Annotated in this window: 49 protein-coding genes (1 of these 49 only partly in view); 12 read left to right on the forward strand and 37 right to left on the reverse strand. The window is 60.9% G+C overall.

Features of this window, described 5'->3' with window-relative positions:
* Window positions 1-418: 418 nt before the first annotated feature.
* A complete protein-coding gene (locus NL532_RS25865; RefSeq protein WP_023829096.1) occupies window positions 419-1,027 on the reverse strand; it encodes a recombinase family protein in 609 nt (202 codons plus the stop codon).
* 171 nt (window positions 1,028-1,198) lie between these two features.
* Window positions 1,199-1,675: a hypothetical protein gene (locus NL532_RS25870; RefSeq protein ID WP_155923820.1), complete on the reverse strand. Its 477-nt coding sequence runs from the start codon at window positions 1,673-1,675 to the stop codon at window positions 1,199-1,201.
* Window positions 1,676-1,860: 185 nt separating this feature from the next.
* Between NL532_RS25870 and NL532_RS25875 the strand changes: the two genes are divergently transcribed.
* The 3 genes from NL532_RS25875 (at window position 1,861) to NL532_RS25885 (ending at window position 4,810) form a co-directional block, all read left to right on the forward strand.
* On the forward strand, window positions 1,861-2,499 hold the full coding sequence (locus tag NL532_RS25875; protein WP_023829098.1) for a hypothetical protein: 639 nt from the start codon (window positions 1,861-1,863) through the stop codon (window positions 2,497-2,499).
* Window positions 2,500-2,750: 251 nt separating this feature from the next.
* Entirely contained in the window at window positions 2,751-3,236 is a 486-nt protein-coding gene (locus tag NL532_RS25880; protein WP_031203122.1) for a hypothetical protein, read from the forward strand.
* 347 nt (window positions 3,237-3,583) lie between these two features.
* The gene (locus NL532_RS25885) at window positions 3,584-4,810 is read left to right on the forward strand and encodes a site-specific integrase (protein ID WP_023829100.1); all 1,227 of its coding nucleotides are present in this window, start codon (window positions 3,584-3,586) and stop codon (window positions 4,808-4,810) included.
* Between the two features lie 59 nt (window positions 4,811-4,869).
* On the opposite strand, the gene NL532_RS25890 is transcribed toward NL532_RS25885, so the two are convergent.
* From NL532_RS25890 to NL532_RS25965, 16 genes are all read right to left on the reverse strand, one after another.
* Window positions 4,870-5,709 (reverse strand): hypothetical protein, encoded by an 840-nt coding sequence (locus tag NL532_RS25890; RefSeq protein ID WP_245270267.1) that lies wholly within the window; start codon window positions 5,707-5,709, stop codon window positions 4,870-4,872.
* Window positions 5,710-5,958: 249 nt separating this feature from the next.
* A complete protein-coding gene (locus NL532_RS32280; RefSeq protein WP_155923821.1) occupies window positions 5,959-6,426 on the reverse strand; it encodes a hypothetical protein in 468 nt (155 codons plus the stop codon).
* 66 nt (window positions 6,427-6,492) lie between these two features.
* Entirely contained in the window at window positions 6,493-8,112 is a 1,620-nt protein-coding gene (locus NL532_RS25900) for an ABC transporter ATP-binding protein (RefSeq protein WP_023725229.1), read from the reverse strand.
* A 47-nt stretch (window positions 8,113-8,159) separates the two neighbouring features.
* Window positions 8,160-9,287, reverse strand: coding sequence for an ABC transporter permease (locus tag NL532_RS25905; protein ID WP_023725230.1), 1,128 nt, complete (start codon window positions 9,285-9,287; stop codon window positions 8,160-8,162).
* A gap of 9 nt (window positions 9,288-9,296) precedes the next feature.
* Entirely contained in the window at window positions 9,297-10,220 is a 924-nt protein-coding gene (locus NL532_RS25910) for an ABC transporter permease subunit (protein ID WP_023684574.1), read from the reverse strand.
* Between the two features lie 174 nt (window positions 10,221-10,394).
* Window positions 10,395-11,987: a peptide ABC transporter substrate-binding protein gene (locus NL532_RS25915; RefSeq protein ID WP_023670734.1), complete on the reverse strand. Its 1,593-nt coding sequence runs from the start codon at window positions 11,985-11,987 to the stop codon at window positions 10,395-10,397.
* Between the two features lie 419 nt (window positions 11,988-12,406).
* The gene (gene bglA, locus NL532_RS25920; protein ID WP_023687202.1) at window positions 12,407-14,056 is read right to left on the reverse strand and encodes a beta-galactosidase BglA; all 1,650 of its coding nucleotides are present in this window, start codon (window positions 14,054-14,056) and stop codon (window positions 12,407-12,409) included.
* Window positions 14,056-16,056, reverse strand: coding sequence for a glycogen debranching protein GlgX (glgX, locus tag NL532_RS25925; protein WP_286487645.1), 2,001 nt, complete (start codon window positions 16,054-16,056; stop codon window positions 14,056-14,058). The genes bglA and glgX overlap by 1 nt, the downstream gene beginning before the upstream one ends.
* A gap of 157 nt (window positions 16,057-16,213) precedes the next feature.
* The gene (locus NL532_RS25930) at window positions 16,214-17,842 is read right to left on the reverse strand and encodes an alpha-D-glucose phosphate-specific phosphoglucomutase (RefSeq protein ID WP_023684576.1); all 1,629 of its coding nucleotides are present in this window, start codon (window positions 17,840-17,842) and stop codon (window positions 16,214-16,216) included.
* A gap of 3 nt (window positions 17,843-17,845) precedes the next feature.
* Window positions 17,846-19,291, reverse strand: coding sequence for a glycogen synthase GlgA (glgA, locus tag NL532_RS25935; protein ID WP_023684577.1), 1,446 nt, complete (start codon window positions 19,289-19,291; stop codon window positions 17,846-17,848).
* 19 nt (window positions 19,292-19,310) lie between these two features.
* A complete protein-coding gene (gene glgC, locus NL532_RS25940; RefSeq protein WP_023715696.1) occupies window positions 19,311-20,576 on the reverse strand; it encodes a glucose-1-phosphate adenylyltransferase in 1,266 nt (421 codons plus the stop codon).
* Window positions 20,577-20,635: 59 nt separating this feature from the next.
* Window positions 20,636-22,849: a 1,4-alpha-glucan branching protein GlgB gene (gene glgB / locus NL532_RS25945; RefSeq protein WP_023829104.1), complete on the reverse strand. Its 2,214-nt coding sequence runs from the start codon at window positions 22,847-22,849 to the stop codon at window positions 20,636-20,638.
* 71 nt (window positions 22,850-22,920) lie between these two features.
* Window positions 22,921-25,383 carry a glycogen/starch/alpha-glucan phosphorylase gene (locus NL532_RS25950; protein ID WP_023829105.1) on the reverse strand — a complete coding sequence of 821 codons (2,463 nt, stop codon included), beginning with the start codon at window positions 25,381-25,383 and terminating at the stop codon, window positions 22,921-22,923.
* A 140-nt stretch (window positions 25,384-25,523) separates the two neighbouring features.
* The gene (locus tag NL532_RS25955; protein ID WP_023670726.1) at window positions 25,524-26,306 is read right to left on the reverse strand and encodes an ATP-binding cassette domain-containing protein; all 783 of its coding nucleotides are present in this window, start codon (window positions 26,304-26,306) and stop codon (window positions 25,524-25,526) included.
* Window positions 26,303-27,364: an ABC transporter permease gene (locus NL532_RS25960; RefSeq protein ID WP_023670725.1), complete on the reverse strand. Its 1,062-nt coding sequence runs from the start codon at window positions 27,362-27,364 to the stop codon at window positions 26,303-26,305. The genes NL532_RS25955 and NL532_RS25960 overlap by 4 nt, the downstream gene beginning before the upstream one ends.
* Before the next feature lie 150 nt (window positions 27,365-27,514).
* Window positions 27,515-28,492 (reverse strand): sugar ABC transporter substrate-binding protein, encoded by a 978-nt coding sequence (locus NL532_RS25965; protein WP_081725578.1) that lies wholly within the window; start codon window positions 28,490-28,492, stop codon window positions 27,515-27,517.
* Window positions 28,493-28,756: 264 nt separating this feature from the next.
* On the opposite strand from NL532_RS25965, the gene NL532_RS25970 reads away from it, so the two are divergent.
* The 4 genes from NL532_RS25970 to NL532_RS25985 all read left to right on the forward strand — a co-directional run bounded on the left by NL532_RS25970 (window position 28,757) and on the right by NL532_RS25985 (window position 32,791).
* A complete protein-coding gene (locus NL532_RS25970) occupies window positions 28,757-29,983 on the forward strand; it encodes an ROK family transcriptional regulator (RefSeq protein WP_023709842.1) in 1,227 nt (408 codons plus the stop codon).
* The gene (locus NL532_RS25975) at window positions 29,984-30,430 is read left to right on the forward strand and encodes an RbsD/FucU family protein (RefSeq protein WP_023738519.1); all 447 of its coding nucleotides are present in this window, start codon (window positions 29,984-29,986) and stop codon (window positions 30,428-30,430) included. It abuts the gene before it with no gap.
* On the forward strand, window positions 30,427-31,350 hold the full coding sequence (locus NL532_RS25980; protein ID WP_023738518.1) for a carbohydrate kinase family protein: 924 nt from the start codon (window positions 30,427-30,429) through the stop codon (window positions 31,348-31,350). Before NL532_RS25975 ends, NL532_RS25980 begins: the two co-directional genes overlap by 4 nt.
* A 298-nt stretch (window positions 31,351-31,648) precedes the next feature.
* Complete coding sequence (locus NL532_RS25985; protein ID WP_023829106.1) at window positions 31,649-32,791, forward strand: DegT/DnrJ/EryC1/StrS family aminotransferase; 1,143 nt, start codon at window positions 31,649-31,651, stop codon at window positions 32,789-32,791.
* A 1-nt stretch (window position 32,792) separates the two neighbouring features.
* On the opposite strand, the gene cysQ is transcribed toward NL532_RS25985, so the two are convergent.
* The 3 genes from cysQ to cysD are packed head-to-tail and all read right to left on the reverse strand — an operon-like array spanning window position 32,793 to window position 36,437.
* Window positions 32,793-33,581 (reverse strand): 3'(2'),5'-bisphosphate nucleotidase CysQ, encoded by a 789-nt coding sequence (gene cysQ / locus NL532_RS25990; protein ID WP_031196090.1) that lies wholly within the window; start codon window positions 33,579-33,581, stop codon window positions 32,793-32,795.
* 10 nt (window positions 33,582-33,591) lie between these two features.
* Window positions 33,592-35,529, reverse strand: coding sequence for a sulfate adenylyltransferase subunit CysN (gene cysN, locus NL532_RS25995; protein ID WP_023670718.1), 1,938 nt, complete (start codon window positions 35,527-35,529; stop codon window positions 33,592-33,594).
* 2 nt (window positions 35,530-35,531) lie between these two features.
* Window positions 35,532-36,437 (reverse strand): sulfate adenylyltransferase subunit CysD, encoded by a 906-nt coding sequence (gene cysD, locus NL532_RS26000; RefSeq protein WP_023670717.1) that lies wholly within the window; start codon window positions 36,435-36,437, stop codon window positions 35,532-35,534.
* 414 nt (window positions 36,438-36,851) lie between these two features.
* Between cysD and NL532_RS26005 the strand changes: the two genes are divergently transcribed.
* Together NL532_RS26005 and NL532_RS26010 are read left to right on the forward strand one after the other, a co-directional pair.
* The gene (locus tag NL532_RS26005; RefSeq protein WP_031198404.1) at window positions 36,852-38,144 is read left to right on the forward strand and encodes an O-antigen ligase family protein; all 1,293 of its coding nucleotides are present in this window, start codon (window positions 36,852-36,854) and stop codon (window positions 38,142-38,144) included.
* The gene (locus NL532_RS26010) at window positions 38,141-39,076 is read left to right on the forward strand and encodes an NAD-dependent epimerase/dehydratase family protein (protein ID WP_023670715.1); all 936 of its coding nucleotides are present in this window, start codon (window positions 38,141-38,143) and stop codon (window positions 39,074-39,076) included. Before NL532_RS26005 ends, NL532_RS26010 begins: the two co-directional genes overlap by 4 nt.
* Here the strand turns inward: NL532_RS26010 and NL532_RS26015 are convergent.
* The 3 genes from NL532_RS26015 to NL532_RS26025 all read right to left on the reverse strand — a co-directional run bounded on the left by NL532_RS26015 (window position 39,064) and on the right by NL532_RS26025 (window position 42,680).
* A complete protein-coding gene (locus NL532_RS26015) occupies window positions 39,064-39,603 on the reverse strand; it encodes a sugar transferase (protein ID WP_023684586.1) in 540 nt (179 codons plus the stop codon). The genes NL532_RS26010 and NL532_RS26015 overlap by 13 nt on opposite strands.
* A gap of 17 nt (window positions 39,604-39,620) precedes the next feature.
* On the reverse strand, window positions 39,621-40,553 hold the full coding sequence (locus tag NL532_RS26020; RefSeq protein ID WP_023732070.1) for a glycosyltransferase family 2 protein: 933 nt from the start codon (window positions 40,551-40,553) through the stop codon (window positions 39,621-39,623).
* A 138-nt stretch (window positions 40,554-40,691) separates the two neighbouring features.
* Complete coding sequence (locus NL532_RS26025) at window positions 40,692-42,680, reverse strand: nucleoside-diphosphate sugar epimerase/dehydratase (RefSeq protein ID WP_031203128.1); 1,989 nt, start codon at window positions 42,678-42,680, stop codon at window positions 40,692-40,694.
* Window positions 42,681-42,976: 296 nt separating this feature from the next.
* On the opposite strand from NL532_RS26025, the gene NL532_RS26030 reads away from it, so the two are divergent.
* Complete coding sequence (locus NL532_RS26030; protein ID WP_023754836.1) at window positions 42,977-43,702, forward strand: class I SAM-dependent methyltransferase; 726 nt, start codon at window positions 42,977-42,979, stop codon at window positions 43,700-43,702.
* A gap of 253 nt (window positions 43,703-43,955) precedes the next feature.
* Window positions 43,956-44,660 carry a hypothetical protein gene (locus tag NL532_RS26035; protein WP_023754837.1) on the forward strand — a complete coding sequence of 235 codons (705 nt, stop codon included), beginning with the start codon at window positions 43,956-43,958 and terminating at the stop codon, window positions 44,658-44,660.
* A gap of 6 nt (window positions 44,661-44,666) precedes the next feature.
* Here the strand turns inward: NL532_RS26035 and NL532_RS26040 are convergent, their stop codons facing one another.
* The 12 genes from NL532_RS26040 to NL532_RS26095 all read right to left on the reverse strand — a co-directional run bounded on the left by NL532_RS26040 (window position 44,667) and on the right by NL532_RS26095 (window position 56,333).
* Window positions 44,667-45,644: a hypothetical protein gene (locus NL532_RS26040; RefSeq protein WP_155922470.1), complete on the reverse strand. Its 978-nt coding sequence runs from the start codon at window positions 45,642-45,644 to the stop codon at window positions 44,667-44,669.
* A complete protein-coding gene (locus NL532_RS26045) occupies window positions 45,634-47,058 on the reverse strand; it encodes an ABC transporter ATP-binding protein (protein WP_023826761.1) in 1,425 nt (474 codons plus the stop codon). The genes NL532_RS26040 and NL532_RS26045 overlap by 11 nt, the downstream gene beginning before the upstream one ends.
* Window positions 47,048-47,833, reverse strand: coding sequence for an ABC transporter permease (locus tag NL532_RS26050; RefSeq protein WP_050590959.1), 786 nt, complete (start codon window positions 47,831-47,833; stop codon window positions 47,048-47,050). Before NL532_RS26050 ends, NL532_RS26045 begins: the two co-directional genes overlap by 11 nt.
* A complete protein-coding gene (locus tag NL532_RS26055) occupies window positions 47,830-49,692 on the reverse strand; it encodes a glycoside hydrolase family 99-like domain-containing protein (RefSeq protein ID WP_286487647.1) in 1,863 nt (620 codons plus the stop codon). The genes NL532_RS26050 and NL532_RS26055 overlap by 4 nt, the downstream gene beginning before the upstream one ends.
* Window positions 49,662-50,357 (reverse strand): glycoside hydrolase family 99-like domain-containing protein, encoded by a 696-nt coding sequence (locus NL532_RS26060; protein ID WP_286487648.1) that lies wholly within the window; start codon window positions 50,355-50,357, stop codon window positions 49,662-49,664. The genes NL532_RS26055 and NL532_RS26060 overlap by 31 nt, the downstream gene beginning before the upstream one ends.
* Window positions 50,358-50,462: 105 nt before the next feature.
* The gene (locus NL532_RS26065) at window positions 50,463-50,951 is read right to left on the reverse strand and encodes a hypothetical protein (protein WP_286487649.1); all 489 of its coding nucleotides are present in this window, start codon (window positions 50,949-50,951) and stop codon (window positions 50,463-50,465) included.
* A 29-nt stretch (window positions 50,952-50,980) separates the two neighbouring features.
* Window positions 50,981-52,015: a sulfotransferase family protein gene (locus NL532_RS26070; protein ID WP_286487650.1), complete on the reverse strand. Its 1,035-nt coding sequence runs from the start codon at window positions 52,013-52,015 to the stop codon at window positions 50,981-50,983.
* Window positions 52,012-52,914, reverse strand: coding sequence for a dTDP-4-dehydrorhamnose reductase (gene rfbD / locus NL532_RS26075; RefSeq protein WP_023754843.1), 903 nt, complete (start codon window positions 52,912-52,914; stop codon window positions 52,012-52,014). Before rfbD ends, NL532_RS26070 begins: the two co-directional genes overlap by 4 nt.
* Window positions 52,911-54,005, reverse strand: coding sequence for a dTDP-glucose 4,6-dehydratase (gene rfbB, locus NL532_RS26080; RefSeq protein ID WP_023754844.1), 1,095 nt, complete (start codon window positions 54,003-54,005; stop codon window positions 52,911-52,913). The genes rfbD and rfbB overlap by 4 nt, the downstream gene beginning before the upstream one ends.
* A gap of 25 nt (window positions 54,006-54,030) precedes the next feature.
* The gene (gene rfbC, locus NL532_RS26085; protein ID WP_023754845.1) at window positions 54,031-54,585 is read right to left on the reverse strand and encodes a dTDP-4-dehydrorhamnose 3,5-epimerase; all 555 of its coding nucleotides are present in this window, start codon (window positions 54,583-54,585) and stop codon (window positions 54,031-54,033) included.
* Window position 54,586: 1 nt separating this feature from the next.
* Entirely contained in the window at window positions 54,587-55,468 is an 882-nt protein-coding gene (gene rfbA, locus NL532_RS26090; protein WP_023687178.1) for a glucose-1-phosphate thymidylyltransferase RfbA, read from the reverse strand.
* 271 nt (window positions 55,469-55,739) lie between these two features.
* Window positions 55,740-56,333, reverse strand: a complete 594-nt coding sequence (locus NL532_RS26095; protein WP_023703207.1) for a biotin transporter BioY — start codon at window positions 56,331-56,333, stop codon at window positions 55,740-55,742.
* 117 nt (window positions 56,334-56,450) lie between these two features.
* Between NL532_RS26095 and NL532_RS26100 the strand changes: the two genes are divergently transcribed.
* Entirely contained in the window at window positions 56,451-57,359 is a 909-nt protein-coding gene (locus NL532_RS26100; protein ID WP_023692735.1) for an MBL fold metallo-hydrolase, read from the forward strand.
* Between the two features lie 2 nt (window positions 57,360-57,361).
* Here NL532_RS26100 and NL532_RS26105 read toward each other — a convergent pair whose 3' ends face one another.
* Window positions 57,362-57,671, reverse strand: partial view of a DUF1499 domain-containing protein gene (locus tag NL532_RS26105; protein ID WP_023703206.1) — the 3' end only. Its footprint extends 473 nt past the window's final position; only the last 310 of its 783 coding nucleotides appear in the window; its start codon lies beyond the right edge, outside the window; the stop codon is at window positions 57,362-57,364.

Here is a 57,671-nt window from a genome sequence, read left to right on the forward strand (position 1 = left end):
CGCAGCTGGGCGCGCCCGCCCGGTTATGTTGGGTTGCCGACCAGCCTGGGAAGATGGGACGTTCGGCGCTGGGCTTCGCCTCTTGAACCGGAAGGAATGAAGACCAGCGCGTCGGAGATGAACGAAAAGCGATCACGCGTCTTGCACATCGCCACATCACGCGAAAACTAAATCCATACATTTTAATAATTCCCAGAGCTGGCGTTGACGGTGATGATGTAATTGCCAATTCACTCGTTCGGAGCGTAAGTCGGTTCGAGATGGGCATGAAAACCTCTCCAAGACTGGACGAGATGCAATACAATCAATGACTTGGGAGACAAGTCGTAGACAACTCAACGGTCTTAAGAGGCGGCTCCTGATAGGCCGCAGACGCTAGCTTTTGCACCCTGCATCTGCGGATCGTGGCAGTGGGAAATCAGGCTCTCTTTGCGAGCCTGCTAAGAGTTGATCGTGAGCAGCCGGTAGCGGAAACGATACTGTTCCAGCTTTGGCCGTCTTTAAGCATTTTCACTATGGCGGCGTTCCGTTTCGCATCTTCGGGGCGTCCTTTATATAGACCGCCGGCTTTCGCCTTCTCGATGCCTTGCGCTTGCCGCCGCCGACGATCCTCGTAGTCTTTGCGGGCGATGGCCGCGAGCATATCAAGCATCATGCCGTTGATTGCGCCGAACATGCGGCCGGTGAACTCGTCGGCCGTCGGTGTCATCATCATATGGGAGGTCGGCAAGTCCAAGGCGACAACCCGCACCTTCCGATCGTCGATCTCACGCTTCAGGCGATCCCAATCCGTGGCATTCAGGCGGCTTAGGCGGTCGACTTGCTCGATTAGCAGAATGTCGCCCGGCTGGCAGTCAGCGAGCAGCCGAAAAAGCTCTGGACGCTGGAGCGACGCCCCACTCTCATTTTCGACGTAGGTTGCGGCAATGGCCAATCCCTTGTCCTTCGCAAACGCCTCAAGATCGGCTTTTGCCCGTTTAGCGTCCTGCTCTTTGGTCGATGCGCGTAAATAGGCCCGAACGAACATAAAAAAACCTCACAGTTCGATTTGAATGGTTCGCTATTATGCAGTTCGATTTGAGTTGTCAAATTGAATTAAAGAACCTAGATGGTGGGTAGTGCGTGAACAGTACACCCTAAGCGAACCGTTTTCAGCTATCGCGTTGAGCTTGATTATCTCGACAAACGCCAACCATTTTTAATTGTGTGAAAAATGTGCAAGTGGGCTTGCACCGGCGGCCAGTGCAAAGTAGTCTTTAATGCAGGGCGTCGAACTGCGTTGATCCGCCCCTTGCATAGCCGCCCAAGCCGGGCGGCTTTTTTGTTTCCCACCTTCGCGAGCCTCGATCTCTAGCGCAGTTACGCTGGAGCGCTCCCGCGTGCTTTTTGGGCTTGGACCATGATGACGAAACTTGAGAATACCATCACTGTTGCCGAAAGTGCGCGCCTCGCCGACGTCCCGCATCAAACGGTTTCTGGCTGGATCGAGCGCTGGCCTTCGATCGTAGCAACCACGAGCCGGCCGCGCCGCCTTTACACACAAAAAATTCTCGAAATCATCCGCGCTCGCGAATTGGTTTTCGGCCGTGAGACCGCCTGACGCACAGGCCATCGACGTTTCAAAGCCCGGCCCAGCGCCGGGCTTTTTTGTTGCCTGAAACGCCACGTCCGGCATTGAGCAAGTATCCACGTTTTTCTGCACGGATACATTGGATAAAAAGCCAGCAAAAACAGCATTTTAAACAGGGATAATACGCGGCTGGAGACGGCCGCGTATTAGTAGTTTTCAGCGTGGTTGAGAAATCCTCCAAAACACAGACGGGTGGATGGCCCTCGACCGTATTGTTGACGCGCTCTGAGATGCGCACGATCGACGACTTCGCGCACGTGGCCGAGTGTAATGTCGTGGTCACAATAATGCCCCCCGTCTCCGGCGACGCTGAAAGCCTTCAGCATTGTGCAAAGGCTCGTTCCGACTTGAACGACATGCTCAAGAGGCGCGGAACAGCCCTGCTCGCCCTAACCGTCTTTGAGAAGACGCCGACGGGCGACCTCCACGGCCACATGCTCGCACGCATCGACCGCGAGAACTTCGATATTCTCGAAAAATGGGCCTGCCGCTATCCCAGCCGGGTCATTGATGTTCGACGCATCTATGACCGTGCCGGTCTTGTCGCCTACCTCCAGAAGCAACGACAATGGCTCGGGCCGGAGATCGAGAGGAAACTCACGAGGCGGCGGGGAAAGCGCCACCCGAAATACCAGAGAGGCGAACCGTTTCGAGGCAGGCGCGTGTCGCAGACGAAAGCGGCGGCTGCTCTACTGGCCAAAATCGAGGCGAACCGGGCAAATGTGTCAACTCTCCGTGCCCGAAGGCTGGCCCACTTGACGGCTCGCAGCGTGTCGATCGCGTCTCTGCCAAAGCTGATCCCACCGGACCCGCCTCCCAAAAGAAAACCGCCTCCGAAGCGGAAGCCTCGAAAGCGGCAGCAAAGATAAACGGTTCCCAAACCGCTGCCGACAACACTACCAGCCAAAGGCCGCAAAACCAAGGTCTATAAGGCCGAAATCAACAGCCGGTGCCGGGTTCCAACGCCCAAAGCTAACAAAAGGCATCGATCTCACAACCACTCCATCGCCGCCAAATTTGACCGCCCCGCGACTTCGCCCGGCGGATCGCATTCGCGCGCTCATCATGCCGACCGGCCGCCCTTGGCGCGCCCTTCGGCTCTAATCAAAGGAAAAACCCAATGCCTGTGAACCATGGTCTCAAGCCCATTCGTCGCCGTCCTGCGCCTCGCGGCGAGCCGATGCGCTTCATCTTGGAAGTCGCCCTGCTGCACGATACCAACGACTGTCTAATCTGGCCGCATGGTCGGAATGCCGACGGCTACGGTCGCATACGCATCGGTAAAAAGCACGAATACGCGCACCGGTTCGTTTGCAAGCGCGCTCATGGTGCCCCGACGACACGCAAGCATCAGGCTGCGCATACATGCGGTCGCGGACATGATGGCTGCATCGCGCCGGCTCATCTGGAGTGGAAGACGTCGAAAGAGAACGCGGCAGATCGGATCGCTCACGGCACAAGCATCTTCCGCAAGCAGACCCCGCGCAGGGTCGAAGCGATCCGCAATCTCCGAGGCGTGATGCAACATCGCACGTTGGGCAAACTCTTTCGGTTGAGCGGCGGTGCCGTGAGCAGGATCGTCCGGCGGCGCACCCACCGCGCCTAAGAAATCCGTCTGATCCTCACTAACGCGCCCCACGGTGCTCCCTGACCCATTCCTGTTTAATCTGACCAAGCCAAACCTGTGTGCCCGCTCGCGGCCCGCACGGACGGGCTTGGCTTTGCCAGACGGTGCCACATGACAAAAACCGAACACGCGACCGCAATGTCTCTTTGCAGTTACCACAAAGATAGGCCAATCCGGCTTGACACGGCCGCAAGGATCGCGTTCCCCGATGGATCGATGGGAACGAAAGGCTTGCGCAGGGAACGCGACGCCGGTCGCCTCGAAACCGCTATTATTGCCGGCCGGGAATACGTGACCTTGGCCGCGATCGAAAGGATGGTCCAGGCATGCCGCGTCCCTCCAAAGGTGCCCGCCTTGTCTGGCGAGACGAATACCGGAAAAAAGACGGGTCGCTTATGCACCGCGCCGGCTGGTACATCGAGGACGGCGGACGACGATACAGCACTGGCTGCGGCAGAGCTGACGTTGCAGAGGCTGAAAAACAACTCGGGGTCCATATCGCGCAAAAGCACGCGCCAGCGCGCCAGCGCAACCGTGACCCCGATCAGGTAAAGATTTCCGACGTTATCAACGTCTACGGTGCCGAGGTAGCGGTCCACCATGCGAGGCCGGCCGAGACAGCGGCACGCCTCACGGCCATCCTGAAGTTTTTCGGTCGCCTCACTCTGTCCGACATCAACGGCAAGCTCTGCCGCGACTATGCCGGACAAGCCGCCTCTCCAGCGGCCGCCCGCCGCCAACTAGAAGACCTCCGCGCCGCCCTGAAGCACTATTACGAGGAAGGCTTTGTGACCTCGATCCCGGCAATCGTTTTGCCGGAGAAGGCCGCAGGCCGCCAGCGCTGGCTTACACGCAGCGAGGCCGCGCGTTTGATCCTCGCGGCATGGCGAATGAGACAGACATGGAAGGGCGTCGCCAGCGACCGCCGGACAGGCCAGCACGTCGCCCGGTTCATTCTGGTAGCTCTCTATACCGGCACGCGGTCCGGGGCGGTCTGTAACGCCGCCATTCGGCTGACTGAGGGCCAAGGCCATGTAGATCTCGATCGCGGCGTTTTCTACCGCCGCGCCGATGGCGTGCGCGAGACAAAGAAGCGCCAGCCTCCAGTGAGGCTCCCCGACCGCCTTTTGTCGCACATTCGCCGATGGGCGACGACGCCTGTGCAGATCAAAACGAAGGCGCGAGGCAAGAGCCTTACGATCGGCCGGATGATCGCTCACGACTTCGTCGTCGAATGGCAGGGGCAACCCGTCGGATCGCTCCGCAAGGCGTTCGCCAGCGCGTGCGAAGCCGCCGGCCTTGGCTGGTACGACGAAGCCGGCGACTTCCAAACCGACGTAACGCCCCACGCTCTCCGCCACACTGCCGCAACGTGGTTGATGCAGAACGGCGAAGACCTGTCGTTGGCGGCCGACTACCTTGGCATGACGGAGGCGGTTCTTCGGCAGACTTATTATCACCACCATCCCGACTTCCAAGCAGGGACGGCCGAAAGGATCACGGCAAAGGGTCCGGCTCTGAAGGTGAAAAGCAACGTAGTCCGGATGCGCTAGCGCTGAAAGCCTGAAGTTTTGTGTCCAACGCGTTCAATCACACAGAAACGTCAGTTACTTCACTGCAGAGCCCTTATCCTACCCGCGAGTTGCTGTTGAAGGGTGGCCAATCCCTGATCGTTGTTGTGATAATGGATATAGCGAATGTGCCGGAGGTCAAACGGCACGTCCTCTGGTTGACGAGTGATGAGGATCACCTCGCGACCTAAGGAGTGTGCGATCCCTGCTTCATAGAACACATTGGGGTTTCGACCAGATAAATCGCATACGACAATGCTGGACCTGTCGATCAACGACACAACATCTTGGATGACCGTGTGGTGCTCCCATATGTTGTCGGCACGATTGCACCTCATGTTTGCCTCGACCGCAGCCGCTTCAATGGCCCGGTAAACGGGGGCGAAGCCTGCTTCGAAAGGCATCATTGCAGATACTTGTTGGGTATCGATACGCGGTGGCGAGTTAAGTGTGAAGACCGTCGGGGAATTTCGGATGGCCGTGGTCAGTCGGAAAAGCGTCCGATACAGGTCGCCCTCTTGAACGCTCCAATGCGTATGTGTCCAGTCAAACTGCCTTCCATGGGTCGACAGGCCAAGCTCCGCTGCGACGGCGCGAAGGCGGTCTTGCGCGATAGGCGGGACGGTAAGATCATATTGATATCGAAGGGAAAGATTTGAAGGCCCTTGCCCCAACACTTGCACTGATCCTACCCGAGCGAAATCTTCCGCGTCTTGGCCTTCTGCCATGAACAATGAGGGAAGCAACGCCAACGCAGAATAATCTGTGCGGCCATCGACGACATACCCATGTTGGGTCGGACCGCGACTTGAGGGATAATCAATGACCCCCTGTGGATCATCAGGCCAACCTTGGCCATAAATAATACGATTGAACGGCATAATGTCCCCTACGTCGAAGCGGCCAGTGCACTGCTATAGCAGTGGCAAGCTCTCTCAGCTAGAACAGGGATAGAACCTACTTCCTACCTACCTGAAACCTACCTGAAACCTCGGAATTAATTAGGAACAAGCAGCTTCAGCGGCAACAAAAGAGACCGGAAATCCGCCCTTTTTCTGGCAAATCGCCTTGTTCGGGACGAGGGGGTCGCAGGTTCAAATCCTGCCACTCCGACCAGAAAAAACAGACACTTAGGTGTTTGTTCTCCCGACCCACAAGATAGCTTGATGCAAACCGGCCGCGTCGGCGTCGCTGTCAGCATGGTGTTTTGACGCGACAACCTTCCGCGCTACCTCGATAATAGGAATGCCGCCGAGACAGCGGCCGGAACGAGGTTTGCGGAAGATGAATTTGTTGATTTCAAGCCGGCTGTCAGCGCTGCTCGCTTTGTCCTTGGCGGCAGGCTGCTCATCGCTGGGCAGCGCGGTGAACCCGGCGAAATACGACAGCATGACATGCGCCGAGCTCAACAACGCGGTAGGCGATACCGCGCGCGACATCTCGCAAACCGCCATCACCCGCGGCAGGGTCACCAACACCAGCGTTCCCAACTGGCTGCTCGGCGGCACGCGCGTGAAGAGCGCAGTGGCCAACCGTGAGACGGCCAGAATCGAACTGCTGAAGCAGCGGCAAGAGGCCATTGTCGCGACAAGAGCCAACAGATGTCCCAGGTCAGCGGGCTAAGCGAACTGGCCCTACCCTGACTATCTGCTCAACGTCACGCCTTAAGCACTCAGCCGGAAGCGCGTGACATCGATCGCCGCAGCCATCAGCGTCTGGGTGTAGGCGGCCTGCGGGTTGCTGAATATCTGTTCGGTCGGGCCTTCCTCGACGATCTTGCCCTGCCTCATGACGATGATGTAGTCGGCCATGGCGCGCACCACGGAGAGATCGTGGCTGATGAAGAGGTAGGATAGTTCGTGGTCGGCCTGCAGCTTGCGCAGCAATTCGACGATCTGCTTCTGCACCGAGCGGTCGAGCGCCGAAGTCGGCTCGTCCAGCACCACCAGTTTGGGCTTCAGGATCACGGCACGCGCGATGGCGATGCGCTGGCGTTGGCCGCCGGAGAATTCGTGCGGGTAGCGGTTGCGTGCGTTGGGATCGAGGCCGACCTCGAGCAAGGCCTCGACGGCGCGCTGATCGCGTTGCTTGCCTGACAGGTTCGGCTCATGCACCAGAAGCCCTTCGGTGATGATCTGGCCGACGGTCATGCGCGGCGACAGCGAGCCGAACGGATCCTGGAAGACGAGTTGCATCTCCCGCCGCAGCGGCCGCATCGCCTGGCGGTCGGCGGTGGAGATGTCGCGGTCGCCGAAGCGGATGACACCGTCGCTGGGCAACAGGCGCAGAAGTGCGCGGCCGAGCGTCGATTTTCCCGAACCGGATTCGCCGACGATACCGATGGTCTGGTTGCGCTTCAGCCGGATCGAAATGTGATCGACGGCGCGCAAAAGCAGCGGCTCGCCGGCAAGGAAGCCACCGCCGATCTTGAAGGTTACCTCGACATTCCTGCCCTCGAGCAGCACCGGTGCGTTGGCCGGCGGCGCCGCCTTGGTGCCGGTCGGCTCGGCGGCCAGCAGCATTTTCGTATAGGCATGCTGGGGATTGGCGAACAGCGCTTCCGCCTCGCCTTCCTCGACGACTTCGCCATAGCGCATGACATAGACGCGGTCGGCAAAGCGCCTGACAATGCCGAGGTCGTGGGTGATAAAGACGATGGCCATGCCGAGCTTGCGCTGCAGTTCGGCGAGGAGAACCAGGATCTGCGCCTGGATGGTGACGTCGAGCGCCGTCGTCGGCTCGTCGGCGATCAGGATGTCGGGGTCGTTGGCCAATGCCATGGCGATCATGACGCGCTGGCGCTGGCCACCCGACATTTCGTGCGGATAGGATTTCATCCGCCGCTCGGGATCAGGAATATGCACCAGCCGCAAGAGCTTGAGCGCCTCCTCGCGCGCCTCGGCAGCGTTCAGCCCGCGGTGCTTGCGGATCGGTTCGATAAGCTGGTTGCCGATCGAATAGAGTGGATCGAGCGAGGTCATCGGCTCCTGGAAGATCATGCTGATCTTGGCGCCGCGCACCTTGTTGAGGTCGGGCTTGCTCATGGTCAAAAGGTTGCGGCCGCGATAATCGACGTGACCCGTCGCCTCGCCATTGGACGCCAGCAGGCTCATCGCCGCCATCATGGTTTGGCTCTTGCCGGATCCGGATTCGCCGACCACGGCAACGGTTTCACCTGCCTTGACGTGGATGTTGATGCCCTTGACCGCTTCGACCGCGCCGTCGAGCGTGCGGAAGCGGACGCGAAGGTCCTTGACGCTGAGGATCGTTTCGGGCGTTTCCATCGCAACGGTCCTCATCTTATCGGTCCCCATCTTTATCGGTCCAATCTTCATCGGTCTCTTGGATCGAGCGCGTCGCGCAGGCCGTCGCCGACGAAGTTGAGCGCAAACAGCGTCGACACGAGGAAGAAGGCGGGGAACAAAAGCAGCCAGTTGGCGGTGCCGATGTTCTTGGCGCCGACCGAGATGAGCACGCCCCAGCTGGTCATCGGTTCCTGCACGCCAAGGCCGAGGAAGGACAGGAAGCTTTCCAGGATGATGACCTGCGGCACCAGCAGCGTCATGTAGATCACCACTGGTCCGAGCAGATTGGGGATGACATGGCGCAGCAGGATGCCGCGCTGGCCGACGCCCATGGCTTCGGCCGCCTGGACATACTCCTGCCGCCGGATCGACAGCGCCTGGCCGCGCACGATGCGCGCCATGTCGAGCCACAGCACCGCTCCCACCGCCAGGAACATCAGCACGAAGTTGCGGCCGAAGAACACCACCAGCATGATGACAAAGAAAATGAAGGGCAAGGAATAGAGCACGTCGACGATGCGCATCATCACCTCGTCGATCTTGCCGCCGGAAAAGCCGGCCGCCGCCCCGTAGAGGACGCCGATGACCACAGCGACAATGCCGGCAAGCAGGCCGATGGCCAGCGAGATGCGCCCTGCCATCAGCGTTCGCGAGAGAAGATCGCGACCGGTGTTGTCGGTGCCGAACAGGAAGTACTGCTGTTTGACCGACGCAGTCATAGTCAATTCGAGCCCGTCGCCCGATTTGCTCACTATCTTGGTATCGTCGAAGGCATCGGAGCGGTCGAGATAGCGGATGTTGCGGTCGTCGATCGGTTTGGTCGAGGTGACGGTGACGGTGACGCGACTGCCGTCCAGTTTCCACTCCTTGATGTCGACGCGCATGCGCTTGATGGCATCCTTGAGCGCCGTCTCGATCATGTCGGGCTCCGGATAGGCTGAAAAGCTTGGCGGCGTGCGCACATAGTCGGCATAGATGGTGGTGTACTGATGCGGCACGAACCAGGGGCCGAAGATGCTGATGACGCCAATGAAGGCCAGGTAATAGAGGCTGAACATGGCGGCGCGGTTGGCTTTGAGGCGCGCCCATGCGTCGCCCCAGAGCGAGCGGCCGACGACGGCCGGCGGAGCGGCGGCGGCTGTGATGTCAGTCATAGCGCACCCTCAGTCATAGCGTACCCTCGGGTCGACGACCGCGTACATGACGTCGACGATCAGGTTGAAGACGATGGTGAAGAGCGCGATCACCACCACGGTCCCCATCACCAGCGTGTAGTCGCGGTTGAGCGCGGCATCGACGAAATAGCGGCCGACACCGGGAATGGAGAAGATGGTCTCGACGATGACCGAACCGGTGAGCAGCGCCGCGGCTGCCGGGCCGGTGAAGGAAACGATCGGCAGGATGGCGCCGCGCAGCGCGTGCTTGACCACCACCGACCAGTCGGAGAGGCCGAGCGCACGCGCCGTTCGGATATGATGCGAACGCAAGCTCTCGATCATCGACCCGCGCATCAGGCGGGCAACGATGGCGATCTGCGGCAAGGCCAGCGTCAGCACCGGGCCGATCTTGTTGATCAATGCGCCATCACCCCAGCCGCCGATCGGCAACAGCTTCCAGGTCAATCCGAACACCAGCTGAATCACAGGAGCGATGACGAAGGTGGGGATAGTGCTGCCGGCGGTCGCCAGCGCAATCACCGTATAGTCGCCAAGCTTGTTCTGGTTTAGCGCGGCGATGGTGCCGAGCACCGAACCAAGCAGCAGCGCCAGGATCAGCGCGGAGGTGCCGAGCTGGACCGATATCGGCAGCCCCTTGGCAAACAGTTCGGTGACGGTGAAGTCAGGCAAATTGTAGCTCGGCCCGAAATTGCCGCGCAGGAGATTGCCGAGATAGTGGGCATATTGCAGCCAGAGCGGATCGTCGAGGCCGAACTGTGCTTCCAGATTGGCCCTGATCTCGGGACTGAGGCCCCGCTCCTGATTGAAAGGGCCGCCCGGTGCGACGCGTATCAGGAAGAACGCCATTGTCACGATGACGAACAGCGTCGGAATGGCGGTCAAAAGCCGCCGTAAGATGTATCGCAGCATCGGCGCCCCGCTTCGGCCAGAGCGACATACGTCCATGCAGACGCATTGCCACGCTCCGGCGCCAAATCTTCGCACCGGGCTTGCCGAAAATCGACCACGACTTTCGGACCGGTGCGATGACCGACCAGTCCGCCGCGCCCAAATGGGGCGCGGCGGTCCAGTCAAGGATGATTATCAGTCCTTGGAGACGAAGCGGGACGGATGGATGTCCATCACATTGTCATCGAAGCCATGCAGCTTCGAGGAAACGATATCGTGGAAGCTGTAGTAGAGAAGCGGAATGTTGCCGACGTCATCGACAAGGATGCGCTCGGCCTCAGTGAGGTCCTTCATGCGCTCTTCCGGCTTGCCGCCGGCAGCCGCGGCCTTGTCCATGGCCGCCTCATATGCCGGGCTGACGTAGTTCGAATAGTTGTTGCCGCTGGCCTTGCGGGTGATGCCGAGGAAGGTCTCGGGATCCTTGTAGTCGGCGATCCAGGCGGCACGCGCCACGTCGTAGTTGCCCTTCTGCTCGAGGAAGGAATAGTGGGTCTTGGTATCGGTGTTGAGCAGCGTGATCTCGACGCCAAGCGGCTTCAACTGTTCCTGGATGGCAACCGCGGTGTTCTTGTGGTTTTCCGAGGTGTTGTAGCGGATCTCCATCTTCAGCGGATGCTCGGGCGTATAGCCGAGTTTCTCAAGGATCTTCTTGGCGGCGTCCTCGCGGTCGATCTGCGGCATGTCGGCGTATTTGGCCATTGCCGGCGTGTAGCCTGCGATGCCCGGAGGCACCATCGAATAGCCAGGCAGCATGGAATTCTGCCAGACCTTTTCGGCCAGGAAGTCGCGGTCGATCGCCATCGAGATGGCGTTGCGCAGCTCGACATTGTCCCACGGTGCCTTGTCGGTCTTGATCGCGTAATAGTAGGTGCCGAGATACGGTCCGACACGGACCTGATCGCCGAACTTGGTCTTGAGGTCAGCGAGCTGTTCGGTCGGCAAGTCGCCGTAGCTGTCGAGTTCGCCGGCCTCGAAGCGCTTCATCGCCGATGAGCGGTCTTCGGTCGGGATGTAGTTGACGACGTCCATCTTGACGGTCGCGGCATCCCAGAATTTCGGATTCTTGACCAGCTTCATGTGATCGTTGGGAATCCACTCGGCCAGCGTATAGGCGCCGTTCGAAACGAGATTGCCCGCCTTGATCCAGTCGGCGCCGAGCTTGTCGATCGAGGCCTTGTTGACCGGGTAGGTAGCCTGGTGGGTCAGCATCTCCAGGAAGTATGGCGTCGGCGCCTTCAGCGTCACTTCCAGGGTGTTGGCGTCGATCGCCTTGACGCCCATGTCCTCGGGCTTGCCTTTCTTGGTGTTGACTTCCTCGGCGTTCTTCACGGGATAGAGCATGGAAGCGTATTCGGCGGCGGTCGCCGGATCCTCCAGCCTACGGAAGGAATAGACGAAGTCGTCCGCCGTCACCGGGCTGCCATCCGACCACAAGCCGTCCTTGCGCAGCTTGAAGGTGTAGACGGTGCCGTCATCAGATACCGTCCAGCTTTCGGCGGCGCCCGGGATGAGGTTCGTCTTCTGATCGTGCATGACCAGTCCCTGGAACAGGTCGCGTATGATATCGGCTTCGTAGACGGTCGAGGTCTTGTGCGGATCGACCGTCTCCGCTTCGGCGGCGCTGCCTCTGTTATAGACGGTCTCGGCAAGGGCCGGCGTCAGGAACGTGCCTGCGGCAAAGGTCATGGTCGCGGCGACAAGCGTCGCCTTCAGCATATTTTTCAGCATGAAGTCTCTCCCTGTGGCGCTGCCCATCGGCTGCGCCTTACGAGTGTTGACGCCCCGGAACCGATTTCTGGCCCCTTCGAGCGCGCCGCCGGTTCCCGTTCCGGCAGCTGGTGGCAGGAGACTAGACAGACGGAAATATTATTTCAACCGAGTCTTGCTTGACGCTAAGTGAGCATCCTCACCTTAAACCAGCCATAGCTATTCTATATTACAAGGTCCAATTGGGTGCAGCTTGCGGTTGTCCTGTAATTTTGCGTTTTGCCCTCAGCAGTTGTAATTGGCGCAACCATCTGGAAACATTCCAGGAATGGAGTTCGTGGCCAAGCTCAACGAAAGTACCTAAGAAGCCCGAATGGAAAACGTGGCGCCGGTTGCGCGGATCATGATCTTTTTTGAAGCCGGACGGCGTCCCTGAAAGATCAGCCTACCTTGCCGACAAACCAGCCCAGGGCCGGCAGCAACAGCCCCTCCTCCTGCAGGACGGCACCGCCACCCAGGGCGATCGCCTCGACAAGCTGGAGATCCGGCGGCAGTCGCCAGTCGGCCGGCTTGTCGGCGAAATTGAAGACGCAGAGCAATATCTCGTCCTCGCCCTGCCGGATGAAGGCAAGGAAATCGCCGTCGGTATCGAGAAAGCGGATCGGGCCCTTGACCAGCGCCAGATGCGCCTTGCGCAAGGCGAGCATCGTCCGGTAGCCGGCGAGCACGGACTTGTCGTCGGCGTTCTGGATATCGACCGCCCGAGCGCGGTGGCTTTCCGGCACCGGCAGCCAGGGTTTTCCCGAGGAAAACCCGGCATTGTCGGCGCCCGCTTCCCAGACCATCGGTGTGCGGCAGCCGTCCCTGCCCTTTACCCCCGGCCAGAAACGGATGCCGACGGGATCGCGCAGATCCTCGAAGGTCAGTTCCGCCTCCTCCAGCCCAAGCTCTTCGCCTTGGTAGAGACAGATCGAGCCCCGCAGGCAGGAGAGCAAAGCGATAGCGAATGTCGCCACCGCATCTGGATCGCCGCCCGGCCGCGTCCAGCGGCTGACATGGCGCACGACATCGTGGTTGGAGAACGCCCAGCAGACCCAGCCGTCGGCGACAGCTGCCTCGAAGGCCTCGACGCAGCCGCGCACATGGGCGGCTGAGAATTGCGGGCCGAGCAGGTCGAAGGTGTAGCACATGTTGAGCTTGTCGCCGCCGGATGTGTAGGCGGCCAGCGTCTGCAGCGAGCGGCCTTCGTCGCCGACCTCGCCGACACTGGCGCGGCCGTCATATTCGTCGAGCAAAGCGCGGAAGCGCCTGAGGAAATCGAGGTTTTCCGGTTGCGTCTTGTCGAACAGGTGCTCCTGGAAGAGATAGGTGTTGGTTTCGCCGTTGGTGCCGGCGACGCTCGACGCCAGCGGCGGGTTGCTGCGCAGCCAGCGGTCGTGGACATAGTAGTTGACCGTATCCAGGCGGAAGCCGTCGACGCCGCGCTCGAGCCAGAACCGCACCGTCTGCAACAACGCGTCTTGAACCTCAGGATTGTGGAAGTTGAGGTCCGGCTGCGAGGCGAGGAAATTGTGCATGTAGTATTGCCGGCGGGTCGCGTCCCACTCCCAGGCCGGGCCGCCGAAGACCGACAGCCAGTTGTTGGGCGCGTTGCCGTCCGGCCTGGTGTCGGCCCAGACATACCAGTCAGCCTTGGGATTATCCTTGCTGGCACGGCTCTCTACAAACCATTCGTGCTTGTCGGAGGAGTGCGACAACACCTGATCGATGATCACCTTCAGGCCGAGCCTGTGCGCCTCGGCAACCAGCGCGTCAAAGTCGTCGAGCGTGCCGAACATCGGATCGACCGCCTGATAGTCGGAGACGTCGTAGCCCATATCGGCCATTGGCGATTTGAAGAAGGGCGACAGCCAGACGGCGTCGACGCCGAGCGAGGCGACGTGCGCCAGCCGTGAGGTGATGCCTGAGAGGTCGCCGCTGCCGTCGCCGGTGGTGTCCTGGAAGGAGCGAGGATAGATCTGGTAGATGACGCAGCCGCGCCACCAGTCGGCGCTCTGTTCGGGTCCCGGCTGGGCATTGTCGTCGGCCATCACGGACCCTTCCTGGCGCGGGCCTTTGCGGTCCGGCGCTCGATCATGAAACTGACACTGCGGCCGGGCAGCGGCCACGCGAGGTCGACCGCTTGCGCTTCAACAGCCGGCTGCCATTCAAACCCTTGCCGCGCGGGCAGCGTGAAGACGCATTGGCGGCGATCGCCATTGACGATCACAGCCAGGCGGCCTTCCCCGCCATCGCCGAGCAGCATGACGAGGCGATGGCGCGAGCCATCGTTCCAGTCGGCTTCGCTGAGCGGAGCGCCGGTCTCGGTCAGCCAGGCGACGTCGGGCGTTTCAGAACCGGCCGGCGGCTCTCCGGTCAGGAAGCGCGTATCGGAAAGCGCCGGCACCGCGCCGCGCAGAGCTGCGAGCACGGACACATGGGCTTCCAGCCCGACGTCGCGCCCGGCCCAGTCGAGCCAGGTGATGGCGTTGTCCTGCGCATAGGCGTTGTTGTTGCCCCCTTGCGTGCGGCCGAATTCATCGCCCGCCGTCAGCATGATGGTGCCGCGCGAGGCAAATAGAGTGGCGAGCAGCGCGAAGCGATCATGGGAACGGGCCTCGGCAATCGCCTTGTCCGAGGTTTCGCCCTCGACGCCGTTGTTCCAGGACAGGTTCTCATTGTGGCCGTCGCGGTTCTTCTCGCCATTGGCCTGGTTGTGCTTGGCTTCATAAGCGACGATATCGGCCAGCGTCATGCCATCGTGCGCGGCGATGAAGTTGACCGTGCGGCTGGCGGATTGGCCCTCCCTGCCGAACACATCGGAGGAGCCGGCGAGCCTTGTCGCCAGCGCACCGACCGCGCCGGCATCGCCGCGCCAGAAGCGCCTGACGTCGTCGCGGTAGCGGTCGTTCCATTCCAGGTAAGGCGGCCGGAAATTGCCGAGCTGATAGCCATTCGGGCCGATGTCCCACGGCTCGGCGATCAGCACCCTATCGGCAAGCAGAGGATCGCCAGCGATGGTATCGAGCAACGGGGCCGCCGGATCGAATACGCCAGCGACGCGGCCGAGGACCGGCGTCAGGTCGAAGCGGAAACCGTCGACGCCGGCATGGCGGACGAAATGGCGCAGCGTGTCGAGTACCATGTCGCGAACGACCGGATGGTCGCAGGCAATGGTATTGCCGGTGCCGGTATCGTTGGCCAACCTGCCGTCCGGCTCGCTGCGGTAGTAGGCTTGATTGTCGAGGCCGCGCAGCGACAGCGTCGGCCCGAGCCGGTCACTTTCGCCGGTATGATTGAAGACGAGATCGAGGATGGTGCCAATGCCAGCCCTGCGCAGCACCCTCACAGTATCGCGCAACTCGGCGAGGCCGCCGGGCGCCAGGCGCGGGTCGAGCGCCATGAAGGTGACTGGGTTGTAGCCCCATGCGTTGCTGAGGCCGAGCGGCGGCAAATGGCGCTCATCGATCCATGCCGTCACGGGCATCAGCTCAACGGCGGAGACGCCGATCTTTCTGAGGTGTTCGAGGATGGCCGGATGCGCAAGTGCCGCAATGGTGCCGCGCTGCGCTTGGGGCACGTCCGGATGCAGTCTGGTGAAGGAACGGACATTGAGTTCGTAGATCAGACCGCCCGGCTGGAACAAAGGCGCCTTGGCCGGCAGCGGCTTGGGCAGCGCGCGGGCGACGGTCTTCGGCATCAGCGGCGCGGTATCGGTGCCTTCGTTGCGCCGGGCGGCAAGCCGCCAATGATGCTGGTAGGGCCGGTCGATCTCGACGGCGTAGGGATCGGTGAGCAGCTTGTCGGGATCGAACCACAGCCCGCGCTCCGGCGCATATTCGCCGTCGGCGCGAAAGCCGTAGCGCGTACCCGCGGCAAGGCCGGCGACGAACAGCGCATGGACGCCCTCGCTTTCCGGCTGAAGTTCGAGCCGGTCGATTTCACGGGCGCCGGTGTCGTCGAAGATCGACACCCACAGGCGCCGCGCGGATGACGACCAGGCGGCGAAGCGGATGCCTTCGGGAGTGACGGTTGCGCCGAGCTGGGTCATCGGCGCATCCTCCACTCTCCCCCTTGTGGGGAGGGTCGCGAACGAAGTGAGCGGGGTGGGGGTCGGCGCGGGGAAAGCGCTTTACGAGCACCCCCAACCCGATCCGCTGCGCGGATCGACCCTCCCCACAAGGGGGAGGGTAAAGACGTCACCACCCTCAAGTAATCACGCTCGGCTTGTTGCGCCCGGTGTGGCTCTTGATCCCGGCGATATCATCGGCAGCCGCGATCAGGTCAGCGAGCGCCTCTTGCGTGTCGAGATCATGCCGCGCTCTGTCCGGCTCGTAGCGCTCGATGTAGACGCGCAGCGTAGCACCCGACGTGCCGGTGCCGGACAAACGAAACACGACACGCGAGCCGCCTTCGAACAGGATGCGGATGCCCTGGTTCTTGCTCACCGAACCGTCGACGGGATCGTGATAGGCGAAGTCGTCAGCATTGGCGATCTTCAGGCCGCGCACGCTGGTGCCGGGCAGCGAAGCGAGCTTCGCGCGCAACTCGTCGACCAGGGCGTTGGCGCGCTCGGTTTCGACCTCCTCATAGTCATGACGTGAATAGTAATTGCGGCCGTAGGTCGCCCAATGTTCGGTGACGACGTCCTTGCAGCTTTCGCCGCGCACGGCCAGGATGTTCAGCCACAACAGCACCGCCCACAGCCCGTCCTTTTCACGGACATGGTTCGAGCCGGTTCCGGCGCTTTCCTCGCCGCAGATCGTTGCCATGCCGGCATCGAGCAGATTGCCGAAGAACTTCCAACCGGTCGGCGTTTCGTAGATGCCGATGCCGAGCTGTTCGGCGACGCGGTCGGCAGCGCCGCTGGTCGGCATCGAGCGGGCGATGCCTTTGAGGCCGTCCTTGTAGCCCGGCGCCAATTGCGCATTGGCGGCAAGCATGGCCACCGAATCCGACGGGGTGACGAAAATGCCCTTGCCGATGATGAGATTGCGGTCACCGTCGCCGTCGGAAGCGGCGCCGAAATCGGGCGCATCCGGTCCCATCATCTCGTCATAGAGATGCTTGGCGTGGACCAGGTTCGGATCCGGGTGATGGCCGCCAAAATCCGGCAGCGGCTTGTAGTTGCGGCAGGTGCCATTCTCCGCGCCGAGCCGGCGCTCGAGGATTTCCTTGGCATACGGGCCTGTGACCGCATGCATGGCGTCGAAGCGCATGCGGAAGCCGTATTTGAAATTGGCGCGGATGGCGTCGAAGTCGAACAGGCTCTCCATCAATTCGGCATAGTCGGTGACCGGGTCGATAATCTCGACCGCCATGCCGCCGGCGGTCACCGTGCCGATCTTGTCGATGTCGATCTGGTCGATGTCGGCAGTCTTGAAGCTCGAAATCGTCTTGGTCTTTTCGAAGATCGCGTCGGTCAGCTTTTCCGGCGCCGGGCCGCCATTGCCGGCATTGTACTTGATGCCGAAATCCTCGTGCGGGCCGCCCGGATTGTGACTGGCCGACAGGATGATGCCGCCGAAGGTCTTGTATTTGCGGATGACATGCGACGCCGCCGGCGTCGACAATATGCCGCCCTGCCCGACCATCACCTTGCCGAAGCCGTTGGCCGCCGCCATGGCGATGGCCTTCTGGATGACCTCGCGGTTGTAGAAGCGGCCGTCGCCGCCGATCACCAGCGTCTTGCCCTCAAAGCCCTCCAGCGCGTCGAAGATCGACTGGATGAAGTTCTCGGCATAGTGCTCCTGCTGAAAGACAGGCACCTTCTTGCGCAGGCCGGACGTGCCGGGTTTCTGGTCGAGATAGGGCTTGGTGGCGACGGTCCGGATCATGCTTCAGGCAACCCTTTTCGAAAGCAGCAGGCGGTAGAGTTCAACGTATTTGTCGGCGCTCTTGTCCCAGGAGACATCGGCCTTCATGCCCTGGCGCTGGATCTGTTCCCAGACGGCCGGGCTCGAATGCGCATCGACCAGCCGGCGGATGGCGTGCAGCATGGCGCCGCCACTATTGGGCGCGAACTGGAACCCGGTGGCGACACCTGCCGAGATCGCTGCTTCATTGGCGTCGATAATGGTGTCGGCAAGGCCGCCGGTGCGGGCGACGACCGGCACGCAGCCATAGCGCAGGCCGTAAAGCTGGGTCAGCCCGCAAGGCTCGAAGCGCGATGGGATGACGATGGCGTCGCAGCCGCCCTGCATGGTGTGGGAAAGCCCCTCGTCATAGCCGACGACGACGCCGACACGGCCGCGATGGCGGGCGGTTGCAGCCAGCAGCGCGCCTTCCAGGCCGGCGTCGCCTGAGCCAAGGATCGCCAGCCGCGCGCCGGTGGCGACGACGCCGTCGACCACAGCCGCCAGTATGTCCATGCCCTTCTGCCAGGTCAGCCGGCTGACGACGCAGACGATCGGACTGTCGTCGCGCTCGAGGCTGAAGCGGTCCTCGACAACCGCCCGGTTGGGAAGGCGAGCCTTCAGCGTCGCGGCGGAGTAGGCCGACACCAGATGCTTGTCGGTCTGCGGGTTCCAGATGTCGGTGTCGATGCCGTTGACGATGCCGTAGAGGTCGGAAGAGCGCATGTTGATGAGGCCGTCGAGGCCCATGCCGAATTCCGGCGAGCGGATTTCCTGGGCATAGGTGGGGCTCACCGTGGTGATCGCCCAGGCCGCCTGCAGGCCGGCCTTGAGGAAGCCGACGCCGCCATAATATTCGACGCCGTCAAGCGCCATCGCCGCGGCCGGCAAGCCGAGCTCGCCAAAAATGCCGGCGCCGAACTGACCCTGGAAGGCAAGATTGTGCACGGTGATCAGCGACGGTACGCCGACCGCCTTGCCGTAGCGCATATAGGCCAGCGTCATCGCCGACTGCCAGTCATGGGCGTGGACGAGATCCGGCTGGTAGCCGGAAATGGCGCCGCCGGCGATATCGCCACCGACCTGGCTCAGCGCAGCAAAACGCCGCCAATTGTCGGGCCAATCGGCGCCGGCCGCATTGCCGTAAGGGCCGCCGGGACGGTCGTAGAGATGCGGCGCGTCGAGCACGAACAGGTCGAGCCCGGCGATCTTGACGGCATGGACCGAAGCCTTGCCGCCCTGCAGCAGCGGGTATTGGTAGACAGCCTTCTTTTTCTTGAAGGCGTCCATCACCTGGGGAAAGCCGGGGATGAGCGTGCGCATGGTCACGCCCTTGGCGGCCAGCGCGATCGGCAATGCGCCGGTCACGTCGGCAAGTCCGCCGGTCTTGATCAGCGGAAATATCTCGGGCGTGACCGACAGAACCTGCATGCGTTTATGGTACCCCGTCTTACAGCTTCAGCTTGTCGATCATGTCCTGCGTGACCAGGCAGATGCCCTTTTCCGAAACCCGGAAACGCTTGGCGTCGAGAACAGGGTCTTCGCCAACCACCAGCCCTTCCGGTATCCTTACACCGTGGTCGATGACGACGCGCTTCAACTTTGCGTTCCGGCCGACATGAACGTCGGGCAGCATGACGACCTCTTCCAGCGTCGAATAGGAGTTGATGCGCGCGCCGGTGAAGATCAGGCTGCGCTTCAGCGAAGCACCCGAGACGATGCAATCGCCTGAGACCAGCGAGGAGACGGCCGAACCACGCCGGCCATCCTCGTCATGCACGAACTTTGCCGGCGGCTTCAATTCGGCATAGGTCCAGATCGGCCAGTCACGGTCGTAGAGGTCGAGTTCGGGGGTAATATCGGTCAGGTCGATATTGGCTTCCCAGTAGGCGTCGACCGTGCCGACATCGCGCCAGTAGGCCTCGTTCTCGGCAGTCGAGCGCACGCAGGATTTGGCGAAGCGATGCGCGATCGCCTTACCATGCTGGACGATGTAGGGGATGATGTCCTTGCCGAAGTCGCGGCTGGAGCCTGGCTCGGCCGCATCGCGGCGCAGCTGTTCCATCAGGAACTTGGTCTTGAAGACATAGATGCCCATCGAGGCCAGCGCGAATTCCGGCTTGTCGGGAATGCCGGGCGGGTCGGCGGGCTTTTCGACGAAGGCGATGATGTTGTCCTTGCCGTCGACATGCATGACACCGAAGCCGGTCGCTTCCAAGCGCGGCACTTCAAGGCAACCGACAGTGACATCGGCATTGGCATCGACGTGCTGGCGCAGCATCAACTCGTAGTCCATCTTGTAGATGTGGTCGCCGGCCAGGATGACCATGTATTCGGGGCCATAGGCCTCGATGATGTCGATGTTCTGGTAGACGGCGTCGGCCGTGCCTTCATACCACTGCGTTTCCGAGACACGCTGGGAGGCCGGCAGGATGTCGAAGCTTTCGTTCCGCTCCGGCCGCAGGAAGTTCCAGCCGCGCTGCAGGTGGCGGATCAGCGAATGCGCCTTGTACTGGGTGGCGACACCGAGGCGGCGGATGCCGGAATTCAGCGCATTGGACAGCGCGAAATCGATGATGCGCGTCTTGCCGCCGAAATAGACAGCCGGCTTGGCCCTGCGGTCGGTCAATTCCTTGAGCCGGCTGCCGCGGCCGCCGGCCAGCACATAGGCCATGGCATCGCGCGCCAGCGGCTGGGTTCTCTTCAAGTCTGCCATCTTTACCCTCCCAAATTACCAGTCTGGAGCATCGCCCGGTCCGCAACGAGTCGACGGACCTAGTCCGCAACGAGTTCAAGCATGATCGTCGACAGCGGCGGCAAAAGCATCGTTGCCGAAATGCCTCCTCCTTCCGCCCTGGCTTCGACCACACCGCCATTGCCCTTGCCCGAACCACCGTAGTCCGAAGCGTCGGTGTTGATGATTTCTCGCCATTTGCCGACCTTGGGCAATGGCACGCGATAATTGTCGCGCGGCACTGGCGTGAAGTTGGAAATGACGGCGATCGGGTTGCCGCCGGGCGCGCTGCGCAGCCAGGCGAAGACCGAGTTTTCCTTGTCGTCGACGATCAGCCAGGAGAAGCCGTCCGGCTCGCAGTCGCGTGCATGCAGCGCCGGGCGCGAGCGATAGAGATAGTTGAGGTCGCGCACCGTCTGCCAGACGCCGCGATGCGGGTGGAAGTCGAGCAGGTTCCAGTCGAGCGCGCGCGCCTCGCTCCACTCGCGGCGCTGGGCGAATTCCTGGCCCATGAACAACAGCTTCTTGCCGGGATACCCCCACATGAAGGCGTAAAAGGCGCGCAATGTCGCGAACTTCTGCCAGTCGTCGCCGGCCATCTTGCCGAGCAGCGTGCCCTTGCCGTGCACGACCTCGTCATGGGACAGCGGCAGCACGAAATTCTCGGAAAAGGCGTAGGTCAGGCCGAACGTCAGGTCGTTGTGGTGGTGCTTGCGGAAGATCGGCTCCCTGGCGAAATACTCCAGCGTGTCGTGCATGAAGCCCATGTTCCATTTGAAGCCGAAGCCCAGCCCGCCTTCATGCACCGGCGCCGAGACCTTCGGCCATGAGGTCGATTCCTCGGCGATGGTCATCACGCCGGGATGGTGGCCGTAGACCTCCTTGTTCATCTTCTGCAGGAAGGACACCGCTTCGAGGTTTTCGCGGCCGCCTTTCTCGTTGGGGATCCATTCGCCAGCCTTGCGCGAATAATCGAGGTAGAGCATCGAGGCCACTGCATCCACGCGCAAACCGTCGACATGGTATTTCTCGGCCCAGAACAGCGCATTGTTGACCAGGAACGACACCACCTCGCGGCGGCCGAAATTGTAGATCGCGGTGTTCCAGTCGGGATGAAAACCCTTGCGCGGGTCGGCATGCTCATAAAGTGCTGTGCCGTCGAAATTGGCCAGGCCATGCGCGTCGACCGGGAAATGCGCCGGCACCCAGTCGAGGATGACGCCGACGCCGGCGCGGTGCGCACCGTCGACGAAACGGGCGAAGCCGTCGGGGTCGCCGAAGCGCGCCGAGGGGGCATAAAGTCCGGTTGTCTGATAACCCCATGACGGGTCATAGGGATGTTCGGAGATCGGCAGGAACTCGATGTGGGTGAAGCCGGTCTCGACAGCATAGGGGATAAGCTGGTTGGCGAGTTCGTCCCATGACAGGAAGCTGCCATCATCGTGCTGCTGCCACGAACCGGCATGGACCTCGTAGATCGATATGGCTTCGCGCCGGGGATCGGCCTTTCGCCAGTAATTGCGATGCGCCTCGTCGCCCCATTCATGCGCCGGCGGCACCGCCGTCACTGAGGCTGTGGCCGGGCGCAATTCCGACTTGAAGGCGAACGGATCGGCCTTGAGCGGCAGGCGCACGCCGTCCGGGGCAATGATCTCGTATTTATAGGGGTGGCCGGCGCCGATATCGGGAATGAACAGCTCCCAGATGCCGGTGTCGCGGCGGTCGCGCATCGTATGACGGCGGCCGTCCCATTCGTTGAAGTCGCCGACCACGGAGACGCGCCTTGCATTGGGCGCCCAGACGGCGAAATGGACGCCCGACGCGCCTTCATGGTCGAGGAGATGGGCGCCGAGCTTGTCGAACAGCCTGAGGTGCGACCCTTGCGCGATATAGTAGTCGTCCATCGGGCCGAGCACCGGGCCGAAGGAATAGGGATCGGTCAGCCACCAGTCGCCGCCGGCATTTTTGGCGTGATAGCGCAGCGGCTGACGCTTCTTGATCGACAGTCTGCCTTCGAAGAAACCGGCGTCGTCGCGCCGCGTGAGTTCGCCGGCGTTCTTGCCGGTCAGCGTATAGGCGGTGACGAACTCGGCATTGGGGACGAAGCAGCGGGCAACCAGGCCCTTGTCGGCTTCATGCACACCCAGCACTGCGAAGGGATCACCATGCGTGCCTGCAACAATTGCGGCGACATCGCCGGCTGACGCCAGCCCGTCCGACCCGCTCGTCGTCGCGGTCGCGCGCGGTTTCTTCATCAGGCGGTGTCCCTCCCTGGGAACCAGTTCTTGTGCACAAGACCCGTTGCTCGTGGCCTCATGCAATCATATCAGGCGGGCACGTTCCAGATTTCTTTCGCATATTGGCGGATCGTGCGATCGGAAGAGAACCAGCCGACGCGGGCAACGTTGCGGATCGCACGCGCGTACCAGTCGGGGCTGTTGCGCCAGACGGCGTCGACATCGCGCTGGGCGGCGGCATAGGCGTCGAAATCCGCCGCCACCATGAACCAATCGCTGTTGTAGAGGCCGTCGACCAGCTCGCGGTAGCGATCCGGCTGGTCGGGCGAGAACACGCCCGACGATACTGCGGCAACAGCCTGCGCCAATTCAGGGGAGCCCTCGATCACGGCGCGCGGGTTGTAGCCATTGCTGCGCCGCTCGGCGACTTCCGCCGTGCTCAGGCCGAAGATGAAGATGTTGTCGTCGCCGACGCATTCCTTGATCTCGACATTGGCGCCGTCGAGCGTGCCGATGGTCAAGGCGCCGTTCAGCGCGAACTTCATGTTGCCGGTGCCCGACGCCTCCATGCCGGCAGTCGAAATCTGCTCGGACAGGTCGGCGGCCGGCATCATCACCTCGGCCAGGCTGACATTGTAGTTCGGCACGAACACCACTTTCAGCAGACCGCGCACCGACGGGTCGCTGTTGATGACCTTGGCGACGTCGTTGGCCAGTTTGATGATCAGCTTGGCATTGTGGTAGCTGGGCGCCGCTTTGCCACCAAAGAATTTCACACGTGGCATCCAGTCCTGCTCGGGATGCGAGCGGATCTGATCGTAGAGCGCGATCGCTTCCAGGATGTTGAGCAGCTGGCGCTTGTATTCGTGGATGCGCTTGACCTGGATGTCGAACAGCGCCGACGGGTCGAGCTTGATGCCGAGCCGGTCGGCGACCAGATTGGCGAGCTTGACCTTGTTGGAGCGCTTGACGGCGGCGAACTTGTCGCGGAAGGCGGCGTCACCGGCAAAGGCTTCGAGCCCCTTGATGGCGTCGATGTCGTCGAGGAAACGGTCCCCGATCGCCGCGCGGGTGAGCGCGGTGAGGCCTGGATTGCACTGGATCAGCCAGCGGCGTGGGGTGATGCCGTTGGTCTTGTTGTTGATGCGCTCGGGATAGAGCTTGTGGAGATCGGCAAACACCGTCTCCTTCATCAGTTCGGTGTGCAACGCCGACACGCCATTGATCGAGTGCGAGCCGACAAAGGCCAGGTTACCCATGCGCACGCGGCGGTCGCCATTTTCCTGGATCAGCGAGATGCGGCTGATCTGCTCATTGGAAAACTGGTTGGTGGCGCGGGCCTCAAGCAAAACCTGCGCATTGATGGCGTAGACGATCTGCATGTGGCGCGGCAAAAGCCGCTCGAACAGCGGCACCGGCCAGCTTTCCAGCGCCTCTGGCAGCAGCGTGTGGTTGGTGTAGCCGAAGGTGCGCTTGGTAATATCCCAGGCCTGGTCGAAATCCATGCCATGGACGTCCATCAGCAGGCGCATCAGCTCCGGCACGGCGATCGCCGGATGGGTGTCATTGAGATGGATCGCCGCCTTGTCGGGCAGCGAGGCGAGATCGCCATACTGGCTGAGATGGCGCTGGACGATGTCCTGCAGCGACGCGGTGGAGAAGAAATATTCCTGCCGCAGCCGCAGTTCCTGGCCGGCCTTGTGGGAATCGGCGGGGTAAAGCACGCGCGACAAGGCATCGGCCTTGTTGCTTTCGGCCAGCGCGCCGATGTGGTCGCCGGCGTTGAACTTGTCGAGCAGGATCGGATCGACCGGCATGCCGGACCAAAGCCGCAGCGTGTTGACGCGGTTGGCGCGCCAGCCAACCACCGGCGTGTCGTAGGCGACGGCCTGGACATGCTCGGTCGGCTTCCAGACGTGACGCTCGAGCCGGCCATTCTTGGAGGTGATCGATTCCACCGAGCCGCCGAAGCCGACCTCGAAGGCACGCTCCCGCCGCTCAAACTCCCAAGGGTTGCCGTGGTCGAGCCAGGTTTCGGGCAGTTCGACCTGCCAGCCATCATGGATCTCCTGGCGGAACATGCCGTTGGCGTAGCGAATGCCGTAGCCATGCGCGGGAATGTCGACGGTCGCCATGCTTTCCATGAAGCAGGCGGCGAGCCGGCCGAGACCGCCATTGCCGAGCGCCGCATCCGGTTCGAGCCCGGCGATGAGGTCGAGGTCGACGCCCAGCGACTTGAGCGCTTCTCGCATATTGTCCATCAGGCCTAGATTGGAGAAGGCATCGCGCATCAGCCGGCCGATGAGGAATTCGAGCGACAGGTAATAGACGCGCTTTTCCTGCTGGGCGTAGGCCTCCTGCGTCGCCTGCATCCAGTGATCGACGATGCGGTCGCGCACGACCTTGATCGAGGCTGTCAGCCAATCATATTGCGTGGCAACGGAGGTGCCTTTGCCGACCCGGTATTTGAGAGCCAGCAAGACTTCGTCGGCCAGCGTCTTGGGATCGGGTATTTCGAGATCGGGGGCTTTGGCTGTCATTGTTCGCGTCATACTGCCTCTCGTGATCGTGCTGCGATCATACCGGCTTTCGCTCTCAGTCCCAGCCTATCCTAGTGCATCGCAACATACGTTCAATCGATTTAGACCAGCATGCCGCCAGTTCCCCTGCGGCAATTTATCCGTCGAGCGGATCAGGCAGCGAGTGCAGCCTCCGGCGGAACCTTCGCTCCGGTCATGAAGGCGACGGCGTCGGACATGGTATATTGCTTGGGATCGATGACGCAGAGGCGGCGGCCGAGCCGATGGATATGGATGCGGTCGGCAACCTCGAAGACATGCGGCATGTTGTGCGAGATCAGCACGATCGGCAGGCCTCGCTTCTTGACGTCGAGGATCAGTTCCAGCACGCGGCGGCTCTCCTTGACGCCGAGTGCCGCAGTCGGTTCGTCCATGATCACCACGCGGCTGCCGAAAGCGGCGGCGCGCGCCACCGCAACGCCCTGGCGCTGGCCGCCGGACAGCGTTTCCACCGCCTGGCTGATGTTCTGGATGGTCATCAGCCCAAGCTCGGTGAGTTTGTCGCGGGCGCGCTTTTCCATTGCGGGCCGGTCGAGCATACGAAGCCAGTCGCCGAGGAAGCCGGGTTTGCGGATCTCGCGGCCGAGGAACATGTTGTCGGCGATCGACAGGGCCGGCGACAAAGCCAGGTTTTGGTAGACCGTCTCGATGCCCGCCTCGCGCGCCTCCATGGGCGATTTAAAAGCGACAGCCTTGCCTTCAAGACGGATCTCGCCTTCGTCGGGCACGGCGGCGCCGGAAATCGCCTTGATCAGCGATGATTTGCCGGCGCCATTGTCTCCGATGACGGCCAGGATTTCGCCGGGGTAGAGGTCGAAGTCGGCATTGTCGAGGGCGGTGACACGGCCATAGCGCTTGATCAGGCCGCGCGCGGTGAGGATGGGTTCCACGGTCATGCCGAAACCTTTCTGATCCATTGGTCGATCGCCACGGCGCCGATGATCAGCACACCGGTGAGCAGCACCTTCCATTGCGGATCGGCGCCCAGCATGTTGAGGCCCATCGAGACGACGCCGACGATCATCGCGCCGAAAAGGGTGCCCAGAATTGAGCCGCGCCCGCCGAACAGTGAAATGCCGCCGATCACCGTCGCGGTTATCGCCTGCAGGTTGTAGTCGGTGACGGCGGCTGACGGCGAGATCGAGCCGTTGCGGCCGATGGAAACCCAGGCAGCGAAAGCGGCGATCAACCCGGCAAGGGTGTAGACCGTCATCAACACTTTCTTGGTCTGGATACCAGACAGCTTCGCCGCCTCCTGATCATCGCCAACGGCGTAGACATGGCGGCCCCAGGCGGTGTGATTGAGCACGTACCAGAGGATCAAAACGAGCACGACCGTGGCGATGACGCCCAGTGTCAGCACCGCCGTGCCGATCTTGAAACTCAGGGCAAAGAGATGCAGCAGCGGCGCCTGGGCGTCGACATCGGTATCGCGGATCGTCTCGTTGGCCGAATAGATGAAGTTCGTCGCCATGACGATGTTCCAGGTGCCGAGCGTGACGATGAACGGCGGCAGCTTCATGTAGGCGACCAGCAAACCGTTGAGCAGGCCGCAGGCTGCGCCGGCGGCAAGCCCGATGGGCACTGCGAGCACGGCCGGCATGCCGTAGCTGACCGCGCAATTGCCCATGATCACGGCTGAAATCACCATGATCACGCCGATCGACAGGTCGATGCCGGCGGTCAGGATGACCAGTGTCTGCGCGGCACCGAGGATGCCGACGATGGCGATCTGCTGCAGGATCAGCGTCAGCGTATAGGATGAGAAGAAACGCCCGCCAATGGCGATGCCGAAAATTACGATCGACAGGACCAGCACAATCAGCGGCACCGCCGCCGGCGTGGAGTGCAGGAAATGCTGGATGCGCTTGACGGCCGATTTGTGCTCGTCAAAGGCGGCAACGCTTGTGTCGCTGCTCGAGAGAACCTTCTCGAATTCCTGTGCTTGAGCCATGTTTCCTCCCCTGGGCTTCAGCTCCATGCCGAGACCCGCTCGCGCCTGTCCGGTCTGCTGCCGGGATTATTCGCGTGACGCATCGTCCACCCGAAGCGGCCGGGGATCAAGCCCCCGGCCGTCAGCTTGTCGCTGGCTGTCAGACAGCCATCAGCCCCAGCACTTGGCGAGGCCTTCCTTGGTGTCGATCGACTTCACGCCATTGGCCGGCTTGTCGGTGACGAGGTTGACGCCGGTGTCGAAGAAGTTCTTGCCTTCGGTCGGCTTCGGCTTGGCGCCGTCCTTGGCGAAGGCGGCGATCGCCTCGATGCCGAGTGCCGCCATCTGCAGCGGGTATTGCTGCGAGGTGGCGCCAATGACGCCTTCGGTCACCGACTTCACGCCGGGGCAGCCGCCATCGACCGAGACGATCAGCACCTGGCTTTCGAGACCGACCGCCTTGAGCGCCTGGTAGGCGCCGACAGCGGCGGGCTCGTTGATGGTGTGGATGACGGTGATGGAGTTGTCCTTCTGCAGAAGGTTTTCCATCGCCTTGCGGCCGCCTTCTTCATTGCCGTTGGTGACGTCGTGGCCGACGATGCGGGCATCGTCCTCATCGCCGATCTTGTTGGGATCCTTCACGTCGATGCCGAAGCCCATCATGAAGCCCTGGTCGCGCAGCACATCCACGGTCGGCTGTGAGGGGGTCAGGTCGAGGAAACCGATCTTGGCGTCCTTGGCCTTGTCGCCGAGGGTCGCGGCTGCCCAGGCGCCGATCAGCTTGCCGGCTTCCAGATTGTCCGTCGCGAAGGTCGCGTCGGCGGCATCGATCGGGTCCAGCGGGGTATCGAGCGCGATCACCAGCAGGCCGGCGTCACGCGCCTTCTTCACCGTCGGCACAATGCCCTTGGTGTCGGACGCGGTGATCAGGATGCCCTTGGCGCCGTCGGCGATGCAGCTTTCGATCGCCGCCACCTGGCTCTCGCTGTCGCCGTCGATCTTGCCGGCATAGGTCTTGAGGTCGACGCCAAGTTCCTTGGCCTTGGCGGTCGCGCCCTCCTTCATCTTGACGAAGAAGGGGTTGGTGTCGGTCTTGGTGATCAGGCAGGCGCCGACGCCGGCGGCCGATGCTGTCGAAGCAAACGCCATCAGGCCGAGGCCTGCCGCGGCGAACACGGTGGACTTCAATAATGCTTTGGTCACGATCTTCCTCCCATGGAACTATGCGGATGCCGCCAACCGGCATCTCGAGCGCATCCACTGAAGTTCTCCCAGTGTGGACGCGCCCTCAAATGACACCAGCGGGAGCCGCCTGTCAATAATTAAATCACTCTTATTTATTATTGACAGCTTTGCGTGGTTCACTCATTCTGCCGCAAAAGCAGTAAGAATAAACCAAGGGAAGGAACAAGGGTGGAGACCGGCATTGCAAGGCACGGTTCGCCCGAGGCGGCCGCCAGCCGTCTCCACCGTGGCACCAACCAGAGCGGCATGCGCGACCACAATGAGCGGCTGGTGCTGTCGCTGGTTCGCCAGCATGGCAGCCTGGCCAAATCAGACATTGCGCGCATGACCGGGCTTTCAGCGCAGACCGTCTCGGTCATCATGCGCGAACTGGAGGAAGACAGCCTGCTGCTGCGCCAAGCGCCGTTGCGCGGCAAGATCGGCCAGCCCTCCATCCCGATGGCGCTGAACCCCGAAGGCGCCTTCTTCATCGGCCTCAAGATCGGCCGCCGCAGCGCCGAACTGGTGCTGATCGATTTCCTCGGAACTGTGCGTTCCATGCTGCAGCACTCCTACCGCTATCCGGCGCCGCGCGAGACGGTTGAGTTCGTCACCGAAGGCATGAAGACGATGCGCGCCGAACTGACACCTGCGCAGGACAAGCGCATTGCCGGGCTCGGCATCGCCATGCCGTTCGAACTGTGGAACTGGGCCGACACCGCCGGCGCGCCGCGCGACATCATGGACGAATGGCGCCATCGCGACATCCGTGCCGACATCCAGGCGCAGTGCGAATTCCCGGTCTATCTGCAGAATGACGCCACCTCCGCCTGCGGCGCCGAACTGGTGTTCGGCCAGACCGGCGGGGCGCGCGACTTCGTCTATTTCTACATCGGCGCCTTTGCCGGCGGCGGCATCGTGCTCAATGGCCGGCTTTTTGGCGGACCGACAGGCAATGCCGGGGCGCTGGGTTCGATGCCGGTGCCGGGACCAGACGGCAAGCCGACGCAGCTCATCGACGTCGCCTCGATCGCCATGCTGGAAAAGGCGCTTAACGCACGCGGCGTCGAGGCTTCGCATCTGTGGACGTCGCCTGAGGATTGGGGCGAGATCGGTCACGAGCTCGACGACTGGATCGCCAATGCCGCTCAGGCGCTGGCCTATGCCATCGTATCGGCGTCATCGGTGATCGATTTCGAGGCCGCGGTGATCGACGGCTGGATGCCGCTCGCTGTCCGGCGCCGGCTCGTCGATGCGATCAGGCAGGCGATCGGTACGATCGATGGCGAAGGGCTGAAGCTTCCGGTGGTGCGCGAAGGCACCGTCGGCATCCATGCCCGCGCGCTGGGCGGCGCCAGCCTGCCGCTGTCCGAACGCTTCCTCATCGGTTCGACCACCATTTCCCGGAGCACCTGAATGCTGATCGGTATTCCGTCGCTGCTCGGTCCGGAGCTTCTGGCGACATTGCGCGCCATGGGCCATGGCGACGAGATCGCGCTTGTCGACGGCAACTACCCAGCGGAGGAGCAGGCAAACCGGCTGGTGCGCGCCGACGGTCTTCACCTCATACCGGTGCTTGACGCCATTTTGAGCGTTCTGCCGGTGGATGATTTCGTGCCGGAAGCGCTGTTTCGTGCCTCGGTCAAAGGCGATCCCTCGGTCGCCGATCCGGTCCACCATGAAATCGAAACGATCTGCACCAGGCGCGCGCCGGGCCGCAAGGTGGTTGCGCTGGCGGGCGCCGACTTCTATGCACGCGTCCGGTCGGCATATGCGATCGTCGCGACCAGCGAACCCCGGCTCTACGCCAACATCATCATCCGCAAGGGCGTGATCTATCCGCCGGAGAACAAGAAATCATGATCCTCTGCTGCGGCGAAGCCCTGATCGACATGCTGCCGCGCACCACGACACAGGGCGAGCCGGCCTTTGCGCCCTATGTCGGCGGCGCGGTGTTCAACACGGCGATCGCGCTTGGCCGCCTCGGCGCGCCCGCCGGCTTCTTTTCCGGCCTGTCGTCGGATCTGTTCGGCGGCCAGTTCCGCGAGGCGCTCGGCGCAAGCAAGGTCAGCTCCACCTATGCGCACACCTCCCCTCGCCCGACCACGCTCGCCTTCGTGCGGCTCACCAACGGCCAGGCGACCTACACTTTCTACGACGAAAACACCGCCGGGCGCATGCTGACGACAGAGGATCTGCCGAAACTGGGCGCCGAGATCGAAGCCATGCTGTTTGGCGCCATCAGCCTGATTTCGGATCCGGCGGGTGCTGCCTACGAAGAATTCATGAAACGCGAGCACCAACGCCGCGTCATGATGCTCGACCCCAACATCCGGCCGAACTTCATCCCCGACAAAGCCAAGCACCTCCGGCGCATCCGCTCGATGATGGCGATGGCCGACATCGTGAAGCTATCGGATGAGGATCTGCACTGGTTCGGCGAGGCCGGCTCGCATGAGGACGTCATCGGCAACTGGCTGGATCGCGGCCCGAAGCTGATCGTCGTTACCCACGGCAGCGAAGGTGCCGTCGGCTACAGCAGGGAACACAAGGTCACGGTGATGCCGCATAAGGTGGAGGTGGTCGACACGGTCGGCGCCGGCGACACTTTCAATGCCGGCATTCTGGCCTCGCTGCACGAGCAAGGCCTGCTCACCAAGGCCGGGATCGGCGGCCTTTCGGAGGACGCCATCCGTCAGGCGCTGGCGCTCGGCGCCAAAGCGGCGGCGGTGACCGTGTCGCGGGCCGGCGCCAACCCGCCCTGGCGGCACGAAATCGCCTGATCCACGCTTAGTCCGCCGCCAGCCGCTGCAAGCAGCCGATCACTTTATGTTTCCGCGAGCCGGAAAGACGCACTGAATCAGCCGGATTAATAGGCGGCGAAGCCCGGATTTCCGCCATCTTGCGGCAATGCAGGGAAAGCCTGAAGTAACAGGCTGCGACACCTAGACAACCCGTCCCGCGGCCGGTCCGGCTTTCTAGACCGGCCCAACTCTGGTACCAGCGGCCCGGTTAAGTTGTTGTTTCTGTGCGTGTCATTGTCCCCGGGGCAGCCCGCACCACACCGTTTTTGAGGCCGACATGCAGTTCATCGATCTTGGCGCGCAGCGCGAACGTATCCGCGACCGGCTGAAGGCCGCGATCGACAATGTCGTCGAGGAAGGCCGCTATATCCTCGGACCGCAAGTCACCGAATTCGAAAACAAGCTCGCAGCCTATATCGGCACCAAGCATGTCGTGGCCTGCGCCAACGGCACCGACGCGCTGCTGTTGCCGCTGTTTGCCGCCGGTATCGGCCCCGGCGACGCGGTGTTCGTGCCGAGCTTCACCTTTGCCGCGACGGCGGAAGTGGTGGCGCTTGCCAAGGCCGAACCGGTTTTCGTCGATGTGGACGCCGAGACCTACAACATCGACATCGCCAGCCTCGAGGCGGCGATCGCCATGATCAAGAAGGAAGGCCGGCTGAAGCCGAAGGCGATTATTCCCGTCGACCTGTTCGGGCTTGCCGCCGACTACGAGGCGATCATGGCGATTGCCAAGCGCGAAGGGCTGCTGGTGATCGAGGATGCGGCGCAGTCGATCGGCGGTTCGGCCGACGGCACAATGTGCGGCGCCTTCGGCCATGTCGGCTCGACCAGCTTTTATCCGGCCAAGCCGCTGGGCTGCTACGGCGATGGCGGCGCGATGTTCACCAATGACGACGCGCTGGCCGACCAGCTGCGCTCGTTTGCGTTCCACGGTAAGGGCGAGACGCAGTATGACAATGTCCGCGTCGGCATCAATTCACGCCTCGACACGATCCAGGCGGCGATCCTGATTGAGAAATTCGCCATCCTCGAAGACGAGATGGTCGCCCGCCAGGTGGTGGCCAAGCGCTACGCCGAAGGTCTCGGCGACATCGTCAAGGCGTCACGCAATCTGGGCGGTGGCCGCTCGGCCTGGGCGCAATACGCCATCGAGACGCCGAAGCGCGACGGGTTGAGGGCGCATCTCGGCGAAAAGGGCATCCCTTCGGTGATCTATTATGTGAAGCCGCTGCACGAGCAGGTCGCCTATCGCGACTATCCGCGCACGCCGACCGGGCTTGCGGTTTCGGAGGAACTGCCGAAGCGCATCCTGTGCCTGCCGATGCATCCCTATCTCAGCGAAGCCGACCAGGACCGCATCATCGAGACGATCCGCAACTACATTGGCTCGAACTCGGCGCATGTAGCGGCGGCGTAAGTTACGCCGCGTCCGCCGCCTTCCCGCTCGCAATAAAATGCGGGTTGGCGAAATCCTCGTCGTCGCTCTGTTTGCGCTTGCCATAGGTGAGCGGCTCGCCGTCCAGCGTGCGCGTCATGCCGCCGGCGGCGCGCAGTACGGCGTCGCCGGCCGCCGTGTCCCATTCCATGGTGCGGCCGAAGCGCGGATAGATGTCGGCTTCGGCTGCGGCGAGCAGGCAGAATTTCAGCGATGAGCCGACCGAGACGATCTCGGCGGCGCCGAGATCCTTGATGAAGGCTTCGGTCTCCGGGGTGTTGTGCGAGCGGCTGGCAACGACCGCCAGCGGCGTGACCGCCCTCCTAACCGAAATCCGCCGGCGGCCGACGATACGGAAGTCGCCATCGACCTCGATTGCTTCGGCCCAGCCCGGCCGTCCAGAGAAGAACCGCCCGCTGCACGGTGCGAAGACGACGCCGATCTCCGGCACGCCGTGCCGGACAAGCGCGATGTTGACGGTGAAATCGGTCCGGCGGTTGACGAATTCCTTCGTTCCATCGAGCGGATCGATCAGGAAGAAGGCGCCATCCAGATCGGGCGGCACAATGCCTTCGGCGACCTCTTCCTCGGCCACGCAGGGAATATCGGGATAGGCCGCACGCAGGCCGGCGAGGATGATCGTCTCGCTCTCGCGGTCGGCTTCCGTGACCGGCGAGGAGTCCGACTTGCTGTCGACCGCGCAGCCGGCCTTGAAGACCCGCATCACCTCGCGTCCGGCTTCGAGCGCCAGGCGCTCGAACACGTCGAGCATCACTTCGTCGTCAGATGCCGCCGCCGCTGTCATATTGGTCTTCGGCAATGTCGCGCTCATTCAGCCAGTGTTCCAGAGCCTCTACCATCTCCTCGGCCGTCTTGCCGAGTGTCTTGAGATGGATTTCGGGATTTTCGGGAGCTTCATACGGGGAATCGACGCCGGTGAAGTTCTTGATCTCGCCATTCAGCGCCCGTGCGTAAAGGCCTTTCGGGTCGCGTCGGGCGCATTCCTCGAACGGCGTATCGACGAACACTTCGACGAACTCGCCGTCGGCCATCAACTCCCTGGCCATGCGCCGCTCGGCGCTGAAGGGGGAAATGAAGGAGACGATGACGATCAGCCCGGCATCGGCCATCAGCTTTGCCACTTCGGCGACACGGCGGATGTTTTCGACCCGATCGGCGTCGGTGAAGCCGAGATCGCGGTTGAGGCCGTGGCGGACATTGTCGCCGTCGAGAATGTAGGTGTGACGCCCCGAAGCGAACAGCTTCTTCTCAAGCAGATTGGCGATGGTCGACTTGCCCGAGCCGGAAAGACCGGTGAACCAGAATACGGCGGGGCGCTGGCTCTTGAGGTCGGAGCGGCCGCGCTTGCCGACATCGAGCGACTGCCAATGGATGTTTTCGGCGCGGCGCAAGGAATGCAGGATCATGCCGGCGCCGACCGTGGCATTGGTGATGCGGTCGATCAGGATGAAGGCGCCGGTATCGCGGTTGTCGGCGAAGGTGTCGAAGGCGATCGGCGCCCGGGTCGAGATATTGCAGATGCCGACTTCGTTCATCTCGAGCGACTTCGCCGCCTCGCGAGCGAAGTCGTTGACGTTGACGCGGTATTTCAGGTCGGTGACGGTGGCGCTGGTCTGGTCGGTCTCGGTGCGCAGTATATAGGAGCGTCCCGGCAGCAGCGCTGCCTCGTCGAACCAGACGATGTTGGCGGCGAACTGGTCGGCGACCTGCGGCCGTGCCGCCGGCGACACCAGCATGTTGCCTCTGGAGACCTCGACCTCGTCATCGAGCACAAGGGTGATGGCCTGGCCGGCCACCGCCTGGGCAAGATCGCCGCCTTGCGCGACGATGCGCTTGACCCGCGAGGCCTTGCCGGATTTGGCGACCACCACCTCGTCGCCCTGCGCGACGGAGCCGGACGCGATGGTGCCGGCAAAGCCGCGGAAGTCGAGATTGGGCCGGTTGACATACTGCACCGGAAACCGGAACGGCAGTTCGACCGCGGCCTCGTCGACCGATATGGTTTCGAGATGCTCGATCAGCGACGGGCCGGAATACCACGCCGTCTTGCCGGAGCGGCTGGTGACATTGTCGCCATAGCGGGCCGACATCGGGATCGGCACGATCGTCTGGAAGCCGAGCTCGTGCGAGAACTGCCGGTAATCCTCGACGATACGGTCGAACACCGCCTGGTCGAAATCGACGAGGTCGATCTTGTTGACGGCAAGCACGATATGGCGGATGCCGAGCAGCGAAGCGATTATCGAGTGGCGCCGGGTCTGGCGCAGCACACCCTGGCGCGCATCGATCAGCACGATGGCGAGATCGGCAGTCGATGCGCCGGTCGCCATGTTGCGGGTGTACTGTTCATGGCCGGGGGTGTCGGCGACGATGAACTTGCGCTTGGGCGTGGCGAAGAAGCGGTAGGCGACGTCGATGGTGATGCCTTGCTCGCGCTCGGCCTCGAGGCCGTCGACCAGAAGCGCGAAGTCGATGTCGTCGCCAGTGGTGCCGTGCTTGCGGGAATCGCGCTCGAGTGCGGCGAGCTGGTCCTCGAAGATCTGCTTTGTGTCGGACAGAAGACGGCCGATCAGCGTCGACTTGCCGTCGTCGACCGAGCCGCAGGTGAGGAAGCGCAGCAGCGACTTCTTCTCCTGCGCCGCCATGTATTCGCGCACGCCGTCGGTGGGAGCGAGGCTCTTGGCCAGGATATGGCGCATGCTCAGAAATATCCCTCGCGCTTCTTCTTTTCCATCGAGCCGGCTTCATCGCGGTCGATGAGGCGGCCCTGGCGCTCGGAGGTGCGCGCCGTCAGCATCTCGCCGACGATGGCTTCGAGCGTGTCCGCGTCGGATTCGATGGCGCCGGTCAGCGGATAACAGCCGAGCGTGCGGAAACGCACCAGACGGTTCTCCATCGTCTCACCGGGGCGCAATTGCATGCGATCGTCATCCTTCATGATCAGCATGCCGTCGCGTTCGACCACCGGCCGCTCCTTGGCGAAATAGAGCGGCACGATCGGGATGTTTTCCTGCAGAATGTACTGCCAGATATCGAGCTCGGTCCAGTTCGACAGCGGAAACACGCGGATCGATTCGCCCGGCGCGATGCGGGTGTTGAAGATCTTCCACATCTCCGGCCGCTGGTTCTTCGGGTCCCAGACATGCTGGGCGTTGCGGAAGGAAAAGATGCGCTCCTTGGCGCGCGACTTCTCCTCGTCGCGCCGAGCCCCGCCGAAGGCAGCGTCAAAGCCGTATTTGTCGAGCGCCTGGCGCAACGCCACCGTCTTCATGACATGGGTGTGGGTGTTCGAGCCATGGTCAAAGGGGTTGATACCGTCGCGCACGCCGTCTTCATTGACGTGGACCAGCAGGTCGAAGCCGAGCTTCTGCGCCATCTGGTCGCGAAAGGCGATCATCTCGCGGAACTTCCAGGTGGTGTCGACATGCAGGAAGGGGAAAGGCGGCTTGGCCGGATAGAAGGCCTTCATTGCCAGATGCATCAGCACGGAGGAATCCTTGCCGACGGAATAGAGCATCACCGGCTTGGAGAAGGAGGCGGCAACCTCACGGAAGATGTGGATGGACTCGGCCTCGAGCCGCTGCAGGTGCGTAAGCGCGATGTTCATGGACTGTGAGCGTTCTCTCGTGCAATCCAGACCTTGCATCAGATGGATCGGGCGTCCTTTTCAGCCGCCCGGTTCAAGCTTCACTGCTGGACACTATCGGTTCGTGCCGGCGTTCTAGCAGATCGCCACCTGATATAACAACGCTGGAAAGGCCGGCCGCCACACCGATCGGCAACGAATTTTCCATGAAAAGCCTAGAATCCGAAAATTCCTGCCCGACGGAGCGATAGCATTCAAAGGCCGGGAAAAATCTTGCCTGGACCGAAAGAAACGCCGGCCCGACCTCGTCGCACTTTCGAAAACCGCACCCAGCCGCTATACCGGCTCCTGAACCTGCGCCGGGCGGCATGCCGCAAATGCCGCCGCCAAACATTGTCCGTCGCCACGCGACCCAGCGCATTGTGAACCAGAGCATTGACCCCGATCTCCGCCATCAAGCAGCACGTTTCGCCGTCACGGATCAACGTCACCTTCTCCATTTTGTGCTTCTTTTTCCCGCCGGTACTGGGATCGGCGGTCAGCTTTTTGTTCAATGGCGGCGGCCTGTGGTCGGTGCTTCTGCTTGCGCTGAAAAGACGGCGTTTCAACATCGACCGGCCGATGACCGCGATGACGGTGGCCATCTATGCCTATTGCGCAGCCAGCGTGCTCGCCTCCATCGTCAACAATTCGATCGCCAGGGATGCGCCGCATCTGGCAGGGCTGATCACCTTCCTGTTTTTCCCGGTCTCATACGCGACCTGGAGCATCACCGAGAAAACCACGCTGACGCGCATCGTCGTGCTGGCGAGCGCCGCCGCCTGTTTTGGCGCCCTGCTGCTGGCCGTCGTGCAATATCACGGGCTGGGCATACGGGCCGAAGGAGGCGCCGGCAATCCGATCGTGTTCGCGACCGTCGCCTGCCTCAGCATGATGATGTGCCTGGCAGGCGCCTTATCGGGTGTCGAAAAGAACAGGGCGTTGCTGGCCTGCGCGACACTGGCCGGCGCGGTCGACATTGTCTATTCGGGGTCGCGGATCATCTGGCTGGCGATGCTGGTGGCCGGCATCGCGGTCCTGCTGATCAACCGTCGCAAGCTCAACAACAGAAACGCCATTCGGCTTTTGCTGATTGCGGGCGCGATCGGCATCGTCATCGCGGTCATTGGTCTCCCCATCATTTCCGAGCGCGCGGCCTTCCTGTTCAGCGACTGGGATGCGCTCGCCACGAAGGGCGACCACACGACCGCGCTCGGCTTGCGCGCAGCACTTTGGCAGATTGGGCTGAGCGCCTTCCACGACATGCCGATTTTCGGTCACGGCATTGCTGCAAGCCGTGAGCTGATAAAGGATGGATTCCACAATCAGTTCCACATGCCGTCCACGGGCTTCAGCCATTTTCACAATGGCTTCCTGACTGCATTGGTGGAGGCCGGGCTGCTTGGAGCCGTAACGCTCGCGGCTGTGTTCTTCGTTGCCGCGAGAAACGCGGCCATCGTGCTGCGCACCAGCACGGACGCGATCGAGCGGTTCGGCGCCACGATGATTGTCGTCACTGCGATCACCTACCTCATCGGCGGCCTGACCGGCATTCTGGTCGGCCACGACATCCTCGATGCCACACTGATGGTGTTCCTGGTGTCCGGGACATATCTTGCATCGGGCCGGCAACAAATGCTGCCGGAACAACAGGCACCGGCCCCGGCGCCCCAGGCAAGCCGGCCGTGAAAGTGCTGGTCACAGGCGCGACGGGTTTCATCGGCAGGCAGGTCGTCAACCAGCTGCGCGAAGCCGGGTTCGGGGTGCGCATGGCATCGCGCCACCCGGAACGGCTCGATCCCGTGAGCGATGCGGTTTTGTTGCCGGACTTCGACGCACCGGCTCAGGCATACCAGGCGCTGATGCGAGATATCACCCATGTCGTCCACTGTGCGGCGCTCAACAATGACCGCAAGGCGAGCGAAGCCGACTTCATGGCAGCCAACGCGACACTGACCGCGCAGCTGGCGCGCGCGGCCGCCTCGCGGACAAGCGGGCGCTTCATCTATCTGTCGTCGATCCGGGCAGTAGCCGGTCCCGGTTTCAGCGGAACGATCAGCGAGGCGACGCTCCCTGCCCCGCAATGCGCCTACGGGCGCTCGAAACGCGAAGGCGAGATCAAGACACTGGAAGCCTATGCGTCCAGGCCCTCCGATGCCACGGCGCTGCGCCTGCCGCCGGTCTATGGCGAAGGCATGAAGGGAAACCTGCGTGGAATGATGCGGGCTGCCGCCATTGCCTTACCATTGCCCTTAGGCGCTTTCACCGCAGTTCGTTCGCTGATATCGCGCGACGCGGTGGCTGGCGCCGTGGCGCATCTTTTGACTCGTCCCACGCCACCGCGCCCGACCTATGTCCTGGGCGATGCTTCCCCCGTTGCGATGTTCGAAATCTTGACTGCATTCAGGCACGGATACGACGTTCCGACCCGGCTCGTTCCTGTGCCGGCCTGGCCATTCAGGCTGTTCGCCACACTGCTTGGCAGAAAAGCAGCGTACGACGCTTCCATGGCGACACAGATTTGCGACCCGTCACTGCTGATCTCGGAAGGCTGGATGCCGGAAACCGACACGCTCGGCCGGATTGAGGAACTTGCACGACAGGCCCGTCAGGTCCGGTAGATTGTGCCAAGCAGGATTTTGACGTCGAGTCCGATCGAGGCTCCCCTGAGATATTCGGCATCGGTTTCGGCGCAGAGTTTCGGATCCGACATGTCGATGCCTCTCATCTGCGCAAGCCCGGTAATGCCTGGAAGTGCGGCAAGCACACCCAATTGCCTGCGGCGGTCGACCAACTCGGTTTGCGTGGGCAGGCATGGACGCGGCCCGACCAGGCTCATCTCGCCCTTCAGCACGTTCCAGAGCTGCGGCAGCTCGTCGATCTTGAATTTTCGCAGCACCTTACCGGCGGCGGTGACGGAGTTTGCCGGCGCCTGATGCGAGGGCAGAGATGGCGTTCCCACAACCATCGTCCTCAACTTGTGGCAGCGAAACAGCACCCCGTGCTGGCCGACGCGAGTTTGGGAGAGGAGTGCCGGTCCGGGCGACGACAGCCTGATTGCCAGTATGGCAAGCAGGGTGACGGGCGAGGTCAGCGGCAACAGAACCGCCGCCGCGACGAGATCGAAAGCTCGCTTGGGTCCCCTCATGGCCATCTCAGCATGCTCTAGATCCGCCGCCAGATGAAGGCCACATAGAGCCCAAGCGTCCCAGCCAGCGTCTGCCGGTAGACGCCGCTTTTCCTGAGAAGGCGCAGGCGTCGCAAGATACCGCCCTTTCGCGCCCTGATGAACAGGCCGAGACAGGCGGCGGCATCCCTCGTGAGGATGTCGCGATTGACGGCCAGGCCGCTCAGATTGTGATCGGTCCAGACGGCGAACTCGCCCCTGAAGAGGCGCCCCAGCCGCGACAGCCTCGCCTTCCACGACACGTTGGCGCCGACCAGGTTTGCCTCATGCTGGCGGTAGCGCACCAGCGGTCGCGGGTCATAGCGGACAATGCCGCCGGCAGCCGTGACGATCAGATAGGTCCACCAGTCATGGCTGACGAACTCGGTCCTTGCCGATGCCTTTGCCAGCAACTTTCGCGCGGCGCGGTTGATCATCATCGTGTTGCCGCCGGCAATGCTTTGCACAAGCGCATTGCGAAATGCGGGTGGATGCTGGAACAGCGGCGAATACCCTTGCGCTGCTCCGGTTTCGGACATGGTCGCGGTTCTGGAGCAAAACAGCAGCGGCGTTCCGGCGTCGTGCCCTTGCATCCAGGCAATGGCGCTCTCCAGCCTGTCCGGCTCCCAGATGTCGTCCTGGTCGCAGAAGGCGTAGTAGTCGGCCTCGATGCGCGGATCGATGATCATCGCGCGGAAATTGGCGGCAAAGCCTTGGCGAGGACCATTCGACAGGGTCAACCGGCCCTTGGACCAGCGGCTCTGCCAGGCGCCGATAATGGCCGAAGTGCCGTCTGTCGAACCGTCGTCGGAAACCCAGAGGTCGACAACAGGATGCGATTGCGCAGCCAGCGACGCGAGCTGCTCGTCAAGGAAAGCCGCGCCATCTTTCGTGCCCAGCAGCACGGCCACGCGCTGATCTTGTCTGCTCACTGGTTCAAAATCATCTGCAAACGCCTGGGAACGGCCATCGGATCGGTTTCAATAGCCAATCCCGGTCGATCAGGACAGGCTCTTTGTTTTGACGCAATCCCGGACGGAAAACCGCTCCACACTTTTCTTGGAATTGCTCTAACCAGCTTGCCCGACTGTTTTCGCAACGGTTTCCCGGCGTGCCTCACTTGGAGGCTCTTCCGCCTGATAGAGGCCGGCCATGACGGCGAGCGCCGAGGCCTTGTCCTGATCGCGCATGGCCGCCTGCAGCAATGTCAGCGCCGCCTGGACCTTGGGCCATCCCACGACATCGGTCCTGAGGCCGAAGATCTTGGGGATATCCAGCGCGACGATCTCCTCATTGCCGCCATGCAGCACTTCGTGAAGCTTCTCGCCCGGCCTGATCCCGGTGAAACGGATCGGAATGTCGGTGTAGGGGCTTTTGCCGGCCATGCGGATCATGGTTTCAGCGACTTCGAGGATCGGCACCGGCTTGCCCATGTCGAGCATGTAGATGGCGTAGTCGTCCTTGCCCTGGCGCCGCTCGGCGTCGGCCGCCGACATGATGACGAGGTCGACGGCTTCGGCCACCGTCATGAAGTAGCGGGTCATGCGGCGATCGGTGATGGTGACCGGACCGCCGGCCTCGATCTGCGCCTGGAAGATGGTGGCGACCGAGCCATTGGAGCCGAAGACATTGCCGAACCGCACGGCGATGAACTTGGTGCCGGAGCGACGGCCGCTGGCCCCGGTGGCGTGCGTTTCGTGCAGCGAAGAGACAATCTGCTCGGCGGCGCGTTTCGTCATACCGAGCACCGAGGTCGGATCGACCGCCTTATCGCTGGAAATCAGCAGGAACTGCGGCACCCCGCATTTGGCGGCAACCTCGGCGCAGACGAGGGTGCCCAAAATGTTGGTCTGGATCGCCGATTCCCAATTTTCCTCGAGCAGCGGCACATGTTTGAGCGCGGCGGCATGGAAGATGATGTCGGGCTTGAAATCGCTGATGACGCGGGTGATCTGGCGCCGGTCTGTGACATCGACGATGCGGCTCTTGAGCCGGACATGGTCCTTTTCGTCAACCTGCTGGTCGAGCTGGAAAATACCGAACTCCGAGATATCGGCGACCAGAACCGCCTCGGCGCCAAGTTCCAGCGACCGCTTGACCAGGATGCGACCGATTGAGCCGGCGCCGCCGGTGACCAGGACGCGCTTGCCACCGATAAAGCCGCCGATCCGCTCAATATCGGAAGCAACTGTGGGGCGGCGCAGGATGGTTTCCATCTCGACAGCGTCGAGTACCAGCTTTCCGCCTTGGCCGAGCTCCGAAACGCCGGAGAATTGGACGACGGCGATACCGCTGTGACGGGCGACACGGACCAGTTCCGAATATTCCTCGATCTCGCGTTCGGTGCCATTGCCGAAAATCAGCATGTCGAGGCTTTTGGTGCCTCTTGCATATTCTTCGAGGACCTCGACCAGGCGGGGCCGCACGGCTACCACCGGAACGCCCTGGATCTGCGTGCCCAACGGCGCGCCGTTCTCGATGGCCATGATGCCGGCGATGGAATATTCGGCCGGCTCGGCCGTGCGTGTGAAGCGGATGATGACGTCTGCTTCGCCAAGCCTGCCGACGAACAGCGCTTGTTTGATCGCCGCATTGTTTGCGTTGCGGCTCAGGATTCGCCAGCTCGCCCCGTCGCGCAGGAACCGGTAATAGAGCCGAGGCGCCGATATGATGGTGAAGGAGACGAGGAAAAAGACGATGAACTGGCGCTCGTTGAGGCCGGTCACCGGCTGAAACGATCGAACCGCCAGCGAGACGACATAGAGCGTGACGGTCAGGATGGCGCAGCTCTTCAGGATGTTGAAGAAGTCCGGCGTGGAGGCGAAACGCCACACGGTGTTGTAGAGGCCGCAATAGCGAAACAGCATATGGCTGAGAAAAACAATACTTGCCCAGCACGCCAGGCCGGCCGTGGAGAGCGCGTCGAATGAAAGTCTCGACTGAGAAAGCCCCAGACTCAGCGCCACCGCGACCAGGACCATGACCAGATCCTGGATCATTATAATGGCGCGCCGCATCTTCGGCCGAAGTCCGGACACGACCTCTACATAGGATGTCATTGGGTAGTACTGAACTCCAGGCGCAAGGACATGGACACTAACGTGGTGCAAGAGCGACGGAAACCCGTCACCGATCACCTGTTTAGAGTGCCAATCCCCAGCCCCGCCGCTTTGTATCGCATAGCGTGGAGTCGGGGACGCCGCCAGATATTTTTTTCGTCTGTCGCACTCTCGCGCAAAGCTGTGGTGCATGACACGGCTCTCGCATTGTGGAAGAGTCGATCGGGGCAATGCACACAGCATATGGGTGGAGAATGAATGCCGCCGTTAGGGCGGGCTAAAGTGGAGAGCTATTGATGCAGGATGCCGACTACGGGAAACGTGTTACAGGAAAACCATATCTTGGTTTTTTGGAAGACATCCACAAACAGCTGAAACCCAATACATATTTTGAGATCGGCGTTCAATTTGGCGATACTATTAAATTGGCAAGTTGTTCGACCGTTGGCGTTGATCCATTTTTCTCTTGTCAGACCAACATCATTGGCAAGAAGCCAACCTGCCAGCTATTTCAACAAACCAGCGATGCCTTTTTTGCTGAACGCGACCTCTCTCGCATCTTTGGGAAATCCGTCGATCTTGCCTTTCTGGATGGCATGCATCGGTTCGAATTCCTGCTCCGAGATTTCATAAATACAGAAAAGCATTGCGCTCCCGAATCGATCGTCGCCATGCACGACTGTTTGCCGCCGGGATTCTATATGACGTCGCGGGATATCGCCGACGCCAAACATCCTCGCTCCGCATTTCCAGGCTGGTGGGCCGGCGACGTATGGAAGATTGTGCCCACCCTCAAACACTACCGGCCGGAACTCTCAATTACGGTTACCGACAGCGCACCAACCGGCCTTGTGCTGATTACCGGACTCGACCCTGAAAATGATGCTCTCTGGGCAAACTACGAGAAGATCATTGCCGGTTTTCAGCCGATGGACCGCAGTGAGTTCGCTCACTACTGGTCCTCAGTTTCAGTGGTCTCAACCGACTCCGTGGACCTGGGAAGGTTCCGACCTTTCAGCTAGCCCTATTGCCTCTTGAGATCGACTTGTGAAGGGAGTAGGCACGGCCACCCTTTGGCGGGCGTCCCACGAGATGTTCAATGGCTATGTATCGATTGAAGCAGCCGTAGGCATTCTTGGGGCGCGGTGCGTTTAAACCAGGACGGAGAGCCTGTACCCTCCGATGCATCGCTTGTTACCGATCGCACCGAGGCAATTTGAACCTTGCCCTCACAGCGACGTTTTCCAAGCCCGCAACATATGAGAGAAAGGTGTGATGTTTCGGATCAAGCTGCCTTTTCAGACACGTGACAGAGGGGCCGTCGACGGCATGAAGCGATTGTTGAACCATAAGGTTCATGAGCTTGCCGTCAGCCTTGTCATCGGAGTAGCTCCGGCGATTCCGGTGGGACGGAAGGATGATCTCGCGGAACATTTAGATATGGTGAGACAGGAGTTCGTGGGCCGAACCGAAATCGAATATACGCATGCGGCGCTGATCGTGCTTTTACGTCGCGGCATTGCTGAAAAACGAAGTTGGAAGCGCTTCCAACAAGTGTGGGAGGAGTGCGGGCCCTTTCTGCTGCAGCGGCTCAACACCCGATGGCTGATCTCAGCCTGCGATACCATCGCCGACTTCTCTCCCGATCGAGCCGAACGCGCGCTGGCACTTGCGGGTTCGCTCTTGATGAACACAATCAAGCTCTATGAAACCGAGATTTGGATGAAGGCCACCGAAGCTAAAGAATATGAACGCATTCCGCAGGGAGGCATGACGCTCTTTGACGGCGTGACACCCTTTATGGTTGGCGCCGGCGACATGATCGCAAATCTAAATACCAGAGTACAGTCTCTGTGCGAGAAACAAACCATAGCTTCGAATATTCTCCAAGAGATATTTCGTAGGATTCATGTCAACCCAACAGTATTCCAGCGATTTCAGGCGCTGCACACCTCAGATCTCACCAAGTGGAGCGCATAAACAAAGTCAACGGCGAAGAAGCGAGTAGGCTCGCCATACCTCTAGTTCCCTTCGTCTGCGGTGAATGTTCGACTGGTCCAACGGATCGATCTCTCGAAAAAGACCAGCGGCGACCAAGCGTTCAGCATAGCTGATGTTGGTCTGTCTAAATGCCAGCTTGGTTTCGGTTGGCGATGCAAGGCAGGAGAACAATTCACCATTTAATACGCGCTTTATTGCTCCCGACAGTCCAGCGGCATCACCCCTTTGATAGTGGGTAACATCAGCAGGAAGTTCCAAGAGGTCGAAAAGGCTGGTGAACTTGGAAGAGTATCCTATCAACCCGACTTGTCGACCCGACAGGAGCCCCCAATAGGCGACATGATATGAATTTGTTACGATCTTTCCGGTCAAAGCGAACTTGGACCGAAATTCAGGTTCCGACATAGAATTAGTGCCAACTATCGCATTCGGCTCGATAGTCGAAAGGACATCCAAGACCGCCTGCCCGCTTGCGGCCGGATTCTGGTTGAGGAAAACGCCCAGCGCCGTCCCTGGCAAGATATCGACGATATCTCCCATCACGCTGGCACAGGGTACGAGTGTAGAATTGGATACCGCCAGAGCACGATCGCGAGAGCCAAAAAAAGAAAAATCCGTTGGAATTGAGGAAGAGAGTTCTCCGAACCCGTTCAAGGGTTGGATACTCTGGCCAACCCCCCAAGCGACTTTTCGGTCCGACTCAACCAAGGAGCTTGCATAAGCTCCGAAATCATTGAACGCGCCACCACCCAGAATGAGAATTCGAGAGAACCCGCTTTCTGAAGGTGAGTGACATTTGAAGTCGAAATAGTGGCGCGGGCTGGAAAGATAGTCGCCGATATTAAACGTCGAAGGCCACGCATGCACAAACGACAGCGTCGCTCCCCCGCAATGCATTGAAATGGCCGGAAATTGAGCCTGGATCCCCTCCGAAGACATGGACGCGCCTAGCTCATCGGTCAACAGTGACCACCATAGAGAGATCTACGAGCCCTGCCGCCAATGTTTCGTCCTCCTCTACCACTCTGAAAGCGATGGCGTCGATAATTCGGTGGAGAGGCACCTCATCAACCTCTGGCAATCCGCGGACCTGGCACGTGACAAAATAGTGACCAGGAAGCAGTAGGCTAGTGAACTCAAATCTTGATCTTAGAGATGAACCAGCCTGCGCCAGTTCGACCCGAGACGCCCTGCATTTGGCACCTGCGACATGGAACCCGGTTGTGGTTGTTATGCCGATGCCGAACCCCACCCGAGTAGCGTCGGTTGAAAAATCGGTCCAATATTCTATGAAGTATCTTCTGCCGAGCCTCAGCACATTCACCTGCTCGCCGCTCACAGTGAGTATGCGAACGTCGCGAATGCGTGCGCCTCTCTCTTCTTGATAGGCAGTTGACTTGGAAACGAGTGAAGGATCGAAGCCATCCGCAGATTCCAATTGTTTGGAGAGCGCTTCGCTGTGCTTAATTTCGTTTGTGGGCGCCTGTGAATTTTCGACAACAACTTCATCTTCGGATTCTGATCTCAGCCAAGGCAATTCGATTGGGATGGTGGGAGATATCGTTGCATCCCTCATAGCCACAATTTGCGCCCGGATTTCCGCCGCGCCCTCCGCACTGGCATTTACCAGCCGCTGATATTGGCCTGTCACCGTCTTTGGGCGGCCGGTCAACATTATTTCACCCGCGTCGAGCAATACGGCGCGATCACAAAGTTGGACGATGGTCTGAGCGGCGTGGCTGACGAACAGAATCGTACCGCCACGTTCCCTGATCTGCTCGATTCGCGCGAAACATTTACGGGAGAACGCCTCGTCACCCACCGACAGCGCCTCATCGACCACCAGAATATCCGGATCGACATTAATGGCGACGGCGAACGCCAACCGAACATACATACCCGAAGAATAGGTCTTTACAGGTTGCTCGATAAAGTCTCCGATATCGGCAAAGGAGGCGATGGAGTCAAAGCGATTGTCCATCTCGGCACGGCTGAGGCCAAGGATGGATGCGTTGAGATAGGCATTTTCGCGACCGGTGAAATCGGGGTTGAACCCCGCGCCCAGTTCCAGCAACGCCGCTACGCGGCCATTGACGGTAACCGAACCACTGGTGGGCTGCAGTGTTCCGCAGATAATCTGCAGAAGCGTCGATTTTCCCGAACCGTTGCGTCCGATGATGCCGACGGTCTCGCCTCGCCGGACGTCCAAAGAAATATTGGTCAATGCAGCGAAGTCACGGAAGTAGCGCCGAGGCAGTTGCCTCACCAGCCGCTGCAGTCGCGGCACCACCATCTGTTTCAGCCGGTCTTCAGGCCGGTTGAACATCAGATGGTGCTTGGATACAGCCTTCACCGAGATGGCGATTTCAGAGGACATCTGCGAAGCCCTTGCGCGTGGCTCGGAAGAACAAAAACCCAAGGCCGGCAATGACCGCTGCCGTCACGGTATAAAAAGCCAACGCGTGCAAGTTCGGCAGTTCACCAAAAATCAGGACCCTGCGGGCCTGTTCAACGGGAGTCGAGATGGGATTCAATACCAGCCACGGTCGCACGGCCGCAGGCAGCGCCTCAGCCGGCACAAAAATCGGAGACAGGAACATGAGCGCGCTGACGATCGGGTTCAGTACCTGGCCGATATCGCGAAAATACACACCAACAGCGGCGAGGAACCACGACAAACCAAGGAGGAGGAGGATAAATGGAGCCACAACGACCGGCAGAAGCGGCGCCGTCAAGGGAATCGACCCCTGCGAAATCACAAGGAAGATGAGCATGACCAGAAAACTGACCATCATGTGAAACAACGCCGCTGCAAGCGCCACTACCGGTAGCACTTCAAGCGGGAAAACAATCTTCTTCACGTAGCTAACATTCGTCAGCACAAGCGTAGGAGCCCTCGTCAGCACCTCGGAGAAGGTTTGAAAGAAGATCAGGCCAACGAACAATATGATCGCGAACTGGGCCGTCGGCTGCCCCTCGCCTCCCCCTGCCCAACGCATCCGCAGAACCGTACCGAACATGAATGTGTAAACTGCGAGCATAAGCAGCGGGGTCAATAGCGACCACAAGATGCCAAGCATCGACCCTCGGTATCGTCCAGTCACTTCCCGACGCGTAAGGCTGATGATCACGTCAAGATAGTTAACAGTCACAGTTCGACAACCTTAAGAAGGGCGCGGACACGTTGAACCAAAGTGTCTGTGTCGACTTGGGACGTTACATGACGCTGGGTCAAATGAGGCTGGCCCGGAAATGGGCTTTCAACCATCTGCGAACGGCAGACCACCACTTCGTAGTCGAGCGAAAATAGCGTGCACGTGCGCGATAGCCACATCTCGGTGATGCCGAGATCGTTCCAGTAGCCGACCCAATCGTCGGGCGTCAAATCGACCAGCTTGGTGCCGGGTCGGCACCAGATTATGTTGGCGAAAGCTGACCCATGCGCGCCAACAATCACCTTGGCGTTTCGAAACAATTCCATTTGATCGACATATGGTAGTTTCGATGGGTCGATTGCAGTGAAGCCCAAAGCCTCCAGCGCCGAGATTACCTCGGGTTCGTTGTCAATGAACCGGTTGGAATAGGTGTTGGCCCGATCCCGTGCAAGGTAGATCAACTGTGGGGTTTCGGAAGCGGTCGGCAACGCCGGTTGCAGAGCATACTGTGCCAGGGAGTCCGGGTTGGGGTAATATGTTGTCCCAGTCGTGAGACTATTGCAGACCATGGCAGAGCGGAATCGAAATGGCGTATGCGGCAGAATTAGAAAATGATGGGGTAGAAAACCCCAAGTCGCCAAGATACCGCGCACCCACAATGGTGCATCATTTGGCAGCACCACCTTAAGGCGATTCTCCTTGATTTCGTTCTCCCAGAACAAAATCTGCGGAATAGCGTCGAATATGACGTGACCAAACGCAAAACTGGAGTGAAGCGGGAGCAACACATCTTCATCAATGAATTTGAATTCATTGAATAGCAAAATATACTTCCCGTCCTCTTCATCCAGATAATCCAGAAGATTGAGGTCTTGATAGACATATCGGTAGACGATAATTGACTCTTCAATAATCGCTCCACCTTGCGTAATAACGCCGATGGCACGGGAGTGCGCTACGCAATTTAGAAAGCGTCCAAATTGAAATGGTACGGCGTCAAAAGATTTCTCTGCAAAAAGTTCCTTTAGTCGATCCAGCTTAGTGGCTCCGCAACCCGCAGTAACCTCGACGCTTTTGCTCGTGACGGCCCTACCTGGATAGGCCGTTAAAATAGCGTCGTTCTTCGACGCAAACAACTCGCCCCTCGTTTGAACTTGTCGGGCCGCTCGAGCAAGGGCGACGCTCTGCAAGACCAATGGAAATGTGGCAGTGGGCGCCGAGGAGCTGTTGTTCAGAAACGGCGATCGACGCCACAGTGATCGGATTGGTCGGGCGGCGGCGCGAGCAGCCCGGAAGCCACATCTGGCAACCCAGTATGCCACCGGCGCGTTAGCCAGCATCCCTTGAATCTTTAACTTGGTCGCAGCGAAGCGCTGTACCGGCGAATCTGCTTTCCATATCGCACCGCTTGAAACCGCAAGGGAAGTTCCTGCGTCCGTCCGGAAAGGATGCCGGTCAAAAACATCGTCAAGAACGGACTTGCTTTCCTTGACCCGCAGAGTCGCATCCAGGAAGGCACGCCCGAACTTCCTATCCGGCTCTAGGTGACAGCCCTCGGCCCATTCGTTCCATGCATTTATAAAAACAAGCCGTTCGTTTGGAGCGCGCTCGACCATAGTACGGGACGTCGCCGCCCTCAACCAACGCTCATAGTTATCAGGGGTGGCAGCAAGCATTGCGACCGCGCGGTCGCGAATTCGGGCAGTGTTGTCCCATGAAGGGACTACGGTCCGATAAATTTTCTTATCGCGATAATCCCGACCGAGATAGTTGCCGGCCACATCTGCATAATCCACGAACATACCTCTGAAGGAATCAAAGGTCGTCACTTCACGGTTGATGTTTTGGACCACCATATTGTGTGGGGGAACTCCACTCCAGCATCGAACCCGAGTGACTCATAATCGAGATTGCCATGCGTTAACGCGGCAACAAGGTGGATTTCTCCGATCCCGATCTTCCGGCAATGCTCACGCCATATTTCTAGAGCTTGGGCGGGGTTCGGAAGCTGCTGCGGCCTGTAGACAAGCAAGATTGGTCGCCCGTCCACGCGAAGATATCGGTCATCTCGGAAGAAGGGGACCACGCTTTCGATAAAGCTGATTTCATAACCCGGCTCATAATTCTGCGAAATCAGCATATGCTGCTCCGCACCATCCCAGCGCCGTGTCCAGTTCTCGTTTGCCCAAGATAAGCAGAAGGGCATACGAGCGGACTTATCGGCAAGGTAGGCATCGACCGGCTTGTCCAACAGCCGCTTACCGCTGAACCAATAATAGTGAAAACAGAACGCATCGACACCATACTGCTGGGCAAGTGCTATCTGCTCGTGTTGCGTTTCCCGTACCCGAAGATCATAGAATCCAAGTTCCGTGGGGAGATGCGGCTGATAGTGACCGTCAAACAATGGCGTCGCCTTGGTAACATTGGTCCATTCTGTAAAACCCTTGCCCCACCAGGCATCATTCTCTGGGAAAGGATAAAACTGCGGCAGGTAGAACGCCAGATATGTCGGTTTCATAAAGGAAATTCCAAGCATTTATATCCACAGTCATTCTCGCACCGAAATCGAAGCTATTCGGCTAAAATTCCGGTCACGGGCAACCCAGGCACTAACTATTTCGATTTAATTTTTAACCCGCATCCTAAAGAAATATCGAATCTTAGATGTTATTTTATATAAACTCCAAAAAAAGCTTTTGTGAACTCTCTCCAAACCGATAGAATTATCTGAAATACCTTGTTGCTTTTCTCCTAGTTCCTTTACCACTCTAAGAAAATATTCTTTAGTCTTTATTATCTCCTCTTCTTTTTCTGCGACTTTATCTCGACTTAGCGCAAGGGCGATTTCCAGCTGTTGCCGTTCATGCTCGACTACAGATTGAGCCGAAACACTTGCTGCTCGCTCTCTGAGATACTTCTCATTCTCGGCAATTAACACCTGAGCCTGTTCCTCTTTTGTAGAGAGCGCTTTTTCCAACGCCTTGGCAGCTTCGGTAGACTCAACCTCTAACCTCTTAGACTCAGATAAATTTTCTTGGAGCGTGACGAGCTCTTCCTGGACCTTAGCTCTTTCCGCAGCCCAACCTGACCTTTCATTACGAAACTCCTGCAATATAATCTCACAACTATCTATTATCCTTTTCAGTTCTTCGTCTTTTTTTCCAATATCTCCCTAAGGCTTCTTTCTATAAACCTGAATTCGTCAGTTTTCCTTTTCAATTCTGGGAAAACGGCCTCACCGAAAAGAACGGTCTCCGCGTCGAATTCAACTCTGATACTATCGAGGACCGCCATCGCTTGGTTATCGGCTGGATCGGCTTCCAGCGCTCGAAGGGCTTTGTAGGCCTCTTTGACCCAAGGAAGGACCCGTTCGTCGGCAGAAAGCCGGTCATCGTTTATCGCGTGATGTCTGTGATCCGAGGACAGATAAGCATCAATCTCCGGCCCGGCGTCTTCGAACGGCCTTGACCAACCCGGTCGCACGGCGGTGACGACTTTCGTCAGCTCCGAGCGCCAATCGACCATCATGGCGTCATATGAGACGAAGACCCGCGACATACCCCGCGTTGCGCGCTCGGCTTCAAGTTGATGTCGTAGCCAAAGCAGCGAGCCTGTTGCGAAAGTCGAACCGTCGCGTTTGCCAAGAGACGCGATGACCTCCAGCGGATTGCGGTTTGCCAGCACGTAGTGCAGTTGAAAATTTTTCGCCTTTAGAACAGCGGCATAAAGCTGCGCAAAGCGGGAAATTCGTGGTTCCTTGAGAACGATCGCAGAAGCATTTTCGTACTCTTCGTCGACAATTCGGGAAATTTCCGCTTTGTAGAACCCGATGCGCGAAGCTCCCAGATCTCCTGGGTCGAAGCTGCGCCAGTCATCCCAGCGGCTGCCGGCCTCAGCCAGCATCTTCTCATTGAGATGATTGAGGCTCGTCGGCTCCCAATAGCCGCTGGCATTGCTGTCGTCCGGATCAATAACCTGGTGCGGAAGCGCCGCGCCCAAAAGGCTGATGACCCTGGTCAGCGCGCTCGTGCCCGAGCGGTGCATGCCCAGCACCATGATGCAGATACGCTTCGCTGGCTTGGCAGCCTTGGCGCGCTTCTTCGGCGCCGGTTGATCGATCCCCTTAGGGTCGGGCGTCGCGTCATGCAATTGCTCGGGTAACGGATGCTTGTTCATGCAGTCAATGCCTGTTTTGTCTTGCTCCCCGCCAGCCTGCGCACCACCTTTTCCGCCGACTCGTGCCACACCGGGGCCGTGCATTCAAACGCCGACGCGAACTTTTCGCTCGACAGCCGGGAACTGGCGGGCCGCTTTGCCCTAGTCGGATAGTCGCTGGTCGCGATGTCGCGCACCCGCGCGGTAGGCCCGCCGTGCCGCGCGCTTGTGTCGAGAACATGACGGGCAAAGCCGCTCCAGCTGGTCTCGCCGGTGCCGGCAAGATGATAAATGCCGTAGCCGTCAAAGTCGCCGCGCAACACCGCCGCCGCATGCAGGATCGCGTCGGCAATATCAAGTGCGGATGTCGGATTTCCCCATTGGTCGGCGACCACGGCGATCTCGTCGCGGTCGCCGGCCAGCCGCAGCATGGTTTTCACGAAATTCTTGCCGAACGGGCTGTAGACCCAGGCGGTGCGCAGGATCAGATGGCGCGGATTGACGGCGGCCACGGCCAGCTCGCCGGCAAGCTTGGAGGCGCCGTAGACGCCGAGCGGTGCGGTGGCGTCGGTCTCGACATAGGCGCCGTCCTTGGTGCCATCGAAGACGTAGTCGGTCGACAGATGGATTACGGGCACGCCGAGCTTCGCGGCCGCCTCGGCGACCTTGCCGGCGCCGACGGCGTTCACAGCGAAGGCAAGATCGGGCTCGTCCTCGGCCTGGTCGACCGCGGTGTAGGCGGCAGCCGACACCACGATATCCGGCCGCGCTGCCGCGAGTGCGTCGAATACCGTATCGGGCCGCGCCAGATCGAGCACTGGGCGGCCGAGGGTGACGACCTCGATGCCATCGCGCCTCTGCCCGGCCTCCAGCAGGCTGGCAGCGACCTGACCGTCGCGTCCGGTGACAACCAGCCTCACGCCGCGCCCTTCCTGCCTTCAACCTGGCCGCGCGACCGGACTTGCCCCAGCCGCTCGCCGGCGTAGCGCTGCTCGCGGATCGGTCCCCACCACCATTTGTTGTCGAGGAACCAGTCGACGGTCCTTGCAAGGCCGCTGTCGAAACTCTCCGCCGGCGCCCAACCGAGATCCCGGCCGATCTTGGAGGCATCGATTGCATAGCGGCGGTCGTGGCCGGGCCGATCGGTGACGAAGCTGATCAAATCGCGGTAGCTCCTGCCGCCGCTGCGCGGACGCCTGATGTCGAGCAGGCCGCAGATCGTCTCGACGACGCCAAGGTTGGTACGCTCGGAATTGCCGCCGACATTGTAACTTTCGCCCGGCTGGCCCTTGGTGGCGACCAGCTCCAGGGCGCGGGCATGATCCTCGACGAACAGCCAGTCGCGCACATTGGCGCCGGCGCCGTAGACCGGCAGCGCCTTTTCGTCGAGCGCGTTGAGGATGACCAGCGGGATCAGCTTTTCGGGAAAGTGATACGGACCGTAATTGTTCGAACAGTTGGAGAGCACGACCGGCAGGCCGTACGTCTCGTGCCAGGCCCGCACCAGATGGTCGGATGCGGCCTTGGAGGCGGAATAGGGCGAGGATGGCGCGTAAGGCGTCTCCTCCACGAACATGCCGCCATCGAAGGGCAGATCGCCGAACACCTCGTCGGTCGAGACATGGTGGAAGCGGAAGCGCGCCTTCCTGTCCTCGTCAAGGCCGCGCCAATATTCGAGCGCCGAATTCAGCACCCGGTAGGTGCCGACGATGTTGGTCTCGATGAAGGCGCCGGGTCCGTCGATCGAGCGGTCGACATGGCTTTCGGCGGCGAGGTTCATGACGACGTCGATCTCGTCGCGGTGGAGGATGTCGAGAACCGCCCGCTCGTCACAGATGTCGACCTGCGCAAATTTGTAGTTGTGTGCATTCTCGATGGTGCGCAGCGAGGCCAGATTGCCGGCATAGGTGAGCTTGTCGAGATTGGTCACATGGTAGGCCGGATTGGCGCACAAATGCCGGCACACGGCCGAGCCGATGAAGCCGGCACCGCCTGTCACCAGAAAATTCATGGCGCTCTCCTCACATCGTCGCGCGTCATGCGAACACCTCGGCCTCAGCAAGCGCCGACGCCTTGAGGTCCTTGGCCGAGAGCTCGAAGGCGCCGGCCGGCGACGGCCAATCGATGCCGATATCAGGATCGTCGAAACGGATCGATCGATCATGCGCCGGCGAATAGGTGTCGGTGACCTTATACAGAACCTCGGTGTCCGGCACGAGCGTGACGAAACCGTGCGCGAAACCCTTCGGCACCAGGATCTGGTTGCCTCTCTCGGCCGATATTTCGAGCGCGACCCATTTTCCGAAGGTTTTCGAGCTGCGGCGGATGTCGACCGCCACGTCGAGAATCTTGCCTCGGATCACACGCAGCAACTTGTCCTGCGCGCGTGGAGGCAGTTGATAGTGAAGCCCCCGCACGACACCTGCGGCAGCCGAATAGGAATGATTGTCCTGGACGAAACGCAGATCGATGCCGGTCTCGGCAAAGGCCTCGGCATTCCAGGTTTCGATGAAATAACCGCGCGCATCGCCGTGCCGCTTCGGCACGATTTCCAGCACGCCGTCCAAACCGAGCTGCCTGACTTCCAGCACTCTATGTCTCCGTCAGCTCGGCGACACGCCGGCGCAGATAGGCGGCGTATTCGTTCTTGCCCAGGCGCGTGGCGCGCTCAAGCACCTTGTCGGCGGTCAGCCAGCCCTGCTCGAAAGCGATTTCTTCAGGACAGGCGACCTTGATCCCCTGGCGGTGCTCGATCGTGCGCACGAAGGAAGAGGCTTCATGCAGGCTGTCATGCGTGCCGGTGTCGAGCCAGGCATAGCCGCGGCCGAGCTGATGCACGTGCAATTTCCCGCGCTCGAGATAGACGTTGTTGACCGCCGTGATCTCGAGTTCGCCACGCGCCGAGGGCTTGATCGTCGACGCGATGTCGACGACCTCATTGTCGTAGAAATAGAGGCCGGTGACCGCCCAGTTGGACTTCGGCTCCCGCGGCTTCTCCTCGATCGTCAAAGCCGTGCCGCTGAGCTTGTCGAACGACACCACGCCGTAGCGCTGCGGGTCCTCGACATGGTAGGCGAACACCGACGCGCCGCTTTGGCGCTGCGCAGCAGTGCGGCAGAGCTGCGACAGGCCCTCGCCGAAATAGATGTTGTCGCCGAGAATCATCGACACATTATCCTTGCCGATGAAGTCGCGGCCGATGATGAAGGCCTCGGCAAGCCCGTTGGGCTGCGCCTGCTCGGCATAGGAGAATTCGACCCCAAATTCCGAACCGTCGCCCAGCAACTCCCGAAACACCGGCAAGTCGCGAGGTGTCGAAATGATCAAAATCTGGCGGATACCGGCGAGCATCAAGACGCTCAGCGGATAAAAAATCATCGGCTTGTCGTATATCGGCAGAATCTGCTTAGAGATCGCTAATGTAAGGGGATACAGACGCGTCCCGCTGCCTCCTGCAAGGATTATTCCCTTCAACAAGCTCTCCTTGAATTACCGGCCCCCGCCTCGAAATCAAGTTGCCCGTGCTTAGGTTTCGCGCAATGGCTTGTCAATTCAATCTCGGCCGTGGATCGGCGCCAGAATTGCTCTGGATCTGCCGCCTCGCGGCAATTTGACCGACCAGCACAGGCTGACGATGCAAATGGGCGTGGCGATTTGGCAACCGGCTTGCACCGTCGGCTGGCGGACGCGTGACAACAAAAAGCCGGCGGGCCCTGGGCCCGCCGGCTCATTCATTTGTCCGGTTTCAGGGCTGCTTGGGCAGCAGCGACCATACCGCCGGCACCAGGCTGGCGGCGAGCGCAACCTTGATCAGGTCGCCGAGGACGAACGGCAAAACGCCGAACTGCCACGCCTTTTCCGCGCCGATGAGGGTGGCCAGCCAGGCAAAGCCCATGGCCATCATGACGATTTCGGCGACCAGCATGGCGTTGAACAACTTGATCGGGTGGCGGTCCCAGCCGCGGTCGGCGGCCCAGCCGACAATGGCCGCCATGACGACGAAGCCGGCGAGATAACCGCCGGTGCCGCCGATCATGTAGGCGATGCCGATGCCCTTTTCAGGCGTGCTTTGGAAGACCGGGAAGCCCATGGCGCCTTCGGCCATGTAGAGAAGCAGGGTAGCGACGCCAAGCCGCAGGCCAAACGCGGTGGCGATCAGCAGGACGGCCAGCGTCTGCAGCGAGATGTCGACCGGCCCGAGCACGACTTTCGTCTTGGCCGACAGGGTCAAAAGCAGCGTTCCGGCGATCGCCAGCAAAAGCTGGGTTGCCAGGCGCTGCGCGCCCTCCTGGGGCAAAGCGAGAGAAACAAGCGGGCGCATCGTCGTTGCAAGTGCCATGGTCTTCCCCAATCCGGATTGCCGCAGATCGCGGCCTTGCGTTTTTCTATATTGGCTTCCGTGTTATGCGGCAATCAGTTTTGCCGTCTTCCTGAACAGAGATTCAACGACACCGCCATGGCGCTCAAATTCGACACCAGCTTCGATCCGGCATATGGCGAGGGCGTCACCGTTGCGCCGGACGTCTTGCGCGTCACCGCCAAAAACCCCAGCCCGTTCACCTTTCACGGCACCAACAGCTACATCGTCGGGCGCGATACGCTGGCGGTGATCGATCCCGGCCCCGATGACGAGGCGCATTTCCAGACGCTGCTCAAGGTGATCGCAAACCGGCCGGTCAGCCATATCTTCGTCAGCCACACGCATCGCGACCATTCTCCGCTGGCCGCCCGGCTGAAAGCGCACACCGGCGCTATTGTACTGGCCGAAGGCCCGCACCGCCCGGCAAGGCCGCTGCGGATCGGCGAGATCAACCCGCTCGACGCCAGCGCCGACACGGTTTTCGTCCCGGAGATCGCGTTGCCCGACAATGCGCTGGTCGAGGGCGATGACTGGACGATCCGGACGGTGCTGACGCCGGGCCACACCGCCAATCACGCGGCATTTGCGCTCGAAGGCACCGGCATCCTGTTTTCAGCCGACCATGTGATGGCGTGGGCGACATCGATCGTGGCGCCGCCGGACGGAGCGATGGCCGACTACATGGCCTCGCTCGACAGGCTGATCGCGCGCGGCGATCGCCTGCTGCTGCCCGGCCATGGCGGCCCGGTGACCGCGCCGCGCAGCTTCATGCGCGGCCTCAAGACCCATCGCAAGATGCGCGAACGGGCGATCCTCGAACGGATCCGCGACAGCGACCGGACGATCCCGGACATGGTCAAGGCTATCTACCGGGACACCGACCCGCGCCTGCATGGCGCCGCCGGCCTGTCGGTGCTTGCCCATCTCGAGGACCTGGTGGCGCGCGGCCTGGTTGCTACCCAGGGTGACCCGGCCATCGACGGCGTTTTTGTGCCGGTGGGGTAGAACTACTCAGCCGGCGCGGCACCCACCTGCCCTGCAACCTCCTGGTCGAGTTCGGCGAGGAACCCGACGATGCGCGCCGCATTGTCGCCGAGGTCGTAGCGGCCGTAGCGGGAGGCTGAGCGCATGTCGACGACGATGGTGTCGCCATCATTGCTGACCCGGATGGCGACGTCGGCGGGCAGGCCTACGACGAAGCTCCGGGCAACGGCCGATATCGTCACCTCGTCTTGACCGTCCGTCACCGGATATGGCGCAGTAAGTTGCCAATCGCGGCGGTCGAGCACGGTTTCAACGGCGTCGACGACGGTTTCG

The organism is Mesorhizobium sp. C120A, from assembly GCF_030323105.1.
Classification (GTDB): domain Bacteria; phylum Pseudomonadota; class Alphaproteobacteria; order Rhizobiales; family Rhizobiaceae; genus Mesorhizobium.

Coding starts and splice junctions, on each gene's coding strand:
- rfbB (WP_023754844.1), bottom strand. CDS start 54,005: ATGAATTTTCTGGTGACAGGCGGTGCCGGCTTCATCGGCTCGGCCGTG.
- NL532_RS25885 (WP_023829100.1), top strand. CDS start 3,584: ATGCCGCGTCCCTCCAAAGGTGCCCGCCTTGTCTGGCGAGACGAATAC.
- NL532_RS25975 (WP_023738519.1), top strand. CDS start 29,984: ATGCTGATCGGTATTCCGTCGCTGCTCGGTCCGGAGCTTCTGGCGACA.
- NL532_RS26070 (WP_286487650.1), bottom strand. CDS start 52,015: ATGAACAAGCATCCGTTACCCGAGCAATTGCATGACGCGACGCCCGAC.
- NL532_RS26025 (WP_031203128.1), bottom strand. CDS start 42,680: ATGACATCCTATGTAGAGGTCGTGTCCGGACTTCGGCCGAAGATGCGG.
- NL532_RS25985 (WP_023829106.1), top strand. CDS start 31,649: ATGCAGTTCATCGATCTTGGCGCGCAGCGCGAACGTATCCGCGACCGG.
- NL532_RS25890 (WP_245270267.1), bottom strand. CDS start 5,709: ATGCCGTTCAATCGTATTATTTATGGCCAAGGTTGGCCTGATGATCCA.
- NL532_RS25950 (WP_023829105.1), bottom strand. CDS start 25,383: ATGACGCGAACAATGACAGCCAAAGCCCCCGATCTCGAAATACCCGAT.
- glgB (WP_023829104.1), bottom strand. CDS start 22,849: ATGAAGAAACCGCGCGCGACCGCGACGACGAGCGGGTCGGACGGGCTG.
- glgC (WP_023715696.1), bottom strand. CDS start 20,576: ATGGCAGACTTGAAGAGAACCCAGCCGCTGGCGCGCGATGCCATGGCC.
- NL532_RS26100 (WP_023692735.1), top strand. CDS start 56,451: ATGGCGCTCAAATTCGACACCAGCTTCGATCCGGCATATGGCGAGGGC.
- cysN (WP_023670718.1), bottom strand. CDS start 35,529: ATGCGCCATATCCTGGCCAAGAGCCTCGCTCCCACCGACGGCGTGCGC.
- NL532_RS26035 (WP_023754837.1), top strand. CDS start 43,956: ATGTTTCGGATCAAGCTGCCTTTTCAGACACGTGACAGAGGGGCCGTC.
- NL532_RS25880 (WP_031203122.1), top strand. CDS start 2,751: ATGCCTGTGAACCATGGTCTCAAGCCCATTCGTCGCCGTCCTGCGCCT.
- NL532_RS26015 (WP_023684586.1), bottom strand. CDS start 39,603: ATGAGGGGACCCAAGCGAGCTTTCGATCTCGTCGCGGCGGCGGTTCTG.
- NL532_RS25905 (WP_023725230.1), bottom strand. CDS start 9,287: ATGACTGACATCACAGCCGCCGCCGCTCCGCCGGCCGTCGTCGGCCGC.
- NL532_RS25965 (WP_081725578.1), bottom strand. CDS start 28,492: ATGGCGTTTGCTTCGACAGCATCGGCCGCCGGCGTCGGCGCCTGCCTG.
- NL532_RS26030 (WP_023754836.1), top strand. CDS start 42,977: ATGCAGGATGCCGACTACGGGAAACGTGTTACAGGAAAACCATATCTT.
- glgX (WP_286487645.1), bottom strand. CDS start 16,056: ATGACCCAGCTCGGCGCAACCGTCACTCCCGAAGGCATCCGCTTCGCC.
- NL532_RS25910 (WP_023684574.1), bottom strand. CDS start 10,220: ATGCTGCGATACATCTTACGGCGGCTTTTGACCGCCATTCCGACGCTG.
- NL532_RS25870 (WP_155923820.1), bottom strand. CDS start 1,675: ATGCCGGACGTGGCGTTTCAGGCAACAAAAAAGCCCGGCGCTGGGCCG.
- NL532_RS25900 (WP_023725229.1), bottom strand. CDS start 8,112: ATGGAAACGCCCGAAACGATCCTCAGCGTCAAGGACCTTCGCGTCCGC.
- NL532_RS25960 (WP_023670725.1), bottom strand. CDS start 27,364: ATGGCTCAAGCACAGGAATTCGAGAAGGTTCTCTCGAGCAGCGACACA.
- NL532_RS25875 (WP_023829098.1), top strand. CDS start 1,861: ATGCGCACGATCGACGACTTCGCGCACGTGGCCGAGTGTAATGTCGTG.
- bglA (WP_023687202.1), bottom strand. CDS start 14,056: ATGGCCGACGACAATGCCCAGCCGGGACCCGAACAGAGCGCCGACTGG.
- cysQ (WP_031196090.1), bottom strand. CDS start 33,581: ATGCTCGACGTGTTCGAGCGCCTGGCGCTCGAAGCCGGACGCGAGGTG.
- NL532_RS25930 (WP_023684576.1), bottom strand. CDS start 17,842: ATGATCCGGACCGTCGCCACCAAGCCCTATCTCGACCAGAAACCCGGC.
- NL532_RS26060 (WP_286487648.1), bottom strand. CDS start 50,357: ATGAAACCGACATATCTGGCGTTCTACCTGCCGCAGTTTTATCCTTTC.
- NL532_RS26045 (WP_023826761.1), bottom strand. CDS start 47,058: ATGTCCTCTGAAATCGCCATCTCGGTGAAGGCTGTATCCAAGCACCAT.
- NL532_RS25915 (WP_023670734.1), bottom strand. CDS start 11,987: ATGCTGAAAAATATGCTGAAGGCGACGCTTGTCGCCGCGACCATGACC.
- cysD (WP_023670717.1), bottom strand. CDS start 36,437: ATGAACATCGCGCTTACGCACCTGCAGCGGCTCGAGGCCGAGTCCATC.
- NL532_RS25955 (WP_023670726.1), bottom strand. CDS start 26,306: ATGACCGTGGAACCCATCCTCACCGCGCGCGGCCTGATCAAGCGCTAT.
- NL532_RS25980 (WP_023738518.1), top strand. CDS start 30,427: ATGATCCTCTGCTGCGGCGAAGCCCTGATCGACATGCTGCCGCGCACC.
- glgA (WP_023684577.1), bottom strand. CDS start 19,291: ATGCAGGTTCTGTCGGTCACGCCCGAGATATTTCCGCTGATCAAGACC.
- NL532_RS26095 (WP_023703207.1), bottom strand. CDS start 56,333: ATGGCACTTGCAACGACGATGCGCCCGCTTGTTTCTCTCGCTTTGCCC.
- NL532_RS26055 (WP_286487647.1), bottom strand. CDS start 49,692: ATGGTGGTCCAAAACATCAACCGTGAAGTGACGACCTTTGATTCCTTC.
- NL532_RS25865 (WP_023829096.1), bottom strand. CDS start 1,027: ATGTTCGTTCGGGCCTATTTACGCGCATCGACCAAAGAGCAGGACGCT.